The sequence below is a fragment of the Microvirga sp. 3-52 genome, assembly GCF_018383585.1.
GTDB lineage: Bacteria > Pseudomonadota > Alphaproteobacteria > Rhizobiales > Beijerinckiaceae > Microvirga.
On the sequence record NZ_JAHAMK010000010.1, the window covers coordinates 1 to 52,801 of the forward strand.

General features: G+C 61.2%; 64 protein-coding genes, 2 tRNA genes and 3 pseudogenes (1 of these 69 cut by a window edge). 33 read left to right on the forward strand and 36 right to left on the reverse strand.

Annotated elements, in window-relative coordinates; all coding sequences use genetic code 11:
- Both KHP60_RS25825 and KHP60_RS09870 read left to right on the forward strand, forming a co-directional pair.
- A pseudogene (locus KHP60_RS25825) lies at positions 1–234 on the forward strand (winged helix-turn-helix domain-containing protein); the annotation flags it as partial.
- Positions 235–384: 150 nt separating this feature from the next.
- Positions 385–1,016 (forward strand): annotated as a pseudogene (locus KHP60_RS09870) (IS630 family transposase); the annotation flags it as partial.
- A gap of 98 nt (positions 1,017–1,114) precedes the next feature.
- On the opposite strand, the gene KHP60_RS09875 reads toward KHP60_RS09870, so the two are convergent.
- On the reverse strand, positions 1,115–2,470 hold the full coding sequence (locus KHP60_RS09875) for a hypothetical protein (RefSeq protein ID WP_213563733.1): 1,356 nt from the start codon (positions 2,468–2,470) through the stop codon (positions 1,115–1,117).
- A gap of 649 nt (positions 2,471–3,119) precedes the next feature.
- Here KHP60_RS09875 and KHP60_RS09880 point away from each other — a divergent pair.
- Entirely contained in the window at positions 3,120–3,974 is an 855-nt protein-coding gene (locus KHP60_RS09880; protein WP_213563734.1) for a hypothetical protein, read from the forward strand.
- A gap of 11 nt (positions 3,975–3,985) precedes the next feature.
- A complete protein-coding gene (locus KHP60_RS09885; protein WP_213563735.1) occupies positions 3,986–4,699 on the forward strand; it encodes an ATP-binding protein in 714 nt (237 codons plus the stop codon).
- Between the two features lie 189 nt (positions 4,700–4,888).
- Here the strand turns inward: KHP60_RS09885 and KHP60_RS09890 are convergent, their stop codons facing one another.
- Positions 4,889–5,449, reverse strand: a complete 561-nt coding sequence (locus tag KHP60_RS09890; protein WP_213563736.1) for a recombinase family protein — start codon at positions 5,447–5,449, stop codon at positions 4,889–4,891.
- A gap of 308 nt (positions 5,450–5,757) precedes the next feature.
- On the reverse strand, positions 5,758–6,531 hold the full coding sequence (locus KHP60_RS09895) for a hypothetical protein (RefSeq protein ID WP_213563737.1): 774 nt from the start codon (positions 6,529–6,531) through the stop codon (positions 5,758–5,760).
- Between the two features lie 350 nt (positions 6,532–6,881).
- Here KHP60_RS09895 and KHP60_RS09900 point away from each other — a divergent pair, with 350 nt between their 5' ends.
- Together KHP60_RS09900 and KHP60_RS09905 are read left to right on the forward strand one after the other, a co-directional pair.
- Positions 6,882–7,418 (forward strand): ImmA/IrrE family metallo-endopeptidase, encoded by a 537-nt coding sequence (locus KHP60_RS09900; protein ID WP_311924815.1) that lies wholly within the window; start codon positions 6,882–6,884, stop codon positions 7,416–7,418.
- A gap of 13 nt (positions 7,419–7,431) precedes the next feature.
- A complete protein-coding gene (locus KHP60_RS09905) occupies positions 7,432–8,148 on the forward strand; it encodes a hypothetical protein (protein WP_213563739.1) in 717 nt (238 codons plus the stop codon).
- Between the two features lie 48 nt (positions 8,149–8,196).
- Here KHP60_RS09905 and tnpC read toward each other — a convergent pair whose 3' ends face one another.
- The 3 genes from tnpC to tnpA all read right to left on the reverse strand — a co-directional run bounded on the left by tnpC (position 8,197) and on the right by tnpA (position 10,657).
- On the reverse strand, positions 8,197–9,759 hold the full coding sequence (gene tnpC / locus KHP60_RS09910) for an IS66 family transposase (RefSeq protein ID WP_213563740.1): 1,563 nt from the start codon (positions 9,757–9,759) through the stop codon (positions 8,197–8,199).
- A 62-nt stretch (positions 9,760–9,821) separates the two neighbouring features.
- The gene (tnpB, locus tag KHP60_RS09915; RefSeq protein WP_213563741.1) at positions 9,822–10,175 is read right to left on the reverse strand and encodes an IS66 family insertion sequence element accessory protein TnpB; all 354 of its coding nucleotides are present in this window, start codon (positions 10,173–10,175) and stop codon (positions 9,822–9,824) included.
- Positions 10,172–10,657, reverse strand: a complete 486-nt coding sequence (gene tnpA, locus KHP60_RS09920; RefSeq protein WP_213563742.1) for an IS66-like element accessory protein TnpA — start codon at positions 10,655–10,657, stop codon at positions 10,172–10,174. Before tnpA ends, tnpB begins: the two co-directional genes overlap by 4 nt.
- A 221-nt stretch (positions 10,658–10,878) precedes the next feature.
- Here tnpA and KHP60_RS09925 point away from each other — a divergent pair, with 221 nt between their 5' ends.
- Positions 10,879–11,121, forward strand: a complete 243-nt coding sequence (locus tag KHP60_RS09925) for a hypothetical protein (protein WP_213563743.1) — start codon at positions 10,879–10,881, stop codon at positions 11,119–11,121.
- Between the two features lie 168 nt (positions 11,122–11,289).
- Here KHP60_RS09925 and KHP60_RS09930 read toward each other — a convergent pair whose 3' ends face one another.
- The 5 genes from KHP60_RS09930 to mnmA all read right to left on the reverse strand — a co-directional run bounded on the left by KHP60_RS09930 (position 11,290) and on the right by mnmA (position 15,200).
- A complete protein-coding gene (locus KHP60_RS09930; protein ID WP_213563744.1) occupies positions 11,290–12,606 on the reverse strand; it encodes a site-specific integrase in 1,317 nt (438 codons plus the stop codon).
- Positions 12,607–12,796: 190 nt separating this feature from the next.
- Positions 12,797–12,873: transfer RNA gene (locus tag KHP60_RS09935), tRNA-Met, on the reverse strand.
- Positions 12,874–13,016: 143 nt separating this feature from the next.
- The gene (locus KHP60_RS09940; protein ID WP_249688671.1) at positions 13,017–13,223 is read right to left on the reverse strand and encodes a hypothetical protein; all 207 of its coding nucleotides are present in this window, start codon (positions 13,221–13,223) and stop codon (positions 13,017–13,019) included.
- 158 nt (positions 13,224–13,381) lie between these two features.
- Positions 13,382–14,023, reverse strand: coding sequence for a class I SAM-dependent methyltransferase (locus KHP60_RS09945; protein WP_213563745.1), 642 nt, complete (start codon positions 14,021–14,023; stop codon positions 13,382–13,384).
- Between the two features lie 22 nt (positions 14,024–14,045).
- A complete protein-coding gene (gene mnmA, locus KHP60_RS09950; RefSeq protein WP_213563746.1) occupies positions 14,046–15,200 on the reverse strand; it encodes a tRNA 2-thiouridine(34) synthase MnmA in 1,155 nt (384 codons plus the stop codon).
- A 230-nt stretch (positions 15,201–15,430) separates the two neighbouring features.
- Between mnmA and KHP60_RS09955 the strand changes: the two genes are divergently transcribed.
- Positions 15,431–15,706: a DUF1153 domain-containing protein gene (locus tag KHP60_RS09955; RefSeq protein ID WP_009763782.1), complete on the forward strand. Its 276-nt coding sequence runs from the start codon at positions 15,431–15,433 to the stop codon at positions 15,704–15,706.
- Positions 15,707–16,079: 373 nt separating this feature from the next.
- Positions 16,080–16,283 (forward strand): annotated as a pseudogene (locus KHP60_RS09960) (helix-turn-helix domain-containing protein); the annotation flags it as partial.
- Positions 16,284–16,305: 22 nt separating this feature from the next.
- Here KHP60_RS09960 and KHP60_RS09965 read toward each other — a convergent pair.
- Both KHP60_RS09965 and KHP60_RS09970 read right to left on the reverse strand, forming a co-directional pair.
- Positions 16,306–17,133 carry a class I SAM-dependent methyltransferase gene (locus tag KHP60_RS09965; protein WP_213563747.1) on the reverse strand — a complete coding sequence of 276 codons (828 nt, stop codon included), beginning with the start codon at positions 17,131–17,133 and terminating at the stop codon, positions 16,306–16,308.
- Positions 17,130–18,143 (reverse strand): lysylphosphatidylglycerol synthase domain-containing protein, encoded by a 1,014-nt coding sequence (locus KHP60_RS09970; RefSeq protein WP_213563748.1) that lies wholly within the window; start codon positions 18,141–18,143, stop codon positions 17,130–17,132. Before KHP60_RS09970 ends, KHP60_RS09965 begins: the two co-directional genes overlap by 4 nt.
- A 254-nt stretch (positions 18,144–18,397) precedes the next feature.
- On the opposite strand from KHP60_RS09970, the gene KHP60_RS09975 reads away from it, so the two are divergent.
- Positions 18,398–19,021: an N-acetyltransferase gene (locus tag KHP60_RS09975; protein WP_213563749.1), complete on the forward strand. Its 624-nt coding sequence runs from the start codon at positions 18,398–18,400 to the stop codon at positions 19,019–19,021.
- Between the two features lie 53 nt (positions 19,022–19,074).
- Here the strand turns inward: KHP60_RS09975 and KHP60_RS09980 are convergent, their stop codons facing one another.
- Positions 19,075–19,464 carry a flagellar export protein FliJ gene (locus KHP60_RS09980; RefSeq protein WP_213563750.1) on the reverse strand — a complete coding sequence of 130 codons (390 nt, stop codon included), beginning with the start codon at positions 19,462–19,464 and terminating at the stop codon, positions 19,075–19,077.
- A 518-nt stretch (positions 19,465–19,982) separates the two neighbouring features.
- Here KHP60_RS09980 and ctrA point away from each other — a divergent pair.
- Complete coding sequence (gene ctrA, locus KHP60_RS09985; RefSeq protein WP_213563751.1) at positions 19,983–20,684, forward strand: response regulator transcription factor CtrA; 702 nt, start codon at positions 19,983–19,985, stop codon at positions 20,682–20,684.
- 79 nt (positions 20,685–20,763) lie between these two features.
- Positions 20,764–21,201 carry an EamA family transporter gene (locus KHP60_RS09990; RefSeq protein WP_213563752.1) on the forward strand — a complete coding sequence of 146 codons (438 nt, stop codon included), beginning with the start codon at positions 20,764–20,766 and terminating at the stop codon, positions 21,199–21,201.
- A gap of 10 nt (positions 21,202–21,211) precedes the next feature.
- Here the strand turns inward: KHP60_RS09990 and chpT are convergent, their stop codons facing one another.
- Positions 21,212–21,853 (reverse strand): histidine phosphotransferase ChpT, encoded by a 642-nt coding sequence (chpT, locus tag KHP60_RS09995; protein ID WP_213563753.1) that lies wholly within the window; start codon positions 21,851–21,853, stop codon positions 21,212–21,214.
- A 171-nt stretch (positions 21,854–22,024) separates the two neighbouring features.
- Between chpT and KHP60_RS10000 the strand changes: the two genes are divergently transcribed.
- From KHP60_RS10000 to KHP60_RS10010, 3 genes are all read left to right on the forward strand, one after another.
- Positions 22,025–22,858 (forward strand): 3'(2'),5'-bisphosphate nucleotidase CysQ, encoded by an 834-nt coding sequence (locus tag KHP60_RS10000; RefSeq protein ID WP_213563754.1) that lies wholly within the window; start codon positions 22,025–22,027, stop codon positions 22,856–22,858.
- Between the two features lie 184 nt (positions 22,859–23,042).
- Positions 23,043–23,645: a DUF1134 domain-containing protein gene (locus KHP60_RS10005; RefSeq protein WP_213563755.1), complete on the forward strand. Its 603-nt coding sequence runs from the start codon at positions 23,043–23,045 to the stop codon at positions 23,643–23,645.
- A 158-nt stretch (positions 23,646–23,803) separates the two neighbouring features.
- Positions 23,804–24,811, forward strand: a complete 1,008-nt coding sequence (locus tag KHP60_RS10010; RefSeq protein WP_213563756.1) for a hypothetical protein — start codon at positions 23,804–23,806, stop codon at positions 24,809–24,811.
- 21 nt (positions 24,812–24,832) lie between these two features.
- On the opposite strand, the gene KHP60_RS10015 is transcribed toward KHP60_RS10010, so the two are convergent.
- Positions 24,833–25,186 (reverse strand): hypothetical protein, encoded by a 354-nt coding sequence (locus tag KHP60_RS10015; protein WP_213563757.1) that lies wholly within the window; start codon positions 25,184–25,186, stop codon positions 24,833–24,835.
- 53 nt (positions 25,187–25,239) lie between these two features.
- On the reverse strand, positions 25,240–26,103 hold the full coding sequence (locus KHP60_RS10020) for a D-amino-acid transaminase (RefSeq protein ID WP_213563758.1): 864 nt from the start codon (positions 26,101–26,103) through the stop codon (positions 25,240–25,242).
- A gap of 113 nt (positions 26,104–26,216) precedes the next feature.
- On the opposite strand from KHP60_RS10020, the gene KHP60_RS10025 reads away from it, so the two are divergent.
- Positions 26,217–26,831: a hypothetical protein gene (locus KHP60_RS10025; RefSeq protein WP_213563759.1), complete on the forward strand. Its 615-nt coding sequence runs from the start codon at positions 26,217–26,219 to the stop codon at positions 26,829–26,831.
- 21 nt (positions 26,832–26,852) lie between these two features.
- Here KHP60_RS10025 and KHP60_RS10030 read toward each other — a convergent pair whose 3' ends face one another.
- The 9 genes from KHP60_RS10030 to KHP60_RS10070 all read right to left on the reverse strand — a co-directional run bounded on the left by KHP60_RS10030 (position 26,853) and on the right by KHP60_RS10070 (position 32,372).
- The gene (locus KHP60_RS10030) at positions 26,853–27,176 is read right to left on the reverse strand and encodes an SWIB/MDM2 domain-containing protein (protein WP_213563760.1); all 324 of its coding nucleotides are present in this window, start codon (positions 27,174–27,176) and stop codon (positions 26,853–26,855) included.
- Between the two features lie 185 nt (positions 27,177–27,361).
- A complete protein-coding gene (locus tag KHP60_RS10035; RefSeq protein ID WP_213563761.1) occupies positions 27,362–27,814 on the reverse strand; it encodes a response regulator in 453 nt (150 codons plus the stop codon).
- A gap of 79 nt (positions 27,815–27,893) precedes the next feature.
- Complete coding sequence (locus tag KHP60_RS10040; protein ID WP_249688672.1) at positions 27,894–28,934, reverse strand: UV damage endonuclease UvsE; 1,041 nt, start codon at positions 28,932–28,934, stop codon at positions 27,894–27,896.
- Between the two features lie 49 nt (positions 28,935–28,983).
- On the reverse strand, positions 28,984–29,337 hold the full coding sequence (locus KHP60_RS10045) for a response regulator (RefSeq protein WP_213563763.1): 354 nt from the start codon (positions 29,335–29,337) through the stop codon (positions 28,984–28,986).
- Between the two features lie 445 nt (positions 29,338–29,782).
- A complete protein-coding gene (locus KHP60_RS10050) occupies positions 29,783–30,490 on the reverse strand; it encodes a hypothetical protein (RefSeq protein ID WP_213563764.1) in 708 nt (235 codons plus the stop codon).
- A 21-nt stretch (positions 30,491–30,511) separates the two neighbouring features.
- Positions 30,512–30,928: a DUF3618 domain-containing protein gene (locus KHP60_RS10055; RefSeq protein ID WP_213563765.1), complete on the reverse strand. Its 417-nt coding sequence runs from the start codon at positions 30,926–30,928 to the stop codon at positions 30,512–30,514.
- Complete coding sequence (locus KHP60_RS10060) at positions 30,928–31,326, reverse strand: phage holin family protein (protein WP_213563766.1); 399 nt, start codon at positions 31,324–31,326, stop codon at positions 30,928–30,930. Before KHP60_RS10060 ends, KHP60_RS10055 begins: the two co-directional genes overlap by 1 nt.
- An 11-nt stretch (positions 31,327–31,337) precedes the next feature.
- Complete coding sequence (locus KHP60_RS10065) at positions 31,338–31,859, reverse strand: hypothetical protein (RefSeq protein ID WP_213563767.1); 522 nt, start codon at positions 31,857–31,859, stop codon at positions 31,338–31,340.
- Between the two features lie 126 nt (positions 31,860–31,985).
- Complete coding sequence (locus KHP60_RS10070) at positions 31,986–32,372, reverse strand: helix-turn-helix domain-containing protein (RefSeq protein ID WP_213563768.1); 387 nt, start codon at positions 32,370–32,372, stop codon at positions 31,986–31,988.
- A gap of 167 nt (positions 32,373–32,539) precedes the next feature.
- On the opposite strand from KHP60_RS10070, the gene KHP60_RS10075 reads away from it, so the two are divergent.
- The 3 genes from KHP60_RS10075 to KHP60_RS10085 all read left to right on the forward strand — a co-directional run bounded on the left by KHP60_RS10075 (position 32,540) and on the right by KHP60_RS10085 (position 34,171).
- On the forward strand, positions 32,540–33,208 hold the full coding sequence (locus tag KHP60_RS10075; RefSeq protein ID WP_249688673.1) for a LuxR family transcriptional regulator: 669 nt from the start codon (positions 32,540–32,542) through the stop codon (positions 33,206–33,208).
- An 83-nt stretch (positions 33,209–33,291) separates the two neighbouring features.
- Positions 33,292–33,936 carry an acyl-homoserine-lactone synthase gene (locus KHP60_RS10080; RefSeq protein WP_213563770.1) on the forward strand — a complete coding sequence of 215 codons (645 nt, stop codon included), beginning with the start codon at positions 33,292–33,294 and terminating at the stop codon, positions 33,934–33,936.
- A gap of 40 nt (positions 33,937–33,976) precedes the next feature.
- Positions 33,977–34,171 (forward strand): hypothetical protein, encoded by a 195-nt coding sequence (locus KHP60_RS10085; RefSeq protein WP_213563771.1) that lies wholly within the window; start codon positions 33,977–33,979, stop codon positions 34,169–34,171.
- Between the two features lie 80 nt (positions 34,172–34,251).
- On the opposite strand, the gene KHP60_RS10090 is transcribed toward KHP60_RS10085, so the two are convergent.
- Positions 34,252–34,746 carry a ferritin-like domain-containing protein gene (locus KHP60_RS10090; protein WP_213563772.1) on the reverse strand — a complete coding sequence of 165 codons (495 nt, stop codon included), beginning with the start codon at positions 34,744–34,746 and terminating at the stop codon, positions 34,252–34,254.
- A 146-nt stretch (positions 34,747–34,892) separates the two neighbouring features.
- Between KHP60_RS10090 and KHP60_RS10095 the strand changes: the two genes are divergently transcribed.
- Positions 34,893–35,144 (forward strand): YgaP-like transmembrane domain, encoded by a 252-nt coding sequence (locus KHP60_RS10095; protein WP_213563853.1) that lies wholly within the window; start codon positions 34,893–34,895, stop codon positions 35,142–35,144.
- A gap of 59 nt (positions 35,145–35,203) precedes the next feature.
- Here the strand turns inward: KHP60_RS10095 and KHP60_RS10100 are convergent, their stop codons facing one another.
- Complete coding sequence (locus KHP60_RS10100; RefSeq protein WP_213563773.1) at positions 35,204–35,470, reverse strand: GlsB/YeaQ/YmgE family stress response membrane protein; 267 nt, start codon at positions 35,468–35,470, stop codon at positions 35,204–35,206.
- A gap of 143 nt (positions 35,471–35,613) precedes the next feature.
- Here KHP60_RS10100 and KHP60_RS10105 point away from each other — a divergent pair, with 143 nt between their 5' ends.
- Complete coding sequence (locus tag KHP60_RS10105; RefSeq protein WP_213563774.1) at positions 35,614–35,781, forward strand: hypothetical protein; 168 nt, start codon at positions 35,614–35,616, stop codon at positions 35,779–35,781.
- A 421-nt stretch (positions 35,782–36,202) separates the two neighbouring features.
- Here the strand turns inward: KHP60_RS10105 and KHP60_RS10110 are convergent.
- The 3 genes from KHP60_RS10110 to KHP60_RS10120 all read right to left on the reverse strand — a co-directional run bounded on the left by KHP60_RS10110 (position 36,203) and on the right by KHP60_RS10120 (position 38,908).
- Positions 36,203–36,279: transfer RNA gene (locus KHP60_RS10110), tRNA-Arg, on the reverse strand.
- A 105-nt stretch (positions 36,280–36,384) separates the two neighbouring features.
- Positions 36,385–37,821, reverse strand: a complete 1,437-nt coding sequence (locus KHP60_RS10115; protein WP_213563775.1) for a HAMP domain-containing sensor histidine kinase — start codon at positions 37,819–37,821, stop codon at positions 36,385–36,387.
- Between the two features lie 292 nt (positions 37,822–38,113).
- Complete coding sequence (locus tag KHP60_RS10120; RefSeq protein WP_213563776.1) at positions 38,114–38,908, reverse strand: TVP38/TMEM64 family protein; 795 nt, start codon at positions 38,906–38,908, stop codon at positions 38,114–38,116.
- Between the two features lie 268 nt (positions 38,909–39,176).
- Here KHP60_RS10120 and rpmH point away from each other — a divergent pair, with 268 nt between their 5' ends.
- From rpmH to yidC, 3 genes are all read left to right on the forward strand, one after another.
- Positions 39,177–39,311 carry a 50S ribosomal protein L34 gene (gene rpmH, locus KHP60_RS10125; RefSeq protein WP_027314822.1) on the forward strand — a complete coding sequence of 45 codons (135 nt, stop codon included), beginning with the start codon at positions 39,177–39,179 and terminating at the stop codon, positions 39,309–39,311.
- 118 nt (positions 39,312–39,429) lie between these two features.
- On the forward strand, positions 39,430–39,864 hold the full coding sequence (gene rnpA, locus KHP60_RS10130) for a ribonuclease P protein component (RefSeq protein WP_213563777.1): 435 nt from the start codon (positions 39,430–39,432) through the stop codon (positions 39,862–39,864).
- Positions 39,857–41,716, forward strand: coding sequence for a membrane protein insertase YidC (gene yidC / locus KHP60_RS10135; RefSeq protein WP_213563778.1), 1,860 nt, complete (start codon positions 39,857–39,859; stop codon positions 41,714–41,716). Before rnpA ends, yidC begins: the two co-directional genes overlap by 8 nt.
- Positions 41,717–41,777: 61 nt before the next feature.
- Here the strand turns inward: yidC and KHP60_RS10140 are convergent, their stop codons facing one another.
- The gene (locus tag KHP60_RS10140; RefSeq protein ID WP_213563779.1) at positions 41,778–42,374 is read right to left on the reverse strand and encodes an NUDIX domain-containing protein; all 597 of its coding nucleotides are present in this window, start codon (positions 42,372–42,374) and stop codon (positions 41,778–41,780) included.
- A 203-nt stretch (positions 42,375–42,577) separates the two neighbouring features.
- Here KHP60_RS10140 and KHP60_RS10145 point away from each other — a divergent pair, with 203 nt between their 5' ends.
- From KHP60_RS10145 to KHP60_RS10165, 5 genes are all read left to right on the forward strand, one after another.
- Positions 42,578–44,134 carry a CHAD domain-containing protein gene (locus KHP60_RS10145; protein ID WP_213563780.1) on the forward strand — a complete coding sequence of 519 codons (1,557 nt, stop codon included), beginning with the start codon at positions 42,578–42,580 and terminating at the stop codon, positions 44,132–44,134.
- Between the two features lie 72 nt (positions 44,135–44,206).
- Entirely contained in the window at positions 44,207–44,863 is a 657-nt protein-coding gene (yihA, locus tag KHP60_RS10150) for a ribosome biogenesis GTP-binding protein YihA/YsxC (RefSeq protein WP_213563781.1), read from the forward strand.
- Positions 44,860–45,228, forward strand: coding sequence for a DUF423 domain-containing protein (locus KHP60_RS10155; RefSeq protein WP_213563782.1), 369 nt, complete (start codon positions 44,860–44,862; stop codon positions 45,226–45,228). The genes yihA and KHP60_RS10155 overlap by 4 nt, the downstream gene beginning before the upstream one ends.
- A gap of 76 nt (positions 45,229–45,304) precedes the next feature.
- The gene (argB, locus tag KHP60_RS10160; protein ID WP_213563783.1) at positions 45,305–46,210 is read left to right on the forward strand and encodes an acetylglutamate kinase; all 906 of its coding nucleotides are present in this window, start codon (positions 45,305–45,307) and stop codon (positions 46,208–46,210) included.
- Positions 46,211–46,293: 83 nt separating this feature from the next.
- A complete protein-coding gene (locus KHP60_RS10165) occupies positions 46,294–47,025 on the forward strand; it encodes a pyrimidine 5'-nucleotidase (protein WP_213563784.1) in 732 nt (243 codons plus the stop codon).
- A 391-nt stretch (positions 47,026–47,416) separates the two neighbouring features.
- Here KHP60_RS10165 and KHP60_RS10170 read toward each other — a convergent pair whose 3' ends face one another.
- Together KHP60_RS10170 and KHP60_RS10175 are read right to left on the reverse strand one after the other, a co-directional pair.
- Positions 47,417–47,920: a ferritin-like domain-containing protein gene (locus KHP60_RS10170; protein WP_152713562.1), complete on the reverse strand. Its 504-nt coding sequence runs from the start codon at positions 47,918–47,920 to the stop codon at positions 47,417–47,419.
- A gap of 109 nt (positions 47,921–48,029) precedes the next feature.
- Positions 48,030–49,217 (reverse strand): DNA recombination protein RmuC, encoded by a 1,188-nt coding sequence (locus tag KHP60_RS10175; protein ID WP_213563785.1) that lies wholly within the window; start codon positions 49,215–49,217, stop codon positions 48,030–48,032.
- Between the two features lie 87 nt (positions 49,218–49,304).
- Between KHP60_RS10175 and def the strand changes: the two genes are divergently transcribed.
- From def to truA, 4 genes are read left to right on the forward strand one after another with little or no spacing between them, the layout of a single operon-like run.
- Entirely contained in the window at positions 49,305–49,823 is a 519-nt protein-coding gene (gene def / locus KHP60_RS10180) for a peptide deformylase (protein WP_213563786.1), read from the forward strand.
- Positions 49,820–50,752: a methionyl-tRNA formyltransferase gene (gene fmt / locus KHP60_RS10185; RefSeq protein ID WP_213563787.1), complete on the forward strand. Its 933-nt coding sequence runs from the start codon at positions 49,820–49,822 to the stop codon at positions 50,750–50,752. The genes def and fmt overlap by 4 nt, the downstream gene beginning before the upstream one ends.
- A gap of 8 nt (positions 50,753–50,760) precedes the next feature.
- Positions 50,761–51,255 (forward strand): GNAT family N-acetyltransferase, encoded by a 495-nt coding sequence (locus KHP60_RS10190; RefSeq protein WP_213563788.1) that lies wholly within the window; start codon positions 50,761–50,763, stop codon positions 51,253–51,255.
- Between the two features lies 1 nt (position 51,256).
- The gene (truA, locus tag KHP60_RS10195; protein WP_213563789.1) at positions 51,257–52,006 is read left to right on the forward strand and encodes a tRNA pseudouridine(38-40) synthase TruA; all 750 of its coding nucleotides are present in this window, start codon (positions 51,257–51,259) and stop codon (positions 52,004–52,006) included.
- On the opposite strand, the gene KHP60_RS10200 is transcribed toward truA, so the two are convergent.
- Both KHP60_RS10200 and dapE read right to left on the reverse strand, forming a co-directional pair.
- Positions 51,998–52,588 (reverse strand): hypothetical protein, encoded by a 591-nt coding sequence (locus tag KHP60_RS10200; protein WP_213563790.1) that lies wholly within the window; start codon positions 52,586–52,588, stop codon positions 51,998–52,000. The genes truA and KHP60_RS10200 overlap by 9 nt on opposite strands.
- A gap of 107 nt (positions 52,589–52,695) precedes the next feature.
- Positions 52,696–52,801, reverse strand: partial view of a succinyl-diaminopimelate desuccinylase gene (dapE, locus tag KHP60_RS10205; protein ID WP_213563791.1) — the final stretch only. Its footprint extends 1,052 nt past the window's final position; 106 of the gene's 1,158 nt are visible here — the last part of the coding sequence; its start codon lies off the right edge, out of view — the gene reads right to left on this strand; it ends in the stop codon at positions 52,696–52,698.

A 52,801-nucleotide genomic window follows, 5' to 3' on the forward strand; every position in this document is an offset into this window, starting at 1 on the left:
GGATTGGCGAGCCAACCGCGCGGCCCGGCCGCCGGTACAGGACGGTTTCTCGCGCCCGAGCAGGAAGCGCAGGTCCGCGCTCTGATGGGCCAGCACACGCCCGACGAACTCAGTCTGCCCTTTGCCCTGTGGAGCCGGGCAGCAGTGCGGGAGCTGATCGAGCAGTCCTGTGGGGTCCGGCTGGCGGTGCGCACCATCGGTACGTATCTAGCGCGCTGGGGCTTCACGGCCCAGAAGCCGCTCCGACGGGCCTATGAGCAGTCACCGAAGGCGGTGCGGCGCTGGCTGCGGCACGACTATCCGGCCCTTGTGGCGCAAGCCAGAATGGAGAGGGGCACGATCTTCTGGGGTGACGAGACCGGCCTGCGCTCNGGGGCTTCACGGCCCAGAAGCCGCTCCGACGGGCCTATGAGCAGTCACCGAAGGCGGTGCGGCGCTGGCTGCGGCACGACTATCCGGCCCTTGTGGCGCAAGCCAGAATGGAGAGGGGCACGATCTTCTGGGGTGACGAGACCGGCCTGCGCTCCGACGATGTGCGCGGCCGCAGCTTCGCCCCACGCGGCCGGACGCCTGTGGTGCGCCCCTCTCACAAGCGCGCAGGGCTGGGCCTGATCTCGGCTGTGACCAACAAGGGCGAGCTGCGCTGGATGGTGCTCGATGGCGCCATCAAGGCCCCGAGCCTGATCCGCTTTCTCAGGCGGCTCATCCAGGATGCACGCGGCAAGGTGTTCCTGATCTGGGATAACCTGCCCGTTCATCGAGCCCGCGCAGTGCGGCACTGGTTAGCCGAGCGCCAGGAGCAGATCGAGGTGTTCTCCTTGCCCTCCTACAGCCCCGAGCTGAACCCGGACGAGGGACTGAATGCGGACCTGAAGCAAGCCGTGACCCGCAAGCCGCCCGCCCGCAGCAAGCACGAACTCAAACGAACCGTCATCAGCCATATGCGCCGGCTGACAAAGCTGCCCGAGAGGATCCGAAGCTACTTCGGGCATCAGCCATTCCGCTATGCCGCGTAGTTCAAGTTCTCCCAAGCCAGATCAATAAAATCCAATATACGTCGTGGATTGTTGTTATTTTCATGGAAAGCCTCCTTCGGCGCTAGTTGCATAGCTATTTAGCCGGGAGGCTGATGAGGTCGGGTGTTACCTCTTCTCATTGAACATGCCGTTGCAGGGATGACGGACGTTGTTGACCGTGATGGTACACATGGCATATCCGCAGAAAGTGTCTCGAACGCACATTGACACTGCTCTGCAAATTGAGGCTTTCTAAGTAGCTGGAATCGTACGGTTTTATTTTGGCCTTCTGGGATCAATGATTGATCCTCTGTCCGAGTGCATCCATCGCCTTCATTCACATGATCGCCTTGGACATGGCTGCAAACAAAGGGGAAGGAACGCGGGGCATCACAGTTGATCTCTTCGCTATCGTCGCAATCGGGCTGCGCCTCAGCACTGAGCCAGTTAGTATCTTGTATAGAAATATCATGAACACTGTCACAAAGAAGAACACTCACATGATCAGAACCACTGACAGTGGAATCTGATAGAGTTGTCTTCTTCTGACCTATGAAGACACGAAGCCTCTCAAAGCCATTTCCCCTTCCCCTCATGAGCCATTCCACATAGGTTCTGATGTCTTTGTCACTCCACCAGTGACGACTCGTTGCGTGATCTTCTTCACCATCCCAAGAGAACTCATCGGTTCCCGGCAGATCCTGTTCAATGCGGAACTTCAGCGAGTACCGAACCACACTTTGAATATTCAGCCCAACCGCACGCTTGCTGTTAAACCGCCGAACGTCCACCTGAAAGGGCTTGTCAAAGCCCTTACTGCGCAGCGCATCAGCAAATTCCTCGCGGGTGACATTGCCGAGCGCCACGATGGCATGCAGATGCGGACACCAAACGGTCGCGTCCCCACGGAGGACGCCCAAAGGCCAATCCAGTTTCTCAAGAGCGCTCCGCTTATGTGGACCCAGCTTGTCAAAATCGGACCACGTGATGCGTTCCATTTCCCACCAGCCGGTGAGCTGAACGTCATTCCAACGCGCATCGTGACGGCGACGATAGGCGATGATGTTCCGGAGCCTGTTTCGGATCTCCCGTTGGATTTCCTCAACCTTGTTGATGTCCACCCGAACCGGCGCGAGAAGCGTCAGGAACACCAACCCTTCATTCTGAATACCCGCGAACGTCTTCTTCGCCGCACGCGCTGTTTCCCTTCTTCGACGATCCATAAAGCAGCGAGGGCATAGAGGGACGCCGCAGTATTTTATGTTGTCCCAGTCATCGACGCTGCCACACTCACTCATCCTACCGTACAGACGATGGGTCCGGCCAATCGCAGCCATAACTCGCTGTCTCTGAGCCTCCATTCCCGGATTCAGATATTTGAGCTTCTTTTTCTCAGCATAAGACGCGGTATGCACAAGCGCATATCTTAATTTCTTCAATTTTGGACAGGTCATTCTAATTTCCTCGTTGTTACCTGCTATTTACTAAGCAGGCGGAACTCGGAAATTTGGGCTCGTCCTCGGAGAGTTAATCTCACTTGAGATCGCGCCGACCAACATTGCTGGCTTCGAGAGAAGCCGAAAAAGTTTCGGCCGAAACTTTTTCCTCCTAGAGAACTCAGGTCGATTTCAGCGATACTACTATCTGCCCTTCTGCACCCCGGCTATTTGATAATTGATGGTTGAGCAATTTCAGGTTTGCTAGCCCATTATTTTTGAGCTAATTTCCGCCTCGTGGTTGGAGCTGAAGATAGCAGCTCTTCGGGGTGAAGAAAGCAGTTTACCGTGCCGCTCCAATGGCAGTAATGCAAGTCAGTGGGGAGGCAATCATCCCCTAGGCCCCGTGCGCCCAGGGATGGTTCCCTACCCTTAGAGCACACGCGATGCAGGCGTATCCCCGAGAGGGGAGGATGACAGGCGCACCCCGAAAGCCTGTTGTTTCAGATCCGACGACGCCACCCATTGCTGAAGCAGTGAGGTCTCCGTCCCACCACAGGGCGGCTCATTAACCCTTAACAAGGGGTGGTGAGCCGCGCGTGTCATACGTATGACACACCTCCGTACATCGGCGGCTCATCTCCCCACAACCCGTGGAGAGATAGTCATGGCAAAAGCCCAAGTAGTTGTGCCAAGCGAGACTCAATCGGAATTTGATAAGCTCGTAGAGGATGGCAAAGCACTCAACGAGCAGAGCTTGAAGGCAGAAGCTGTCCATCGCGAGGAGGAACGCGAGGGCCTACCGTTGACGCAGGAGTTGCTTGCGAAGCTTTATGAGGCCTGCTGCTGGCTATATAAGCAGTCAGAGAATATCCGCGCCAAGTTATTCCAGGAGAAGAAATACACAAAGTACGTTAAGGCTAAGCCCGAGGGAGTGCAGACTGACCTTCCATATGGCAAGCCTGCCATCAGAAACGTCGCCATTCCAGCATCGAAGCTGATCTGTCCGAACCGAGATGCGGCAACACTCAGCAAGTTCAGCACCATCTGCTTAGCTGCGCACAATCAAGGCAAGACGCCAGAACAGTTTCTAGATTGGCTGCGCAATGGACCTCACATCCGCGATGACGAGGATCAGGGTGGTGGGATTGAAGGAGCTCACAAGGCCTACAGCACCCCAAGGAAGCGACCGGACACTCGCTCGAACAAAGATGGAGGGGGGCCGGAGCCTATAGACTGGGAGGCAGTCAAGCGGACAGCCTTCGCGAAGGGCTTCACAACCGATGACTGGCCCCTCAAAGTTCCTAAGGAATACATCCACGAGGACGTATATTTCGTCGCGGTACGGCAAAAGGGACCGGTCGTCACAGTAACAGTTGAGCCCTTGAGTAAGGACGCTGTCGCAAATCGCCTGACTTCCCTCAGTAAGAGCGCTGCAGCGCAACCAGATTGGCAGGCTCTCCACGGGGCTCCAAGTGCACAGCGACACACCGCCGATGTGTCGGCAGATGAGGCGGCATAAGGGAGAAGGATATGCTCCAGATCAATCGTCCGACCTCGATAAGTCATATGCTGCTTCATAACGATCATGACCGTGAAACCGTGAGAATGGCGATTCATTCAAATAAGCCTCCGAGCGTACTCCTGTATGGGCCGCCAGGCACTGGCAAAACCACGCTCATGGAGTTGATGGCCGTTGAGGCCATCAACTCCCTGGGTGCCTCGATCACGGACTTCAAAGAGGCGGAGCGCACCGGTGACGTGATCGTTATGGACCAGCGCACCGGCTATGGAGTAGACGCCTTAAAGTATGTGGAGGAGCGGTCCGCTCTGCTGAGCCTTAATCAGTTCGGGCGCCGCTGGTTGATCATCGATGAGGTCGATGCAATCGAGCCAAGACTTACCACACGCGTGAAGACAATACTCGATGAACTTCAGCAAAGGCGAGGAGTTCAAGTATTTGCGGCCACCAATCATTTTGATCGGGTTGACCCCGCGATTAGGAACCGCTTCGTACGAGTTCATATGAACTTCTTCAGCGACGAGGCAATGCTGACGTGGCTTGCAGACGCAGTCCACCGGTTTCAGCTGCCGCCTCTATCGCAGGTTCAGGCGGTGAGTATGGTCACAAGGTCTGAAGGAAGCATGCGTAGTCTTTACATGGAGCTGGAAAGATATGCCTTTCAATGTGACAGCCCACCTCCGCATCGCCCAAAGCTGACTGTCCTTCCAGGGGGAGTATCATAACTCGACCCTTGATCACCGAAAATATACCGTCAGCTGCTCGGCGCGTGCCGCGTCGAGCAGCTTTAGCACCGCTCCCTGCAGCCTCCTCCTAGATAGGTATGAGTTTCATAGGAGGTGCTCGGAGAACAACCCGAAACAGGTTGTAGTTCAAAGCCAACCTCGACATTCATTTTGCCATGGAGATGTGCACTATGAGGAGGCGCTTGTGGGAAGCCGCCGATAGAGGGTCACTGGGTGCACGCCCAAAAGGGACGCCACCTGCCGAGCCGGCGTACCCTCGCTGATCAGGCGGCCAGCTAAGGTCAGCTTTTCCAGTGTGAGCTTTGGCGGACGACCAAAGCGAGTTCCGAGACTGCGAGCCCTTGCGCGCCCATCGGCCGTCCGCGCTTTGATCAGATCTCTCTCGAACTCAGCTATGCCTGCAAAAATGGTTAGGATCATGCGCCCCGCCGGTGACGTGGTGTCGGCCCAGGGTTCACTGATGCTCCTCAGGCCAGCTTTTGTCAGCTGCAGCTGTTCCGCAATATCCAGGAGGTTACGTGTCGATCGCGCAAGGCGGTCGAGCCGCATTACAACGACAACATCGCCCGGCCGGAGGTGATCGAGCAATCGTGCCAGCTCGACTCTTCCAGAGACTGCGCCCGACACTTTCTCCTCGTATATGCGTTGGCATCCAGCTTGCAAAAGAGCATCGCGCTGTGTTGTAAGATCCTGACCATCCGTAGACACGCGGGCATAGCCAATAAGCAACGCATCCTCCTTTTGCAAAAGTTGCTGCAAAACAGAATACTTTCACAACAGACTTTCGCAACTGGAGAAAGCTAAGCTACGGCTGGATTTTGCGCACTGTTGCAAAACTTAATACTTTTGCAACGAGCTAATTTGCTAGTAGCGCGGCTGACTATCAGCGTTAGCTGGTGACCTCGTTTTTTCGACCTGATCTTCGGCCATCATTCCGAGATGAACCTGTATCCTAGCGGAAGCGCGCTGCACCTCTCGAAGCTAATGGCTGTAGCGTCTACAGCGGGAGCCCAGTGGAGAATAGTTTGCAACTCCGGTCATGGGCCACCGATCTGCTGAGCCTCGGTCACGTAGATACCGACAGTCTCACCCAAAGGTCCCTGAAGAACCGCTCCACGCAAGCGATAAAGGGCCCGGTGTTGGAGGCTCGCCGTGACATTAGAGTCGGCCTTAATCGGCACTAAGACACCGTGCCCTCCATGCAGCCTAGCGTACCAGTCACCATCTACCGACACAGCAGCGCCCTCCAGTCCATCCGTTTCGAGTGCGTGGACCTCCTGCTGGGAGAGCATTGGTGCCTTAGCCGGTTGCTCCCGCTCTATGAAATCGTCGACGCGCTCTTGGACGGGCGGACGGAGAACCCGCAGCAGGGCGTCCGCCATCCTTTCATCGACGTGCAGATGAATGGTCCCATTGTTGACCAAATTGACCTGAGTTGCCGAGCCAGATGCGACCGGCTGCGAGATAGCTTCGATGGCCTTCTTATCAGTTGCGCTCACACGCCCACTACGGAGGCCAAGGAGGATCTGAGTTGCTTCGATGAGATGGGTTGCAAAAGGGGTCAGCAATTCGCGCGCTTCCCAGACCTTCTGTGCCCCTTCTATAGCGTCGAGAAATATTCGGATGCTGCCTTGCTCAACGCTCGCGACGGCAAGTGTAACGTCTCGCCTTCCCACTCGTCTGCTAAATTGACGGAAGGCCGCGTTGAGGGTTGTAAGAAGTGTTGCAATCTGGGGAGCTGGCACTGGGGCCGTATTCTCGATGAAAATCTCGAAACGCGGTTCTTCACGCTCTTGCAGTTCGTAGTCCATAGTTCCCCCTATTCTAAACATCACCACGCTTTAGCGCCCGATGGCAGCTACCATGCATTGCTGGGATGACGCCGCATCGCCGTGTTTGATTTACTTTCAGATTTTATGGAGACACTTTGAGCGAATCGGGCAATACGAGCATTTCGTGCGATCCACTTTTCCGACTGATCCATGGAGTCTCCCTCTGTAATGTTTGAGGCTTTCTAAGACACTCGGTTGGGTGTCGCTAGGCATTCTAGATAAAAGTTTCTGCCTACGCCTTGACATCGCAAGATCCTGTTAAGTTCATGATTTGTTCTTGTAGACAGTTGCAAAGGGTGATAGCTTATTGAGTCGGCGTGGGAGTGCGTGTGGTGCAGGTTTCAAACTTGATACCGGCGAATATCTCAAAGACTGATGTTGAGGACTTCGCTGTTAAAGCGATAGAAATCTTCAAATTTCAGCCCGGAGATCCAATTGAACCGCTGGTCGCTAAGCTTGGCGGAAGAACTGAGTTTCGCTCTCCCTCGCTTGGGGAGAAAGGGTCTGAGGCTATTAGAGTCGAGCCAGATGGAAAATTTGTAATATATCTTTCATCTATCACATCGGCGAAGCGGGACCGCTTTACTATTGCACACGAGTTGGGCCATCTTTTTCTTCACTTCCCTAAGTTCAAAGCAATTCACCCAGACCAAACGATGGTTGCCACTCGGTGGGTGAACGATACGGACGAGGAGCAACGCCGAGCGGAGTGGGAAGCGAACTGGTTCGCTGCCGCATTCTTGATGCCTGCCAAGGCTTTTGAACGCGAGTTTCGGCTACGAGGCGATCTGAAGCATGTTGCAAGTTTCTTCCGTGTCAGTACTCAAGCCGCGGAAGTAAGAGCACGCTCGCTGCAGCTTATGTAGGGCAGGACTGTCAGTGTCAGTTGCGCCTGGGTATCGGCTCCGCCTCTTTCTTTCTGTCGATCTTGTAGGGTCAACCGCATACAAATCCGGCCCAGGCAAGGAGCCAGACTCCAATCCTGAGTCCGAATACCCCAACCGTCCCACCTGGGTTGGGAACATCCAAAAATTTTTTACTGACTTCCCAGAAATTTTCAGAGCCCAGGTTTCTAAGGTGTGGGAAGGAGCGGATGCTTCAGCTCCTTCCCCTCAAGTCTGGAAAACGATCGGCGATGAAATCGTGTTTTGCCTCCGCCTGCGCACATCGAATGACCTTGTCAAAACCATTGCCGCATTTGTACATGCGCTACAAGATTATGGTTTAATTCTGGAACGCGACGGCGGCTATCTCGATGTAAAGGGCGCCGGCTGGGTAGCGGCTTTTCCTGTACCAAATATCACCATCCGTCGATCTGGAAGTTCAGTTGACGAAGCCTCTGACCTACGTGACGAAAGCTTCGAGGAAGAAGCAGATAGTGCCCCAGCACAGTTCGAGTTCTTAGGAACCGAAATCGACGCAGGCTTCCGGGTCGCCAGGCATGCAGCACCCGACCGCTTTGTACTTTCGGCTCAACTTGCGCTCTTGCTGGTAAGTGCGTGCGGCGAGAGCCAAAGCCCCTTCCATTTCCACTATCATGGGCGCGAGACAATGAAAGGTGTATTGAACGGGAGGGAATACGTAAGCGGGGCGTGATGGCCGCGGGCTGGGACCGGATCGTGTCCACTAATGGCCAAGTGGACACTAAGACCGTGGTGTCCAGTTCCATGGAAGGAGTTCATCGACCCTGTTGGCCGGGTGATCAGCGATGCGCTCGATGACGTCAGCAAGATAGGCTTGCGGGTTGATGCCGTTCATTTTGCAGGTTTCGACAATGGTGTAGATGACCGCTGCGCGATCGCCACTGGCATCGGAACCGCTGAAGAGATAGTTCTTCCGGCCCAGGGCCAAAGGTCTGATGGCCCGCTCAGCGGCATTGTTGCTCATCTCAAGCCGCCCGTCAGTGGCGTAAACCGTCAGCGCCTTCCAGCGGGATGTCATATAGCGGATCGCCTTGGCGAGTTCGCTTTTGCCGCTGATGCGCGCAAGCGTCGTGTCGAGATGGCTCTTCAGGATCTCCAGAAGAGGGACCGACCTGGCCAGACGCGCAGCGAGCCGCGTTTCTGGATCCAAGCCGTTGATCCCGGTTTCGACCGCAAACAGGTCGGAGATGAGGTCCAAGGCCCGTTCCGCCGAAGGCGAGCGATTGCGCAGGAACTCGTTGTACAGATCGCGGCGTGCGTGGGCCCAACAGGCCACCTGGATCAGGCGCGTATCGCCGGTGAGTGGATGGCCAACATAGAGCTTGTCGAAGCCGGCATAGGCATCGGCATGCAGGAAGCCACGGCATGGCGACAACAGGTGCTGGGCACGCTCCCCTTTGCGATCCGGAGAATAGGCATAGAACGCCGCGGGCGGCACGGCCGATCCCCAGGAACGTTCATCGCGCACAACCGTCCACAGCCTGCCGGTCTTGGTCTGGCCGCGTCCAGGGTCGAGGACCGGAATGGGGGTATCGTCAGCATGCACCATTTCGCCGGCACGGGCATGGGTTCCGATCCTGTCGCTCAAGATCTGAAGCAGCGCCGCCATTGCCCCGACCCAGCCGGCTAGCGTTGAGCGATCAAGATCGACGCCTTCGCGCGCATAGATGTCACTCTGGCGATGCAGGGGAAGATGATCGCAATACTTGGAGACCAGGACATGAGCCAGGAGGTTGGGACCGGGTCGCCCACGTTCGATCGGCAGCGATGGCATCGGCGCCTGAACGATCGTCTCGCAGGTGCGGCAGCTCAACTTCGGGCGAAGGTGGACGACCCGTTTGAAGTGCGAGGGCACGTATTCCAGCACCTCACGTTCATCCGTGCCGATCGTGCTGAAGACGCTTCCGCCGCAATTCGGGCAGGTGCAGTCCGGCTCGTGCACGATCGTCTCACACGGCAGATGGGCCGGTAAGGGCTTGCGGCCCAGAGACGACTTTGCCGTCGCAACAGCCGATGGTGAGGATGCAATGGGCCGCGCTGCCGTCCGCTCGATGTTGGTGTGGGCCTCGCTCTCCTCCAGATCGGCAATCGCCAGTTCCAGTTGCTCGATGAGATGGTCGAGTTTCTCCGAGGAGCGGCCGAAGCGGGCGCGCTTCAGGCTCGCGAGCTGCGCCTTCAGCTTCTCGATATAGAGGTTCTTGGCATAAAGCTCCGCCTGCAACTGCGCGGTCAAAGCGCGCAACGCCTCCAGTTCGGCCAGCACATCGGGAGCAGCAAGAGGCATATGTTTCTCTAGCACAAACGGCCCGATGCAGCTACGTTTTTATATGTAAAAACAGTATGTTATCAGGCCATCGTCGGCTTTGGCGGACGCTCGGGCATCAGCGTGCGCCGCCAATCCATCCCTTCGACGAGAAGAGCCAGTTGTGCCGCCGACATTTGCAGGACGCCATCGACGAGCGACGGCCAGACGAACTTGCCCTGTTCCAATCGCTTGGCAAAAAGGCACAGCCCGGTTCCATCCCAGTAGAGAGCTTTCAAATAGTCGCCTCGTTTCCCGCGGAAGAGGAACAGATGGCCGGAATAGGGATCGGCGTTCATCCTGTTGACGACCTCCGCGGACAGACCGTCGAACCCACGGCGCATGTCGACCGGCTGGCAGGCCAGATACACCTTCGTTCCCGCAGCGATCTGGATCACGACTTCACACCGAGGGCCGAAAGAACCCGCCGCAGCGCCCGCTCGTTGACAAAGGCGTCAACCCGAACACGCGCACCGTTTGGCAGGTCGATCTCAATCACGCCAGGCCGCTCCTCCAGCATCGGCGTTCTGGTCGACCGCTCGGCTCTCGGCTGTGGCAAACTCTCCGCCGGAGTGGTGTCCAGCGGGCGAAGAGCCGGCATCGTGATCGCGGGCCCTTCATCGTCGCACGTCCCGAAGACCCCGATCGGAATGAACTCATTGTGCGATGAAGCCTCCGGGAGAAGCACCAGAGAAGCCGGACGGGGCCCCAGTTTGCCCGCTTCCGCAGCCCGGATCCAACCGAAAAGCTGATTGTTGTTGACGCCGCGCCGACGGGCCACCTCCGCGACAGCGGTTCCCGGGAGCCTGGCCTCCTCGACAAGCCGCCACTTCTCCTCCGTGGTCCAACTGCGTCGACGACGAGGCTCCATCTCTGACATGCATGCCGCCTAAGTGTCCGCTTCAATCTTCGTGGACACTTATCTCATCCTGATCGCCGCTTCGGTAGGCGGCCATGACGCCACGCTTACGGGAATACCCACTCGTCTCAATCTACACGGAAAGAAGCCCCTCACGGAGGGAGGTCCGGGATCGGGAGCGCGACCTCGTAAACGACGGAAGCGTTAAACCAGGTCCCCTCAAGCGCTTTTTGTTGGCGTTCATGGACGATGAAGGAATCGAGAAGCCGGTCTTACTGGACCCTCAGTCTCCCGCGGAAGGTATGCCAGCAAGTTATGTAGAGTTCCTTGAGTCCGAGTGGCACGGCAGCGCTGTAGAAACGGAACAGCGCACCACAGTTGAGGAAGAGTCGAGCCATGCAAGCCAAGGAATAGCAGATCCTGACTCGATGAAGATAATCGAGAGCTATTTTTCGCAAGTAGCTGAAAAATTTCGCGACCAATAGAACCGGCGCACCTCAATTCTTACCAAGACGGGAGCACCTCTGGTGTCAGGCAGTGCACCCCATATTTCGGGTGTCTCAGCTACCCAAATTGCTGAGCGCCGGTGCCACGCTGATATGTGCATTACATCGAAGTAACACATAGCCGAATGCATCAGCAATCACACCTCATCAGCCGCGCGTCCAGTCCGGCCTCAGGCGATCAACAACCCGCTCAAGGCGAACTTGGCCGTAATGCTTATCGATCATAAGAATCGAGGTGCGCGTATTGCGAGCCACGTCGATCACTTCAGCGCCGTGAGCCAGTTGTTGGCTAATGTAGAAGTGCCTCAGTGAGTACGCCGTCCGCTTGACGCCGCGATGATCACGCTCAAGCCCACTCGTCCTCAGCAGCTCAGTGAAGCCTTTTGCGACTGAGCCGATCCGTTCGCCTCGCTCGTTAGCAAAAACAGGATCACCGTCGTTGGGCTCACGTCCAACACCATGCTCAAACAACATCCAGAGCGTGTCGAACCACGGGAGAGCTCCGAGCTGTGGGATGGCGATCCCGCTCTTGCCTTTGCCACGGGCCCTAAGCCGTAGATCTCGCTCCGCGAGTGGTTTGCCCCTCCCCTCCCGATAGCCCAGTACGTCACCCCAGTTGAGGTTGCGCATCTCGGTAGGCCGGAAGCCTGAGAAGGCAGCAATCATGATGTAAGCGTGCAGGATGGTGCGATCCCGGCGGGTATGCTCATCCAGCTTCTTGATGGTCCAGATGCGCTGATCCTTGGACCGGACGCGGCGAGACTGGTCGAGCATGATCGGATCGCCCAATCGGCTAAGACTGGTCTCGACTAGCTTCTCGAATTCATGGGGCTCAAAGCTGGGGCGCCGGTTGTCTGGGGCTCGCTTGACCCGGAGCGAGATCGTCGGTGGGGCCTTGATGTACCCCCACTTCATGGCCTGCCGGAACAGAGCACGCAGGAGCACGGCCTCGCCGCGCTGACGGCTCAGAGTGGGTGCTGCCCGCTTGACGGGCCGGCGAAGCCGCCTGCCCCCACGTTCATAATGAATATAGGCGATGTCCTTGCCCGGTCCTTCGGTCCAGTAGGTTCGTCGCCACTCCGCGTAGCGTTCCAGGTCCGGGTCTGTGATGCCGTCGATGGGACGCTGACCAAAATAGCTGATGAAGTAACGGCGTATGATTGCAGGCTCTGACTTACCCTGGTCTGCACGACGCTCCCCTCTCTCCACCTCGCGCTGGATGTGCGCGATAAAGTCCTCGGCCACTTGCTCGAAGGTTCGAGCCTTGGCGGTGAGGCCCTGGCGAGCTCGATAGTTCGCCTCGAACCAGATCTCCTCGGCTTTGCGCTCAGCTTCGATTCGGTCGCTGGTTTCCAATGAACGCTTGATCTGCCCCTGGCCCTTGATGCTGAAGCGCATCTGCCATTTGGCGCTGCCGGTGCGCTGGAACAGTTGATAGCGTTCTTTAGAGGGAGAGGAGCCCATGCTGGCAACCTACTTGGTTACTTTGCTTCAACGCAGTGCGCTAGAAGTGCGCTAGGAGCCTAGCGCAGCAGAACCAAGGGCCTTGTAAGGATTGGGCTTTTTGGCGGGTGAGCTAGGACTGAGCTAACGGTATAGCCAGTCCTTAGTTCCTCAAACCTAAGAATAAAGCCCTTATATCTCAAGGGCTTAGTGGTAGCGGAGGAGGGATTTGAACCCCCGACACAAGGATTATGATTCCTCTGCTCTGACCAACTGAGCTACTCCGCCCCGGGAAGCGGGGCGGGCCCCGCGTCAGGCATGCGCGATATAGGGAAGGTTGCCCCTCGGTGTCAAGAAAGACGCGTGGCTAAGCTGCGGATTTGTGGAATCACACCTTCTGAAACGATCTGACAGATCCAGCCGAAGGCCGGTCAGCCCTTGGGCTTCATGCGCCAGAGCTGAAATCCCTCGCTCGAAATCGCTTGTTCGATGGCCTTACGGGAGAATTTATGCGGCGGCGCCTCGCGGGAACCCAGGGTGCCAGTGAGCCCCCAGGGAGCATATTTGCCTGGAAGCTTGCTGCCCGATTCATCACCGGCGAAGGCGTGCAGATCGTCTTTGGCTTGGGAGGTGAACATGAAGAGACGCATGGGAATGGCTTTCGCTTATGGGCAGATGACAGCCCCTACGAAAATAGGGCTTACGCTCCGAAAGTCACCTTGGGTGAAGGGAACCCGTCGATCGCCTTCGCGGCTCAGCCAGAGGGATGGGCTCCCGATCCACCTGAGATACGTCGTCAGGTCTGTTTCCTGATCCTCATCAGTTTGAAGAACCCGACCGGAAACAGGGATCGGAGTTCCACGACCTCCATGCGACCGGTTCCGCGCGCCCAGTCCTCGACCCGGGCCGCCTTGAAGGCCGAGCTCCAGCCGATGGCCTTGGCGACAGGCGAAGCCAATTCCTCGAGGGCTGCGATCGGGCCGGAGGGCTGACCCCAATGATTAGCGAGAACGATCTCGCCGCCCGGCTTCAGCACGCGCATGAACTCGTTGAGGGCCGTCTCGGGCTCGGGCACGAGGGTGATGATGAACTGGGCCGTGACCGCATCGAAGCTCTCATCTGGGAAGCCGAGGCGGGTGACATCCATCACCTGCAGGCTTTTCACGTGGCTGAGCCCCCTCTTCTCGACCTTGTCCTGAGCCCGGCGCAGCATGTCCTCGGAGAGGTCGACCCCGTAAACCTCGGCATGCCTGGGGTAATAGCCGAGGGACAGCCCCGTGCCGACGCCCGCCTCCAGCACCTTGGGGCCGCAGGCGACGGCGGCGTCCACGGCCGCACGGGCGGCAGGTTCGGTCAGCTTGTCGTAGACGAGGTCGTAGATCGGAGCCCAACGCGCATAGGCCTTGCGCATCAGGACGGTGGTGGCTCCATCCGTCATAAAGGTTCCTTCGGTCGGCGCCTCAGGCCGCGGCGGGGGCGGCTTCGGCTATTGTGCGAGCAATGGTGCCCCCGCCAAGCACACGTGCCCGGGGAGCATCGCTCTCATAGATGACACAAGCTTGACCGGGAGACACCCCGTCTTCGGCCGATAACAGCTCGACCGTAGTGTGGGTTCCTGTGGATCTTAAAAGGGCCGGGCGCGGCTCACGGGTGGAGCGAACGCGGACGGCGACCTCCATTCCCTTTTCGCTCAAGGTTTCGAGCGGCACATCGCCGAGCCAGTTCACATCGGTCACGCGGATCAGGCGGGTGGCCAGGGCCTCCCGGGGGCCGACCACGACACGGGCCTCCTTGGCCTCGAGGCGCACGACATAGAGCGGCTCGCCCACGGAGAGCCCGAGCCCCTTCCGCTGCCCCACCGTGTAATGGATGATGCCCTCATGGCGGCCGAGCACGCGGCCGTCCACATGGACGATCTCCCCACCCTGCACGGCACCGGGCTTCAGCCGCTCGATCACGTCGCTGTAGCGCCCTTGCGTGACGAAGCAGATGTCCTGGCTGTCGGCCTTCTCCGCCACGGTGAGCCCGAATTCGCGTGCGAGTTCGCGAGTCTTCTCCTTGGGCAGCTCGCCCAAGGGGAAGCGGAGGAGATCCAGCTGCTCAGGAGTGGTGGCATAGAGGAAGTAGCTCTGATCCCGGTCCGGGTCGGCTGCGCGGTGGAGGGCCCGGCGCCCATCCGGCAGGGCACGGCTTGCCACGTAATGACCCGTGGCGAGCACGTCGGCCCCGAGCTCCCTGGCGGTCTCCAGGAGATCGCGGAACTTGATGGACCGGTTGCACTCGACGCAGGGGATCGGCGTCTCGCCCGCCAGATAGCTCTGGGTGAAGCGTTCGATCACGGCTTCGCGGAACCGCGCCTCGTAGTCGAGCACATAATGGGGGATGCCGATGGCCTCCGCCACCCGGCGGGCATCGTAAATGTCCTGGCCGGCGCAGCAGGCGCCCTTCCGGTGCGCCGCAGCGCCATGGTCGTAGAGCTGGAGCGTGATGCCGAGGACGTCGTAACCCTCGCGCTTGAGCAGGGCTGCGACGACGGACGAGTCCACGCCACCCGACATCGCAACCACGACGCGGGTCTTCGAGGGATCGGTGGGAAGGTCAAGTGAATTGAGCATGTTTCCTTCCAGAGGCGCCGTTCAAGGCGGCGCACGGGAGGGGCCAAAGCCCTTCTATAGCGATTACGCCACAATTCTTAAAGGGAAAGTGCGCGGCAATAAGCCAACGTTAACGTTTATGGCTAAGCTTAGGCATTCTCGTAACTGCCTGATGGGCTTAGGAAAACATTAAGTCCCGTCGCGTAGGTTCGAGCCTGTCAAAGGTCGTTGAATTTTTGTGTGAGCGTATCATGACCGAACCCCACCGCCCAAGGGTCAAGTATGTCATTGGGCCCGACGGCAGTCCCCTGACGATTGCCGACCTTCCACCATCCAGCACCCGCCGCTGGGTTATTCGCCGCAAAGCCGAGGTTGTCGCCGCCGTCCGCGGTGGTCTGCTCAGCCTCGAGGAGGCCTGCCAGCGTTACACGCTGACCACCGAGGAATTCCTGAGCTGGCAGATGTCCATCGACCAGCATGGCCTGGCCGGCCTGCGCACCACGCGCATTCAGCAATACCGCCAGTAAGCACCGCAACAGATCTCTGGGAACGGCGCCGGTTACCCGACCAGCGCCTTTTTCATTGGTTCGCGCATCGTGCGGACCCAAAGGGCCGCATCAGCCAAAAGCGGATCCGGTTTCCCGCACCGGGCGGTACATTTCTCAAGCGGGGGGTCGATCAGGTCTCAAAAAGCGCCTTTCACTTTGGGTCCGATGCTCTAGAAGCTCGGCCGTTAAGACCTTCCTAACCATAAGATGAGCATAAACTCCTGAATCAGTTCCCTTAAGGCAGGCTCACATCGTGCTTGGCATCCAGAATTCGTTGGAACAGCAAGGCCCATCCCGGGCAAATGCAGGTTCGGCGGCTCCCGCTGAAGCAGAGCAGACCATCGATGCATTGAGGCGTATCTTGGTGGGGCGGACCATCGCCGATGTGGAGCGCCATCTCATCCTCGATACCCTGACCTACTGCTTCGGCAACAGGACGCACGCCGCCCGGATCCTCGGCATCTCGATCCGCACCCTGCGCAACAAGCTGAACGAGTATGTGGAAGCCGGCATCGCCGTGCCGGAGCCGGGCCAGAAGCCTGCGGTCGCCGCCTGAGAGCTCGACCGGACGGCTCGCGCTAGCGCTTCCGCAGCCACAGGCTGGTCTCGTGCGCACCGGAGATCAGAGGCAGTTCGGACAGGATTCCCCGCGCGAGAGCAGAGCCGCCGTCCCTCACGACGGAGTGGCTCGCGAAGATGAGCTCGTATCCGTCTCCCTGCACAAGGGCGCCAACCAGCAACTGCTCGTTATACCCCCGCCAATCCCAGGGCTCGGGATAGCGATAGGGCAGCATGATGTCATGGACGTGGAGCAGGGTTCCGCTGGCTAGACGCGGCAGCACATCGAGGAAGAGGCGGTCCACATCGGTTCCGGGCATGGCGATGTGGCTGGAATCGATGAAGAGGATGTCCCCGGCTCCGAGATTCTCGAACACGGCCGGGTCCGCTTCCCGCAGCAGCACCTGCTGGTGCTCGACGTTGAGCTTCCGCAGAGTGGCCCTTGGGGCGGGATCGATGCAGATGACGCGGGTGGAAAGCCCCCCGTCCTGGACCGCCTGTGCCATGAAGCGGGTCGAATGGCCGGAGCCGATCTCCACGATCCGCCGCGGCTTCTCCCGGCGAACGATGGCGTAAGCCGCCGCCGCATCGAGGCGCGGGAACCAGCTTTGATCGAAGCGCGCTGACCCCCTGCCCTGCAGGATCGAGCGCAGATCGTCCGCGTGGCTCTCGATCGCCTCCAGAACATTGGAAAAACGAGGCCTTGCCGCCTCGAACACGGGGCGCAGCGCCGGGTAATCCTGAGCCTCGACACTGTGGGCATAGCGGTAGGGGATGAAGAAGCCGAGCCGTTTCACCCCAAGCAGCGTCGAGAGGCCGAAGCTCAGCCGTCGCCAGAAGAATGTCATTGATCGGATGAGGACAGGGGCGGCGGCGGCACGGAGCCGTCGGCCGCCGCAACCCGGCCCCGCCAGGCCTGCGCGAGCCGCGCACGCTCGAACATCAGCACGACCACGAGCGAGAGCCCAAAGGGGATCAGGAGGTAGAAGAGACGGAAGATGATGAGAGCCGCCAGTACATCGGCCTTCGGGATATCGGGCATCGCCGTCAGGAAGACGAGCTCGAACACCCCGAGCCCTCCGGGGGCATGACTGACCAGGGCGGCCGAGAAGGAGGCCAGAAAGACGGCGAGCACGATGATGAAGCTGGGCTCGAGATGGGCCGGGAGCACGAAATAAATGATGCCGGCCGCTCCCAAGAGCTCGAGCGGCGCAGCGATCAGCTGGCGCACCATCACGGCGGGACGGGGATATTCCAGTTTTGCCTTGCGGACGATGAGCGGCGGGAGGTGCAGAATGGAACCGACCACATAGAGCGCGACGAAGCCGAGCAGCAGGAAACCGACGATGCGGGCCGTCGCAGGGTTGGTGAGCATCGAGGGCAGAAGCTCTTCGAGCCGGTGCAGCAGGGTCGGATCGGCCACCAGCACGACCCCGCCGAGCAGGATGGTGCCGAGCCCGAAGGTGAACGAGCACAAGGCCACCAGCACCGCGATCTGGGGCGCCCCCAGGCCTTTCGAGGTGTAGGCCCGATACCGCACGACCGCGCCGGAGAAGACCGAGGCACCGATATTGTGGGACAGGGCATAGGTCGTGAACGAGGTAATCGACACGAACAGCCATGAAATATGGCGCACGCCCAAGTGCAGCAGGGCGATCCGGTCGTACCAGGCCAAGGCGGCATAGGCGACGAGGGTGGAGAGCGCCGCGAAGGCATAGCGGTGAGCCGGAACGGCGGTCAGGCTGTCCCAGACATCGTCGAGGGACATGCCACGCAATTCACGATAAAGAAGCCAGCACGACACGACGACTGCCAGCAGCCCGATCACGGGCCAAATGAACTCACGCACATTCTTCATAGAGCCGGCAGAACTCCCTCGCTGGTCCCTTCTGTGCCCATAATCCCTTTGTTCTGCAAGGGGATTATGCCTTGCTGCGGCATGTCATAAGGTCCAAGGCCGGCATCGGTCAAAGGAGATAAATGCCGGGAAGTTTTCGTGGAGGAGCGGCCAGCCCATTCGAAGCGCCGTCCGAAGAAGCGTGACGTCGGGAAGCAATGACCTTATCAAACGGCGATCTTCCTATTCCTCACCATTTCCAGAGGGCATGGCACATGACGACGGAACCTGCAGCGGCTCTCAACCTCGATGGCTACACGGACCTGCCGCCGGGCAAGATCGCAGCGATCGTCACCTATCTGGAGATGCACGAGCGCCCTGCCCTGTCGCCTTTCCGAAAGCCGGACAGCTGGAGCCTTCGGCGTATCGACCAGGATCATCGGCGCTACCGGGCGCTGTTCAGGACGATCGGCGAGCCATGGCTCTGGTTCAGCCGGGCGGTGATGCCCGATGACACACTCGCGGCCATCCTGGACGACCCGGAGGTCGAAGCCTATGCCCTGCAGGACGGCACCGCCGATGTCGGCCTGCTCGAACTCGACTTCCGGTCCGAGGGAGAGGTCGAGCTGGCTTTTCTCGGGCTCGTTCCCGGATTCATTGGCCAAGGCGCCGGGCGCTTCCTGATGAACGAAGCCATCGGCCGCGCCTTCGCCAGGCCGATCGAGCGCTTCTTCGTCCATACCTGCACGCTCGACTCCCCAGGCGCCCTCGCCTTCTATCTGCGCTCGGGTTTCACGCCCTATCGACGTTCCATCGAGGTGGCCGACGATCCCCGTCTCCGCGGATTTCTCCCGCAGGATGCCGCCCCTCATGTTCCGGTGCTGGCAGCCCGGGCATGAAAAAGGACGCGTCGGCCGGACGCGTCCTCATAAAGCTTCGTGCGTTCGAACAATCAGGCGGATGCGCGAACCGCGCGGCCCTGTCCGGCCTGGCTGATCGCCGCATCCAGGGTCCGCTCGCGGTCTTCCAGGCTCTCGGCCTTTTTCAATTCCTCAAAGGCCTCGCCAAGCTCGGCCTTCGCATCGTCGAGCTGGATGTGCAGGTTCTGGGCCGAGTGGCGAAGGTTGTCCCGCCGCTGGGCTGCGGCGCGCGCATAGGTTGGATAGGCAAAGTGGTTCGGGTCGGCGATGCCGGCCTTCTGCTCCTCCGCCGCGATTTCCCGATCCAGGTCAGCCGCCATGCGGTCGAACTCAGAGATCATCATCTCGATCTGCGCCACGCGGCGACGTTTCTCGTCGACTTGAAAGCGCTTGAGGCGGATGAGCGTATCCCGCGACTTCATCTTGATTCAACTCCACACGTCGCTGTTTCACTGCATCTCACGGATCGCTCAGTTATCCGCCAGACATGCGTCACCATCGCCGACGAAAGTTGAGCTTTCCTTACCGGCTGCGACAAAAAATTTCCTATCCCCTCGCTTCCCCGGGGTGGGCTTTGCCTCATGGCTGCCGTCCCGAGGTCTCGTAAACCTTTCGTTTACCGATTTCGTTAACACTGGCTCGGTCACGGGCGCGGCTGCTTCGGATCTGCTCCCGGACTCACCTGAAACGCTTAGGTTACAAGAATTTGGGATGATGTGAGGCGGTTCCCTATGGTTACCCAGAATCCACAGGACAATCGTCTTCGGCAGATGATCTGCCTGCCAAGGTCGTTAAGCGCTTGCATCCCGGAATCAGGGTTTGTTAACCATTCTGAATTAGCGTTTCGAATCAGTTCAAAAGAGCATCCGTCGCAGGCCCGGCGGCGGATGGGCAGCGTCCCGCTGCTCACAGGCTCAAGGGCAAGGGCTGGGGATTGAACATGCGCGTACTTCTGATTGAAGACGACAGCGCGACTGCGCAAAGCATCGAACTGATGCTGAAGTCCGAGAACTTCAACATTTATACGACGGATCTCGGAGAAGAGGGCATCGACCTCGGCAAACTCTACGATTACGACATCATCCTTCTCGACCTGAACCTGCCCGACATGTCGGGCTACGAGGTTCTGCGGACGCTCCGTGTCGCGAAGGTGAAGACGCCGATCCTGATCCTCTCCGGCATGGCTGGCATCGAAGACAAGGTGAAGGGCCTCGGCTTCGGCGCCGACGACTATCTCACCAAGCCGTTCCACAAGGACGAGATGGTGGCCCGCATTCATGCGATCGTCCGCCGCTCGAAGGGCCACGCCCAGTCGGTGATCACCACCGGCGATCTGATCGTGAACCTCGACACCAAGACGGTCGAGGTGGCCGGCGCCCGCGTTCACCTGACCGGCAAGGAGTACCAGATGCTGGAACTCCTCTCCCTGCGCAAGGGCACGACCCTCACGAAGGAGATGTTCCTCAACCACCTCTACGGTGGCATGGACGAGCCCGAGCTGAAGATCATCGACGTCTTCATCTGCAAGCTGCGCAAGAAGCTCGCCAACGCATCGCAGGGTCGCAACTACATCGAAACCGTTTGGGGCCGCGGCTACGTGCTGCGCGAGCCGAACGAGGCCGAGGAGCGAATCGCGATCTAAGCTTCGCGATCGACTGCAAACTCAAAAAAAGCCCGGTTCAGACCCGGGCTTTTTTGTTGGTGCCGGTATGGAGGCCCTCATGAAATCCGTTCTTTTGTCGTGGCAATTCTGGGCCCTGCTTTCGGCCACCTTCGCGGCTTTGACAGCCATCTTCGCCAAGGTCGGCATCGAGCAGATCAACTCGGACTTCGCCACCTTCATCCGAACGATCGTGATCCTATTCGTGCTCGGAGGGATCCTGATCGGCACGGGCCAGTGGCAGCCGCCGTCATCCGTCTCCGGCAGGACCTATCTCTTCCTTGCCCTCTCCGGGCTCGCCACGGGAGCATCCTGGCTCTGCTACTTTCGGGCATTGAAGCTCGGCGAGGCTGCACGCGTCGCACCGCTCGACAAGCTCAGCGTCGTGCTCGTCGCATTGTTCGGCGTGCTCTTTCTCGGAGAAAAACTGGCGATGCCGAACTGGATCGGCATCGCCCTGATCGCCACGGGCGCAGTGCTCGTCGCCTATAAGGCCTGAAGGCGCCGTCTTAAGCCACGGCGGCCTTGATCGTCACTTCGTCGCCCTCGATGCTGAAGCCAACGCTCATGTTCGAGGCGCGCGCCACCATGCCGGCGTAATAGATCTGGATGCCATGGGCATCGACCGTGCCGGTCTCCGAATTCCCGGCCAGAAGCGCCTCGGAATGCGCAGGAACGCGGGCATTCAGCCCTTTCGACACGATGGTGAAGGCGCAGTTCTCCGCATCTCCCGTCACAGTCACGACGATCGAGCCGCCGCGGGGAATGGCCGTGGCGGCAATCATCACCAGATTGAGGAGCAGCTTCACCCGGTTCTTCGGGAACAGGAGCCGGGGCGACGACCAGGAGAAGGAGATCTTGTCGTCCAGGAAGAGCCCGCGGGCCACCTGCTCGGCATCGCCGAGATCGATGGAGGCTCCGGCCGATCCGGCTGCGCCGAAGGCAAGGCGGGCGAACTGCAGGCGGGCCGAAGCCTGCTTGGCGCTCTTCTGAATCAGGTCGAGCGCAAAGTCGCGCATGGAGGCATCGCTGTCGTCTTCCAGAACTTCCAGCCCGTTGACGATCGCGCCCACCGGCGAAATCACGTCGTGGCAGACGCGCGAGCAGAGGAGAGCGGCGAGGTCGAGCGAATCGAGCGAGATCGTGGCCATGAGGGCTCCGGAGGCAACATAATGTCAGCTATATGTTCATGAAATCGAGATTTCGACGCGTACCCATACAGCCAAACAGGAAAGAGAACGTGAACCGGATACCCGGCTACGAGTTCTTTGGGAAGCAGGCAAAAAGAGATCGACAGGTCTCAAGGGAACGGGCACAAAGCCATGATGCGCTTCGAAGATCAAAATCCCGACGAGATCGCCCAGAAGCTTGCTCACATCGCCTGGGAGGCGGGTCGCGTCCTGCGCGGCATGGAAAGCGCTTTTCTCGACAAGCGCATCAAGGACGACGGAACTCCCACCACGGTAGCCGACCTCGCTGCCGAAGAGCTGATCATCAGATATCTCAACGAGGCTTGGTCCGGAGTGCCGATCGTGGCGGAGGAAACCTCCAGTTCCACGCAGACGGACGATTACTTCTTCCTGGTCGATCCTCTCGACGGCACGGGAGATTTCATCCATGGAACCGGCGAATACAGCGTCAACATCGCCCTAATCCGCGGGAACCGGCCCATGGCGGCCGTCGTCGCCGCTCCGGCCATGGGGTCGATCTGGATGGCGGGTGAAACCGCCTGGAAAAGCCCCCTCCCCGGCGGGCCTGAAACGGGGTTCGACTGGCGCGAGGCAAAGGTCCGTCCAGCCCCCGAAAAGGACCTCGTGGCTTTGGTGAGCCGCCGTCATGGCGACATTGCCACGGAAGCCTGCCTGTCCGTTCTGTCGATCGGCACACGGCGCATGACCTCGTCGGCCCTGAAATTCTGCCTCATCGCCTCCGGCGAGGCCGACGTCTACGTGCGCTGCGGTCCGACGATGGAATGGGACACGGCGGCGGGTGACCACATTCTCACCTGCGCCGGCGGCAGCGTCGTCGGGCCTGGCGGCAATCCTCTGACCTACGGCCACGAGAACAGGGGCTATCGGAATGGCCCGTTCGCGGCCATCGGCGACACCACCCTGGCACACCGCCTCGACCTGCCGGTCTCGGCCTCGGCAGCCTAGGTCCGGATCGCCTGCGATGGAGCCCTTCCCGGGCGTTTTCGGCTCTGATGATGAATCCCGCGTTCTCAAAAGGCATTCCGTACAGAGATTGTTAGGGTTGATGATCTTAAGGTTCGAACCTCGATAGCAGCCTTCCGGTCCGAATAGGCCGGATTGTCCCCTGTCTCATGCGAGGAGATAGCCCATGCGCTCCCGATCCAAGATCCTTGCGGCAGCAGCCTTTGCCGCTCTCGTCGGAGCCCTGCCCCTGCAGGCATCCGCCCAAACCGTCCAACGCGCCTATGCGAGCAATCCCGGAAGTCCCGAATCGTTCAATTCCAACGAACTGGTCGAATCGGGGCACCAGTTCTTCGGCTCCGCGTCCCGCGGCCTCGCCCTCGCCCTGCAGGAAGCCACCCGGCGCTGGGGCGAGCCGAACGGCTACATCCTGGGTCAGGAAGCCTCCGGGGCCTTCTTCGGCGGACTGCGCTACGGCGAGGGCAAGCTCTTCACCCGCAACGCCGGCGACCGGCGCATCTTCTGGCAGGGGCCGTCATTGGGCTTCGATGTGGGCGGTGACGGCGCCCGCACCATGATGCTGGTCTACAACATGCCCTTTACGGACGCTCTCTATAAGCGCTTCGTGGGCGTCGACGGCTCGGCCTATTTCATCGGCGGCTTCGGCGTGACGGCCGTTGCGGCAGACGAGATGATCGTGGTGCCGATCCGTGCCGGCGTCGGTGCGCGCCTCGGCGTCAATATCGGCTACCTGAAATTCACCGCGGAACCGACTTGGAACCCCTTCTAAGACCCACCGTGCAAGCGATGGGTCCGGGACGCCAGTGGAAACCGTCGCCGAATGCGCTACAACGGGCGGTCTGGAGCAGCATGGCTCTGGAAAGCTGCGCAGGCACAAGGCAAGGTGCTTGAGCGTTACCGGTCAAGCACCTTGGAGTTGGCGTCCGCGTGATCGAAAGCATCATGATCTTTGCGCTGGGGTTCGTCGCAGCATCCCTCATCGCGCTTCTTATCATTCCGGCCGTCAATGCCCGCGCGGAGCGTCTGGCCCGCCGCAGGGCCGAGGCGCTGTTTCCCATGTCGATCTCGGAACTGACGGCGGAGAAGGATCACCTCCGGGCCGAGTTCGCCGTCCTGCAGCGGCGGATCGAGCGCAAGGCCGAAGAGGCTCTCGCCTTCAAGCACGAAAGCATGGAAGAGCTCGGCCGGCGGGCAATCAGGATCGAAGCCCTGGAAGCCACACTGGCCGAGCGGGACCGCACGGTGTCCGAGCTTGAGACGAAGCTGGCCGAAACCCAGACCCGGCTTGCAGCCATCGAGGCGGACCAAGCGCAGACCCAGACCTATCTCACGAGCACTCGCGAGACGCTGACAGCCCTTGAGAACGCCCACCGCGCGACCCTGAACGAGCTGTCCAACACCCGGATGGAACTGGACCTCGCGCAGCATGAACGTTCCAAGCTCAAGACCGAGCTGATCCACACGGAGGAAAAGCTCACCCGCCTGGAGACCGAGTTCACCGATACCCAGCGGCGCCTCACGGCTTCCTTGAGCGAGCTCGACACCAAGCGGATCACCATCTCGGATCTCGAAACCCGCCTGATGACTCAGACCGCCCGGGGCAACGATTTCGAGCGGGCCTTGGGCGAGCGCCACAGCGAGCTCTCGGACGAGCGCCTTCGTCTGGCCGAACTGGCCAGGAGCCTCGCGGCCGAACAGGAGCGCGGCCTGATCCTGGAGCAGCGGATCCGCGAGATCGAAAGCGAGCGGGACGATGCCCAGAGCCGCCTGGCGGGCTTGGAGGGCTCACAGGATCAGAATGACGAGTTGCGTCGCCAGATTTCCGAAGTGGCCGCTCAGATCATGAAAGGCGGCAGCGGCCCGGCCGGGAACGGGAAAGCGCGCGAGAACAACCGATCCCGCGAGGGCAAGCGGCGTCGCTCGGCGGGGAAGTGATCCTCCCCGCCGAATCGCGCTTCATTTCGGATCCAATTGCTGATTGCCACCGGGGCTGCCTGGCGGGCGGATGACCGGGGTCGTGCCGGGATCGGGCACCGGCGCCGGGACGGTAATGTCGGGGGAGGCGTTCGCCGGGGGCCGGATCACTCCATCGGACTGCTCCAGCTTGTCGCTCAAGGTATTGGTCGAGCCTGTCTCGGATGGGCCGTTCGGGCCGGAGAGGTTGCTGTCGGGCTCGACCTTCTCGGCCGGCATCTGGTTCGGCGCAGGCATGTTCGGCGCCTGCTGCTTCAGCACCTCGGGATTCTGCGCCAGGGCGGCCGTGCCGAGTCCGGCGGCAAGGATCGTGGATAAGACCAGCACACGCTTCATGGGTCGCTCCTTTGGAAAGGCAACGGGCGACCCAGGAGCGGGTTCCGGCAAAGCTATTCGGCCGCCATGGCCGGTGCGCTGGCCATGGCCAAGTAAAGCTCGCGCAGCTTCTTCGTAATCGGGCCCGGCTTGCCGTCGGCGACGGGACGCCCATTGATGGACACGATGGGCAGAACGAAGTTCGAGGCACTAGTCAGGAAGGCCTCGGCGGCATCGTATGCCTCCTCGACCGTGAAGCGACGCTCTTCGAGCACGATTCCGGCCTCTTTCGAGAGCTGCAGCAGGGACTTGCGTGTGATGCCCGGCAGGATGGCGTTCGAGAGCGGGCGCACGACGATGCTGCCCTTTTTTGTGACGATGAAGGCGCTCGATGAGCCGCCCTCCGTCACGAAGCCGTCTTCCACCAGCCAGGCTTCCTGTGCGCCGGCCTCCTTCGCCGCCTGCTTGGCAAGAACCTGTGCGAGCAGATTGAGCGACTTGATGTCCCGTCGCTGCCAGCGCAGATCCGGCACGGTGATGACGGCGATACCCGTCTGTGCCGCCGGAGCGCTGGCGATTGCCTTGGCCTGGGTGAACATCGCGACCGTGGGCTTGGCGTCTTCGGGGAAGAAGAAATCCCGTTCCGCGACCCCGCGGGTGACCTGGAAATAGATGAAGCCTTCGGTCATGCCGTTGCGCCGCGCGAGCTCTTCCTGAATGGAGGTCCACTCGGCCCTGGTATAGGGATTGGGAATGCGGATCTCGGCGAGCGAACGCTCCAGACGCTCCAGATGCGCCTCGTTGTCGATCAGGCGTCCGGCGAGCAGCCCGATCCCCTCGTAGACCCCGTCCCCGAACATGAAGCCTCGGTCCATGAAAGGCACCTTGGCCTCTTCGATCGGCAGGAAGGATCCGTTCAGGAAGACGATGCGGGACATGGAAACTCCAAAGTCGTAACCCAACTCAATCAAGCTTAACCTATGGGCAGAGGAACCGCTCGATCTATATGACCAGGGGCGCCTTCAGCCTTTCGCGGATAGGTACCCCCAACATGCGATCGACGCCACTTCTCATTTTGAAAGCCCTGCCCTTTCTGTTCATGACGTCGGCCGCCCCTGCAGCGTCCCTTCCGGCTCAAAGCTGGTTCAATCAGCAGGGCTATGTCGGACCGTCGGGGAACAGGATCATCGCGTGTCACGGCTATGGATGCGCGCGCCGCATGGCGATCTCGGTCGATGGGGCGTGGATCAGCCGCGCCAGGGCCGCCCTGAGATCCGGCCAGGGCTCGCCCGATGCGGAGCGGCGCGCTCTGGGCGAGGTGATCAGATCCTACACGGCCTATCTCGCCACATCGTTCGGCGGGAAGCCCGATGAGCCAGGCTCGCCGCCCCGGATGTCGGGTGTTAATGGGCAAATGGACTGCCTGGACGAGACCACGAACACCACGAGCCTGCTCCTGGTTCTGCAGGAACAGGGGCTTCTGGCCCACCACGTGGTGGAATACCCGGAATCGCGCGGCTTCTTCCTCGACGGACGCTATCCGCACTTCACAGCGGTCATTACCGAGAAGCGGACCGGAACAGCCTGGGCTGTGGATCCCTGGGAGAAGGCGCCGGGTCAGCGTCCGGATATCCTGCCGCTCACACAGTGGCGGCAGGACTCATAAGCGGCTCTGCTGTCAGCAGGCTTATTTCAGGTGCTGGGCGAGATGCTTGTTCATCTCGAACATCGTCACCTTCGGCTTGCCGAAGATCGGCTGCAGCTTGTCGTCAGCCAGGATCTCGCGCTTGTTCTCGGGATTCTGGAGGTTGTTCTTCTTGATGTAGTCCCAGATCTTGCTGACGACCTCGCCGCGCGGCAGCGGGTCCGAGCCTACGATGGCGGCCAGTTCCTTGGACGGCTGCAAAGGCTTCTGAAGAGCATTGGGCTTGGAGCCGGCAGCCTTCTTGGCGGCAGGCTTGTCTGCAGCCTTCTTCGCACCGGCTTTTCCGTCTGTAGTCTTGGTCGGCATGTATTCCTCCGGGAATGGTATGGGAAAGCTCGTCGACAGCCCTGAACCAGGCCCGAAAAGCTCATTGACCAGCCTTCGGTCGGACGTCGCGGAAAGACTTACCGGAGCCCGGCCCCCTGACAGAAGGTCAATTCCGGCAGAGCTTATGTCCGCTCAGCGCCATCAGCAAGCCAGAGTTCAGGAATTTAGGCGGTTTTCGGGAAGGGGAGGATCTTCCCGGCATGTTCGGCAGAAGGCCGTGGGGTTTTGGCAACATGGCTGAAGCGCCTCGTCCGGTCCGCCGCGGAGTGGACATGGGACACGATGGCCTCGTTGGGACATGGCTTGGCCAGGAAGGCCGCTCCAGGCGGAAGGTCGCCTTCGGAGGGCCATTGCCGGCCCGACATGATGAGGATCTCGGTCTCCGGCCAGGCACGATGGACCCGATGCGCGAGCTCGAAGCCGTTGCAGCCCATGGGCATGTCCACATCCGTCAAAAGGACATTGACAGGCAGGCCCGCCTCCAGAAGCACCAGGGCTTCCGTGGCATTGGCTGCCTCGACCACCTTGAAACCGGCATCTTCGAGAAGGTCTGAAATGAAGAGGCGGATGAGAGGTTCGTCTTCGACGAGGAGAACTGTGGAAGGGTCGGCGGGCATCGACTTCTTGACTCACTGCACAATGCCCGACAACGCGGCCAAAACGGTTTGGTTCCAAGCTCTCCATGAAAGCGAAATATTATCGCAGAACCCGGCTGGCCGCCTGTCGGCGTTCTACGTGATGGGCCAAGCCTTCCGAGGCGATGTTCTTGAGCTTGGCTTCGATTTCGAAATCCGACCAGGTCAGATGGCGAAGCACCAGATCGTTCACGGCCTCGTTCCACATGAGATCCGAGTGGGCACGCAGATCCCTCGGCTTGATCCCCGCCGCGACCAGGGACTGGAAGTCAGGAAGAGTTCCGATGTCCTGATCGGGCAGCAGATCCTCGCGTGAGACGCTGACATGGCTCACCGGGCGAACGCCACGCCAGGAGGCGACGATGCGTCCGATCCGGGGATCCCCCGGCTCGATGTACTCGCCTCGGCTCATGATCCAGTGGTGGTGGAGATCAAGGACGAGGGGGACGTCATCGGCAAGAGGCAGGAGATCGTCGAGGCCGAAGCTGACTTCGTCGTTTTCGATCGTGATCAGATTGCGGGCCGTGTTCGACAGGTGCGAAAGGCCGCCCCGGATGCCTTCGGCGCCCAGAGCCTTTGCGCCGCCATGGATGTTGATATGCGCTCCGTGCGGGTGCCAGCCATCGCCGTATCCCATGAGCGTCATGATCTCGGCGTGGTACTCGAATTCAGCCAGTCCGTTGGCGGCGGCCGATGGATTGGCGGATGCGATGACGCAGAACTGGCCAGGATGCATGCTGAGCCGCACATCGTGGTCTCGCGCGAGCTGCCCCATCGAAGCGAGCTTCGTCTCGATCAGGCGGCGCAGGTCGGGGTCCTGGTAGAGTTCCTTGCAGCTCGGATGGGTATATCCCGGAAGAAGATCGCTCGACAGCCGGTGCAGGCGTTCGAGCTTCGGCCGTGTCGCCACGTGGGCGATCTGCAGTCGGAACGCTTCAAGGTTATGAGCCACGACGGAGCTGAGTTTATCGTAAGCTGCCTTCGGATCGAGCCGCCCGAGATAGGCCATCGTCACCGTGCTCGTGTTCATCGCCCGCACGGCCTGGGCGTCGCCATCCTCGGGAATGTATTTGCAGCAGAAGCCGAAGCGGGAATCTTGCATGATGTGAGATGACGTCATCGAGCCGTGACAGGTTCCCGCCTGCAATGTCTCAGCAGGGCAAGCGATTGAGAGTGAGATGCTCCACGGATTTGAGAAGCGTCCGCTCCTCGAAAGGCTTTGCGACGAAGGCCGCTTGCCGAAGGGACTGGGGCAGGTCGGAGGGCTTGGAGGCCGATACGAAGACGAAGGGGATCCGGCGCTCGAGGAGAGCCTCCGCCACGCCGAAACTCTTGCCGCCGATCACATCGACATCGAGCAAGGCACAATCAAATCCATCGTCGAGATGCCGGTAGGCTTCGTCCAGGCAGCCGAGAGAATCGATGATCTCATGTCCCTCGGCTTCGAGAATGGACTGCAGGTCCGTGGCAATCCACGGATCGTCTTCCAGGATCAGAATACGCATGCCCCAACTCCAACAACCGATCCTTCGACAGGACCGCATCTCGCGCGAAACTCCTCGGAGATAGGAAATTTTAGCCTTGTGGAGGGGCAACAAGTTCGGCACAGCCTCGTTCCCGCATGAATCGTTCAGGAGGGAATTTTGAGGAAATACGGTTAAAGAACCGCCTCGGCCGTTTCAGGCGAGCAGGAGCAACTCGTCAGGAAGTCTTGAAACCGGAGCGTCCCATTCCCATCTCTGGATCAAGCTGGTGGCGCAATCGTCCACCAGAACGGTCACGATGCCGAGATGATGACGCCGGATGTACGCGCATCACCTCGCCGTGGCCGTTGTTACTTCTACAGCTCCCCCGACTGGCATTTGCGTTCACCTTTCGCGGTCTCGCGATGAAGCCGTAAAAACGCCGGCTTGCGCCGGCGCTTCTCATCTTGGTTTGGTGATGTGAGCTTTAGTGGCGGTTGGCATCCCGCTGACCGTTGAACTCGCTCTCGTGCCGGCTGAACTGCGCATCATCGCCGTTGAAGGTATCTTCAACGTACTCGCGGCCACGATTGGCAGCGTCGCGGGCATAGCGAAGGCCCTGATTGCGAACCTCGTCCGCCCACTCGCCGAACATCTCGTTTTCGCGACGGGTGCGCGGCAGCAGAGCGCCCAAGAGAAGACCTGCGGCCAATCCCACGAGACCAACCACCATGGGATTTTCGGACACATAACTCTGAACGCCGCCGCGGGCGTTGCCGAAAGCGCGCGCCGAGCGGCCGCCCATCTGGTTCACGCGACGGCGCTGGCCCTGATAGGTACCGGAAGCCCAGTCGGAAGCGCGTTCATAGGTATCGCGAGCCCAGTCGGAAGCGCCTTCATAGGCGTCTCCTGCCTTCTGACGCACCTGATCGGCAGCCTGCTGAGCCTTGTCGGTCATCGAGCCGCTCTGATCTTGGGCATTCTGCTGCGACGACTGGTTCCTCTGCTGACCTGCTCCCTGACTTCCACCAGTGGAATTGGACGCCTGAGAGGATTTCTGCTCATGCGCGTGGGGCATCGGCGGCTCGCCGATATTGCCAACCGACGTTCCGGCAGAAACATTGCCGGCCGTACCGGACTGGGCTCCGCCCGGCTTATCCGTCGGCTTGCCGGTTTCGTTCTTGTTGTTCGCCATGGAAAACTCCTGTTCTATCCGTCAAAAGCGGGGATTGATGTCGGAACGCTCGAACATCGGATCGGACGAGTGCGGAGGCGCGGCTTCCGCGCCATAAAGGCGAGGATCCTCCATCTCCATCAGGAGATGCTCTTCGGTGATCAGATCCTCGTCGGCCGCGATCAGTCTGGTTCTCGGGCGCGTCACTGAGCGACCCAGCCGGTAGGCGAGAAGCCCGACGCCCATCGCGATCAGCATGACCGGCACCGGGTTGCGCCGGACCGTGTCCAGAACCTTGTCGTAGAGTGGTCCGTACTGGCCATTCCGGGCCGTACCGAGCATGTCGTCGACGACACCGGAGACGGACATCTTGTCCTGAAGGCGATCGATGGTCTGATCGAGCTGAGCGCGACTGCGCTCGATATCTCTCTCCATCTCCTGCAGACTCTGTGACGTCATCATGCACCTCTTTCGGACAGGACTTCCGCATCACGCTTGAGGGAGCGCATCGTCCGTTGCGGCATGAGCGAGGACGAGGTCATGGCACTGCGGCCCCAGAGCCCGAGACCGATGGCGATCAGCGCAAGCACGCCACCGACGATCAGCGCGGCAAGAGCCTCCGAATTGACGACGGTTGCGAGCCACTCGACCAGGGACTCGGTCAGCAGCATGACGGCCGCAATGGCGAAGATCGCCGCCACGACGACCATCGCGAGACCCATGAAGAGAGTGCGGATGTTCTGGGAAACCTCGGTTCGAAAGAGCGTGAACTCTTTCTGCGCGAGATCGGTGGATTCCCGCAGTGCCTCACCGACGAGGCCCTGAATGGTTTGGTTGCCGTTGCCGTTGCCCTGCATGGCAGCCTCCGTCAGGCGCCGGTTCCAGCGCGCGGGCGCTGAGCCTGTCGTGCACGGGTCTGCCGGCTTTGCGCCTGGCCCGCATGCACGCTGTCATAGCGAAGATCCTCTGCCGTGCTCTTGATGAAGCGCGCGGCAAGGAAGCCGACGGCGACGGATACGGCAGCCACGGTCGCGGGGCGGCGGCGGACCACATCCTCGAACTCGTTGAAAAAGTCCGCGAAGGTGCGGTCGCGGATGGAATCCGCAAGCTGCTCCAATCCTTCGGCTGCCGTGTCAACCACGGCGCGGATGTTGGGCCGCTCATCGAAGGAATGAGTGGATTCGCGCAGCGAAGTGGCGAAATCTGCAACGGACTGCGCAACATCGTCCTTGCGGCGGTCGACATAATCCGTCGCCTGCTCCCGCGCGGAATCGATGAAGTGACGGCTGCGCTCTACTGCAACGCCTGCGATGTCGCCGACGTCGCCCTTGAGCGCATCCCAATCCTCGTTGCCGTTGTCCTGCTGCCTGTTGGTGTTTTGCTGTCCCACGCCCATGGTCAACCTCTCTCAATCGTGAGTGAGTAACCGTTAGAAGCGCGGCAGGTTCCGAACCTCCCCGTGGGTCAATGCTTTAGAGGGTGAAGCGTTCTTCGCGGAGGCTCGGCGGGTGGGACCTTAGCTGGCGGATGCGAGCCAGTCGACGAGATCCGCGACCTTCCTGCGGGTTTCGTCATCCTTCAGCTTCAGGAATCCGCGCACGAGGCGGTCGCTTTCCGACCGTGTCAGAAACTCGGCCACGAGGCTGTCATCGGAGAACCCGCCGGCACGCAGCCCGGGCACTCCTTCGAAGAAGAACTCGATGTTGACGTCCAGAATGGCTGCCATGTGGAGCAGACGGCTCGCCCCGATGCGGTTCACGCCTTTTTCGTATTTCTGAACCTGCTGGAACGTGAGCCCCAAGGCATCCGCGAGCTTCTCCTGGCTCATGCCGAGCAGGATCCGCCGGGCCTTGACCCGGCCTCCGATGTGCTTGTCGATCTGGTTGGGTGATTTCTTCTGCAACAACCGCTCCTGCCACTGCCCTTTCGGGGTTGTATGCCACTTTCAAAACTTTTGGTAGTATAGTTATTATATTAACCTATAGGTTGTAATTATGCGAGGTATCCGTGAGCGGCCGAAGCCTTGACCAGTCGACAGAAGCCTTTGATTTCATTCAGGAACTGGATCGGTTGGCTACGTCTGATGAGATTGTTGATGCCATGGAGCGGTCCTTTGCCCGCTTCGGCTTCGAGAACTTCATCGTGACCGGGCTGCCACATCCGGATCAGCGGATCGAGACCTTGGTTCTGTTGAAGAAATGGCCGTTGGATTGGTACCGCCGCTACACCCATAACGGGTATGACCGCCACGATCCTGTGATCCGCCTCTGCCGGCAAACTGTCCAGCCATTCGAATGGGACGAGGCGCCTTACAATCCAGAAACGAACCCCAAAGGGGCAGCGATCATGCACGGGGCGGCGGAATTCGGCATGAAGCAGGGCTATTGTCTTCCGATTCACGGGCTGAACGGTTTCGAGGCCTGCCTCTCGATGAGCGGCCCTCAGCTCGACCTGACGCCGCAGACCAAGCCCGCCCTCCATCTGATGGCCATCTACGCGTTCGAGCGGGCCAGGCAGATCCTGGCCCCCTCCCCGCAGCCTAATCCGTTGACTGCCCGCGAGAAGGAGACCCTGCGCTGGGCGGCCTTGGGCAAGTCCGCAGCGGATACGGGCGAGATCCTGGGCGTCACGGAAAGAACCATCACCGCCCATATCGGCAGCGCCTGCCAGAAGCTTAGCGCCGCCAACAAGACCCATGCCGTGGCCCGGGCGCTTCAGCACCGCCTCATCGAGATCTGACGTAAAAGTACCTGTAATTTCCTACAATGTTCAAATGCGGCCCGCCATGAAAACTGCTCCTCGAGAAATCGGGGAGCAGGGGCATGACCTCCATCCAAGTGATCACCAAGGACAACAGGACCTATTATTCAGACGTTCTCGACGAGTACTTCCACCTTCGGCACAAGGTTTTCGTCGAGGAACGGGGTTGGCACGATCTCCGGCGCCCCGACGGACGGGAGATGGATGCCTATGACAACGATCATGCCACCTATCTGATCGCGCTCGACAAGGGCCGGGTCATCGGAGGCCTGAGGCTTTATCCGACGCTCCTGCCACACATGATCAGCGAAGCCTTTCCTCATCTCGTGAAGGAGCGCGGCGCCCTGACCGGCGCCACCATCCTCGAATGCACGCGCTACTTCATCGTCAAGGAGCGGCGGACCGGCCGCGCGGATTGTCGCCTTCTGGCTGCTTTCCAGCAATTCTGCCTCGAAGAAGGCATTACCGAGGTAACCGCCGTCGTCGAGATGTGGTGGTTGCCCCGCTGGCACCAAGCCGGCTTCAAGGTGCGTCCACTCGGCATGCCGACCCTGGTCGAGGGCCAGCCCTGCATCGCGGCGGCCATTCGCATCTTCGAGGAAAGCCTGGAGCGCGTCAGCAGGCTGGCCAGCCTGCGCGGGTCCTTCCTCTCGCGGGATCCGAGGGTTTCCTCTGATCGTGATCGGGTGCCGCATGTCGCTGCCTGAAGAGAATCCTCCCCTCTCCCGTCTCGTCCAGGAGGAGTTGATGAATCGCGCGTCCCAGAACCTGGCACATTGTCTTGCGCAATTCCCTCCCATCGTGCGCCTGAGGCTCCTGGCCTTCATGCATCTGGTGGAATACCCCGACACGATGAGAGCTTCGCTCGAGGTCACGCCATCGGGATCCATGCGCCTGACATTGGACACCGAGGTTGTGCCCGACACTGCCCATCGGCATTGAGACTGATCGTCCGGTACGCCCGCAAAGATAAAGGCCTCGCGCTCGTGGGAGCGCGAGGCCTTGGCCTTGAAGGGCGTTCGTCAGGCCGCCTTCGTATTCACCCGAGCCTCGGCGAGGTCGGTCAGCAGCTTGTCGGTCTTCTTCTCTTCCTGAAGGTTCTGATCGAGAAGCCTTGCGGCGTCGCTCATGCCCAGTTCCTGAGCCCAGGTCTTCAGGGAGCCGTAGCGGGTGATCTCGTAGTGCTCGACCGCCTGGGCCGCGGCAAGGATGCCGGCGTCGAGAGCCTCACTGTCCGCGAAGTCCTCCATGACCTCCTTGCCCTCCTCGATGATGCCGTTGATCGCCTCGCACTGCACGCCGCGAGCCGGCTTGCCGAGCATCTCGAAAACTTTCTCGAGCCGCTCGATCTGGCCTTCCGTCTCATCGCGATGGGTTTCGAAAGCCTGCCGCAGCTCCTGGGACTCGGCGTTCTTGGCCATCCGCGGCAGAGCCTTCAGAATCTGCTTCTCGGCATAGTAGATGTCCTTCAGCGTATGAAGGAACAGGTCGTTCAAGGTCTTTTCCTTGGCTGCCATTGTCATGACTCCTCGTTGAGCGTGGACTCAACGAAGGTCAAGCTTCGAGGTTCCTCCCGATATCGGCAATGGAGCGATTCAGAGGAACAACACCGCTTCGCGTCGCGTTCGGCCAAGGTCAATCAAGGAGAACCGACGTGACGAACATGATCTCGGCGAGGGCCGGCTCGCTGATGAATGGAGAACCCAATCTCAGCACGACCGAGCGCGGCGCCTATATGCTGGCCGGCCTCGGCCTCGCGGCCGCGGCTGCCAAGCCGCGCCCCAATCCGCTCCTGAATATCCTGGCGCTCGTGGGCGGTTCCTATCTCGCCTGGCGCGGCTATGTGGGCAACTGCCCCGTCAAGGCAGCTCTCACGGGCTCGCACGGAAGCGAACGCATCTCTCACCACCGCTGATGCAAGAAGGGCCACAGTTTCACTGTGGCCCTCGGCATTCCAGTCTATTGCGAAACCGATCAGTAAGACGACGTCGAGCGGCGTCCGGCGATCAGGCCATAGACGAAGAGCACGATGACGGCCCCGACGATGGCGCCGATGAATCCCGCCCCCTCATCGGCCCGGTACCAGCCCAGAGCCTGCCCAAGATAGGTGGCAATGACGGCACCCACGATGCCAAGAATGGTGGTGAGAATGAACCCGGATGGCTCATTGCGGCCAGGCATGATCCATTTTGCGATCAGGCCAGCGACGAAGCCGATGATGATGGTCCAGATAATGCTCATGATGGGTCCCTAGTCTGCGTTGCCTCCACAAGGAACGCACATCTTCGGCTAAGGTTGCGGTGGCAGGGTCCCCGGAGCGCGTTTTTCATGATCTCGCCGCACTTGCAACGGACGCTCCCCGTTCGTGTACATGGAGAGGCATCATGAACTCTGATGGAGAGCATTGGAATTACGAGTCCGTCCAGGTCCTTCTGTCGCTTGCAAGGGAAGGCGTTCCGGTATCGGTGATCAGCCTGAAGCTGAAGAGGCCGGTCACGGAGGTTCGAGCCAAGCTCAACGACCTCGGTGTCACTCCAGCCGCCGAGGTTTAGAACTCAAGCCCCTGGCCGCATGCATAAGAGGCCGCCTGAGAGGCAGGCCGAAGACCCGTTCCCTTCGTCATCACCGACCCTGTGCCGGTGATTCCGCTTCGGTGAGGTGCAGCGCTTTTCATCATCGGGATGGCCGGGTCAAGCCCGGCCATGACGGGCAGGAGTAGGAGGTGCGACTGGATGATGGACGACGCCGGATGAGCCGCCGCCCTCCACTTCTCCCTCCACGTCATCACCGGCCTTGTGCCAGTGATCCCGACTGATTGAGACGCCGCGCCTCACGGCATTGGGATGGCCGGGCCGATCCCCGGATCAAGTCCAAGGCCGGCCATGACTCGGCAAGTCTTGTCCAACAAAGGGCCGATACTCAGAAACTGAGCCTCGAACCTTCGCGTCGTCTGCATCGATGTCTAGGAAGGAATGGCGCGCCCGAAAGGATTCGAACCTCTGACCCCCAGATTCGTAGTCTGGTGCTCTATCCAGCTGAGCTACGGGCGCTTGGTCGGCAGGTCGTTGCGGGAAGCAACGTTGGCCGAGGCCGGTGACATAGAGGGATCTGATCGGGTTGGCAAGCCTCTTCGTACAGAAGATGTGCGGAAAGCCTCAGTTTGCCTCTTCCGGCGACAGCCGGTCGGGGATCGCGATCTTGAAGCAGGTCCTGCCGTGGCTCTCATCAAGCGTGATCGTTCCGCCATGGAGCTGAACGAGTTCCGCGGCGATCGGCAGGCCGAGGCCCGTCCCTCCCTTCTGAGCCGAGCCCTGGAAGGGCGTGAACAGGTTGGCCTTCGCCCGTTCGGGAATTCCGGGCCCGTTGTCCTTGATCAGGATGCACACCGTGCCGCCCTCCCGCGAGGCGGTCACGTCGATCCGGGGCTGCCCCTCGGGCGATCCGGTCTGGCTCAGGGCCTGGACCGCGTTGCGGACCATGTTCACCAGAACCCGGGAGAGCTGGTCCGGATCGGCATCGATCATGAGGTCCTCGGGCACCTGCGCGTCGAACACGATGCCGACCTCGGGAGCAAGATCCGTGAGATTCGACAATTCCGCGATCAAGGGCGCCAGGGGAGTGAGCCGCCGCTGCGGCAGCGGCTCCGTCGCCCGGCCGTAGGCCAGGGTGGTCTCGCAGAACGCGATGGCCCGGTCGAGGGTGTTGACGAGCCTGGGGGCGATGCGCTGGACGCTCTCGTCGCTGACCCGATCGAGCCGGTCCGTGAGGAGCTGTGCGGTGGTGAGCATGTTGCGCAGCTCGTGATTGATCTTGCTGACCGCCAGTCCGAGCTGCGCCAGACGGCGCTTCTGGCGCAGCTCGTCGGCCAGGGTGGTTTCCATGCGGGCCAGGGCCTGCTCGGCGAGGCCAATCTCGTCGACGCGATCGGTCGGCCGGATCACCCGGGACGCGTCCTCCGGGTTGCTGGAGAATTCCGCGATGTTGCCGGTGAGCCGCCGCACGGGCCGCACAATCACCCATTGCAGGGTCAGATAGACGAGGCTTGCCGTGATGACGGAGATGAAGAGGGACAGGAAGAGGATGTTGCGGGAGAACTCGATCATGGCACGGCGCAGGGGCGCCTGGTCGAGGATCATCTCGACGAATTCCACACCCATGCCGGCCCCGATGACGCGGATCGGCTTGTCGGCAGGAGTGAGCAGGGCCGAGAAGGCGTCTCGGACGAGGGGCATCCATTTCGCGTCGCGCAGGTCGACCGTCTTGCTCACCTCCGGCGGAACGTCGCCGGTGGCCAGCAGGCTCCTGCGCCCACCCCCTTTCAAGGCGATGGCCTTGGCGCCGACCCCGTGCAGAAGGCGCAGTTCCAGCTCTTCCGACAGGCTTTCCTCAGGCGCTGCATCGAGAACCATGGCGGCGATCTGCGCCGCCGCCAGACGGTCGTTGAGCCAAGTCAGGCGGAAATTGGCGACAGAGGGCACATAGATGAGCACCTCTGCGATCATCACGAAGAGCACCGTCAGCATGAGCAGGCGCGCGGAGAGCCCGAACTGGAAAAAAAATCGCCCTGCGAAGGTGGTCGGCTCGCGGCTCATTCCCATGTCATTCCTGGCGGCGACCCACGAGAGCCGGTCGCCGCGATCGAGGATTCTGGGCCGACGATTCGAGAAACTCCACCGCCGCGCCCGACATCAGCCGGGATAAAGGTAGGTAGGGTTGAATCAACCCCGCTCGTGCATGGTGCAGAACCGCCGGTGCGCGCCGGTGAAAAGTGGTGCTGGCTTCCCACTCCATACGATGCGCCGAGCAAGGAAAGGAGCGTCGGATCAATCCCGAAAGTGCAATCCACTCTCGGGTTCGATGCTCCAGTCCTCTCTACCTGCCCGTTCATGACCCCTCGTCGGCGCGCCTGCGCCAGTGCCTCAGCCCGACCGGAACCAGCGCCAAAATTCCTAGGATAGCTAGAGCGATCATCAGCTCGGACGTCAACAGGCTCCCGACCCTGAAATCGACGCTGCATTCGGTTTGGCCGGCAGCAAGGCAATCGGCGCGAAGCTTCTCATGTCTGGACATCACCTCGTCGAGCCCGGAGCCGGCGAAGGCGAAGGCAAAAGAGACCGGAAGCATGCCGATCTGGGTCGCCAGCACGAAAGGCCTCACACGCATGCCGAAGAAGGCGGCCGCGAGATTCGTCAGCCAGAACGGCACCACGGGAATCAGGCGCAGGGAAAGCAGGTAGAGGAAAGCCTGCTTCCGGAAGCCCGCCGCGAGGCCCTGGATGCGGGCACCCGCCCTTTCCAGGAGAGGCCGTCCCAGGGACGTGCGGGCGATCAGGAAGATATTGGCGGCCCCTAGGGTGGCCGCCATGGAGGCCGCGATCCCGCCGAGCGCCCAGCCGAACAGATACCCGCCGATGGTTGTCAGGAAAGCCGAAACCGGCAGGGACAGGGTCACCGCCGCCACGTAGATCAGGCAGAAGAGCCCAAGCATCGTCCAGCGGTGGGCGGCGACGAGGCCCTGAAGCCAGGTTTGATAGCGGAGAAAGGTCTCGAAGCTCAAGGAGCGGTGCAGGCCCGTGGCGAAGACGCCCCCCAGGGCCAGGACAAGCAGCACGAGAGGCAAAGTGCGCCAGAGACGGCCTGCGTTCTTTGGTCTATGGGGTTTTGGCTGCGTTTCGATCACGTATCCTCCTCGATTCCGTGCCATATGTAGCACTCGGCAGGGCCAAGCCTACGGGTTCTGTCGCGGTGGCGAAGACGCCGGGCCGATTGCCGCATAAAGGCCAGAGCGGCGTTGACTTTGCCCCTCCATTCCGTCATAAGCCCGCAAGCTGACAGCGCTCTTCTGGGGCGCTGATCGTTTTTTCGAGACAGTTTCGGGGGCAACCCCAACTTAACCAGACGGGCGCGAGCCATCGAGCACCGCTGCCCCATTCGACCGGAGATGTGCCGTGAAGAGGACGTATCAACCGAGCAAGCTGGTTCGCAAGCGCCGCCACGGCTTCCGTGCGCGCATGGCGACCAAGGGTGGCCGCAAGGTCATTGCCGCTCGCCGCGCCCATGGTCGCAAGCGCCTGTCGGCGTAAGCGGCCTAGGATAGCCCGATGCGCGAGCCTCGCGCAGAGCTAAGCCTCGGGCGTCTGACGAAAAGACCTGACTTCGTCGCGGGGGGCGNTGTCGGCGTAAGCGGCCTAGGATAGCCCGATGCGCGAGCCTCGCGCAGAGCTAAGCCTCGGGCGTCTGACGAAAAGACCTGACTTCGTCGCGGCGGCCTCTGGCCGCCGCTTTCATACCGAGCGGATGTCGGTCCAGGGTCGACTGCGCGAGGGCTCGGGCCTCGGCCTGCGCTTCGGCCTCACGGTCACGAAGCGAGTCGGCCACGCCACGGAACGCAACCGGATCAAGCGCCGGCTGCGGGCCGCCATTCCCACGGCGGGCCAGGATTACGCGAATATCGATGCGGACATCGTCGTCATCGGACGGCGCGATATCCTGACGGCCGATTTCGATCTGCTCATCGATGATCTTCGGCGCGCGCTGCGGGCTGTCACCAGGCCGAAAAGCGCGTCTCCCGCAGAGCGTCACCCTCCCTCCTCACCTCCCCCCAACGGCGAGCGTCGCGGACATTCCCATGCGTGAAGACAACAGAAACCTCATCGTCGCCATCGCGCTGTCGCTGGCGATCTTGCTAGGCTGGCAGTATTTCTTTGCGGCTCCCCAGGCCGAAAGGCAGCGGCAGGCCGCCCAGCAGCAGCAATCCACGCAGGTCAATCCCACGGCGCCGAACCAGCCTCCGAGCCCAAGCCAGGCCGGCGGGGCCTCGCCCACCGTGCCGGGAACCGTTCCGAGCACGCCGGCGGCTCCGACCGTTCAGACCCGTGAGGCGGCCCTCGCCAGCTCGCCGCGCGTGGCCATCGACACGCCGGCCATCGCCGGCTCCATCAACCTGCGCGGCGGCCGCATCGACGACGTGTCCCTGAAGAACTACCGCGAGACCGTCGATCCCAAGAGCCCGATCATCGTGCTCCTGTCGCCCACAGGCACCCAGAACCCGTATTATGCGGAATTCGGCTGGGTCGGCGCCCAGGCCGGCAGCCTGCCGAACCAGAATACCGTCTGGACGGCCGACAAGACTTCGCTGACCCCCGGCAACCCCGTCACCCTGACTTGGCAGAACGAGCAGGGTCTGGTCTTCCGCCGCACGATCGCTGTCGACGACAAGTTCATGTTCACGGTGAAGGATGCGGTCGAGAATCGCGGCTCGACGCCCGTGACGCTGCAGTCCTACGGCCTCGTTTCCCGCCACGGCAAGCCGATCACCCTCGGCTATTACGTGCTGCACGAGGGCATGATCGGCGTTCTCGGCGACGAGGGCCTGCAGGAGATCACCTACGCGAATCTGGACAAGAAGGAGCCGATCTCGGGCGGCAGCACGGTCGGCCAGATCTGGAACTCGGTCACCGGAGGCTTCCTCGGCATTACCGACAAGTACTGGGCCGCGGCCGTCATTCCCGACCAGACGCAGCCCTTCCAGGGCTCCTTCACCTCGCTGCAGGGGCAGACGACGGATCGCATCTATCAGGCTACCGTGGCCGGCACGGCGCAGACGCTCCAGCCCGGCGCCACCATCGAGGTGACCCAGCGCCTGTTTGCCGGCGCCAAGGAAGTCGCAACCATCGATTCCTATCACGAGACTTACAACATCAAGAACTTCGATCTCCTGATCGACTGGGGCTGGTTCTACTTCATCACCAAGCCGCTCTTTAAGGTGCTCGACTTCTTCTTCCGTCTCTTCGGCAATTTCGGCATCGCGATCCTGCTCGTCACGGTGCTGTTGAAGATCCTGTTCTTCCCGCTCGCCAACAAGTCCTACCGATCCATGGCGAAGATGAAGGCGGTACAGCCGGAGATGGCCTCGATCCGCGAGCGCTACGGCGACGACAAGATGAAGCAGCAGCAGGCGCTGATGGAGCTCTACCGCAAGGAGAAGATCAATCCCGTCGCCGGCTGCTGGCCGGTGCTGATCCAGATCCCGGTGTTCTTCGCGCTCTACAAGGTGCTCTTCGTCACCATCGAAATGCGCCATGCGCCGTTCTTCGGCTGGATCCGCGACCTCGCCGCTCCCGATCCGACCTCGATCTTCAACCTGTTCGGTCTCCTGCCCTACAACCCGGGCGCCGTGCCGGTGATCGGCCACTTCCTGATGCTCGGCGTATGGCCGATCCTCATGGGCATCACCATGTGGCTGCAGATGAAGATGAATCCGGAGCCGCCGGACCCGGTGCAGAAGCAGGTCTTCGCCTGGATGCCGGTGATCTTCACCTTCATGCTCGGCTCGTTCCCGGCCGGTCTCGTGATCTACTGGGCCTGGAACAACCTGCTCTCCGTGACGCAGCAGGCCTTCATCATGAAGCGCAACGGCGTGAAGATCGAACTCTTCGACAACCTGCGCAAGACCTTCAGCCGCAAGACCAGCCCCGCCAAGGGCTGAGCGGCACCTTTCGGAAGACAACGAAAACCCCGGGGTGAGCCCGGGGTTTTCTTTTCTCCGCTCAAGGATGGGCGGAGACTCTCATCGTCCCTTTGAGCCTCAGGTGCTGGAGCAGCATGATCGTCTTTCCGTCGACGATCTGTCCTTCGTCGATCATGCGGAGAGCCCCTTCGAGCGACAGCTCGAGAACTTCGATGTCCTCGCCCTCATGCCTGTCGCCTCCGCCTTGGCCGATGCGGTCGCCCGGTGAATAGCGGGCGATGAAGAACATCAGCCTTTCGGTCACGCTGCCGGGGCTCATGAAGACGTGGAAGACGGGCTCGGTATCGCGCAGCCTGTAGCCGAGTTCCTCCTGCGCCTCCCGGCGGATGCAGGTTTCCGGGTCGTCCTTGTCGAGAAGTCCCGCACAGGCCTCGATCAGCGGCCCGGGATGGCCGCTCACATAGGCCGGCAGCCGGAACTGCCGGACGAGCAGCACGGTGCCGCGTTCAGGATCGTAGGGCAGGATCACGACACCATGGCCGCGGTCATAGGTCTGCCGAACCTGCCGTTCCAGAGTTCCGTCGCGCCGCCGATAATCGAAGGTGACTTTCTTGAGGATCGCCCAGTCGTCCGAGAGGACTTCGACCGAGCGAATGAGAATAGGTGCTTCCGTCATGTTCGAGCCTTGGAGGAGACGTCATTTTCACAGCGTCTCAGCATGCCGGCGCCCTGGCTGAATGCACTCCTTCTGTTTTGTAGAAGAGCGATACAATTCTGAAAGCTGCCTTCTGGAAGGACCTTCCTGGGATCTTCCTCATGGCTTTCACCCCGAAGCGCTCTACATGACCGCAGCAGGCGAAACCGGAGCGGCGGCTGGCCATGAACGCCGGATGGCAGGACAAGCATAAGCCGGCAGGCGCGCGCGACACCGCAAGCGAGATCGAGCTGAAGCTGGAACTCGCCGCGGACGCGACAGGCCAACTTCTCCATCACCCGCTGATGGAACAGGCTCGGATGCCTCCAGACCAGGGCGGAGCCCTCTACGCCGTCTATTATGATCCGGCGGATGGCGCCCTGCACAAGGCGGGGCTGACCCTCCGCGTGCGGGAACAGAACGGACGCAGCACGCAGACCATCAAATCGGAGCGCAAGGCGCGAGGCCTGGCTCTCGACCGCGGCGAATGGGAGATTCCGGTCGATGGTGGTGGGCCCGACCTCGCGGCAGCCGCCGGAACGCCGCTCGCCGCGCGTGTCTCCGACGAGGCCCTGCGTGCCGACATCAGGCCGATTTTCAGGGTAAGGACGGATCGCCAGGCCTTCGAGATCAAGCGCAATGGAGCAACCATCGAGCTCGCCCTGGACGAAGCCGAAGCATCGACCGACTCCGGCGCCGAGCAATTCTGCGAGGTCGAACTCGAACTGAAGGGCGGCGATCCGTCGGCCCTTTTCGCCCTCGCCGACGATCTCGTCGACAGCATCCCGTTTCACCTCTCTCCCATCACGAAATCGGAACGCGGTTACAGACTGCTCGGCCAAGCCGACAACGCGCCTGTTAAAGCCGGAAGGATCGTCGTTCCAACCACGGCCTCGTGCGCGGAGGCTTTTCAGATGATTGCGCGCTCCTGCCTGTTTCAGATCATTCGCAACGAAGCGCTTCTGCGCCGAAGGGACGATTCTGAGCTGCTGCATCAGATGCGCGTGGGCTTCCGGCGGCTCGATGCGTCGATTTCGCTGTTCAAGCCGATGCTGCGGGATCGAGACAGCGATGCCATCAGGGCTGAACTCCGCTGGGCGGGGAAGAGGCTCGCCCCGGTTCGCGATCTCGACGTTCTGATCGCGAGGCTGCGGAAAGCGGACGAGAAGGACATGAGCCTCCCAGTGCTGGCGGAAGCCGAGCGGCTGCGCGGGGAAGCCTTCGCGAGCCTCCTGGAAACCCTGTCCAAACCCCGCTTCATGAGAACGATCCTGAAAGCCGCCACCTGGATCGAATCCGGCCGATGGCTCAAGCGCCCCAAGCCGGCGATCATGGCCGCGCGCGAGCTGCCCGCTCGGACCCGGGCCACCCGGGAATTCTCGCGTCGCTGGCAACGGATCCGAAAAGATGCGCGCCGGATGGCCGATCTTGACGGAAAGGCCCGCCACAAGCTTCGCATTCGCATCAAGAAGCTGCGTTATGGGGTGGAGTTCCTCGCCACCCTGTTTCCGGGTGTTCCGGCGCGCAAAAACCGCAAGGCGATGTTGGATCTTCTTGAGGGCCTGCAGGACGTGCTGGGCAAGCTGAACGATATCGAGGTGGGCCGGACCCTTCTCGATCCGCCGTTCCGGAAACCCGTTCGGAAGGCCGCCGGCTACACCAGGCGGCGCGTCCGCAAACTCCTGCCCCGGGCCGAAAAGGCCTCCAGGGCACTCGTGAGGGCGGAGCCGTTCTGGGCTTGATGCCTCGAGTGATGGGAAAAGCTTGAGCGAGATGCCTTGAACTCCGGGCACCAAGCGCCGATAAGGACCCTCATGACCGATATGCAACCCGATACCGACCCTTTCCTTGAGATCGGCCGCAAGCTCTTTGCCGGCGAGGCGGATTTCATCTGGGCCGCGAATTCCCTGAAGAACCTGCCGCCCATGAGCAAGGTGGAGATCGCCTTCGCCGGCCGCTCCAACGTCGGCAAGTCGAGCCTCGTGAACGCGCTGACGGGACGCAATACGCTCGCGCGTACCTCGCACACGCCGGGGCGCACGCAGCAGCTCAACTTCTTCAACATCAACGACCGTTTCCACCTGGTCGACATGCCCGGCTACGGCTTTGCCGCCGTTGAAAAGCAAAAGGTGCAGGCCTGGACGCAGCTGATCCACGACTACCTGCGCGGGCGGGCGAGCCTTGCCCGCGTCTACGTGCTGATCGACGCCCGCCATGGCATCAAGGCGGTGGACGAGACGGTGCTGGAGACCCTCGGCACGGCGGCCGTCTCCTACCAGATCGTCCTGACCAAGGCGGACGAGCTGAAGGGGGACGAGCTCGATAAGCGCATCGCCGACACCGTGCAGAAGATCGAGAAGCGCGCCGCCGCCTTCCCTGAGATCCTCGCCACCTCCAGCCGCTCGGGCCTCGGCATCCCGGAGCTCAGGGCCGAAGTGGCGCGGCTCCTGAGCGAACGGGGCGCGGGATGAATCTCGCCGCCCGGATCCTCCTCGTCCTTGCTTCCCTCTCAGGACTTTTCGGTGTCGGCCTCTCGGCCGCCGCGGCCCACGTCACGGGAGGGAACCTCGCCACCGCGGCGCAGTTCCTGCTCTTCCATGCCCCTGCCCTGCTCGCGCTCGTGGCGCTGATGGCAGCCGGAGCGGTGAACCCCATGCTGGCCCAGATCGCCGGCTACGTGCTGGTTCTCGGGCTTATCCTGTTCTGCGGCGACCTCTCCCGCCGGGCCTTCTCGGGCGCGGCGCTTTTCCCCAGGGCCGCGCCCACGGGAGGCATCCTCCTCATGCTCGGCTGGCTGCTGGTCGGCATCTCCGCCCTTCTTCGCCTTAGAGCCTGAAGTCTCTGTTTGCAGCAGCCCGTCCTTCGGCTAGAAGGCAGGCCGTTTGATCCTGATCCCCGCGCCGGAGCCGTCCATGTCCGATCCGTCCACGCCCCTCCCCGACGTTCATGTGCAGGCCGAGGTGCTTGTGCAGGCCCTGCCGCACATGCAGCGCTACGACCAGCAGGTGGTGGTGATCAAGTATGGCGGCCATGCCATGGGTGACCGTGCGGCAGCCGAGGACTTCGCCGAAGACGTGGTCCTGCTCGAGCAATCGGGCATCAAGCCGATCGTCGTCCATGGCGGCGGGCCGCAGATCGGCAGGATGCTCGAAAAGCTCGGCATCAAGTCCGAGTTCAAGGGCGGTCTTCGCGTCACCGATGCGGCCACGGTCGAGGTCGTCGAGATGGTTCTTGCCGGCTCCATCAACAAGCAGATCGTCGGCTGGATCGGCGTCGAGGGCGGCAAGGCAGTCGGTCTTTCCGGCAAGGACGGCAACATGGTCACCGCCCGGAAGGTGACCCGTACGGCGATGGATCCCGATTCCAACATCGAGAAGGTGGTGGATCTGGGGTTCGTCGGCGAGCCCGAACACGTGAACCGGGCGGTTCTGGACCAAGTGCTCCAGGCTGAGCTGATCCCGGTCCTCGCTCCGGTCGCGACCGGCCAGGACGGCCAAACCTACAATGTGAACGCCGATACCTTCGCCGGGGCCATCGCGGGCGCGATGACGGCCAAGCGCCTCCTGCTGCTCACGGACGTCCCGGGCGTTCTCGACAAGAACAAGAACCTCATCCCGGAAATGACCATCGAGGATTGCCGGCGCCTGATCGCCGACGGAACCATCACGGATGGCATGATCCCGAAGATCGAGACCTGCATCTATGCCCTGGAGAAAGGCGTGGAGGCCGTGGTCATCCTCGATGGCAAGGTACCGCATGCGGTGCTGCTGGAGCTGTTCACCGACCACGGCGCGGGCACGCTGATCCGGAGGGGCTAAAGCGTCGCCCTTCACGGATCGGCCGAGAACGCCTATATATTTCTCAGTGGGGCCGCACGGCCCCATTGTCGTCTTTGGGATCCATGAACGCTAAGCCATCTGCCGAAAACCACCTGTCGTCCTCCGATTCCCGCCAATTCTCCCATGTGGAGACGTGGATCTTCGACCTGGACAATACCCTCTACCCGCACACCTCGAGGGTCTGGCCGCAGATCGACCAGCGCATCACCCTCTACATCACCGACCTTTTCGGCCTCGATGGCCTGTCCGCCCAGGCGCTGCAGAAGTATTTCTATCACAAATACGGCACGACCCTGCGGGCGCTCATCGACGAATACGACATCGATCCGCACGACTTTCTCGATTTCGCCCACGATATCGACCACACGGATATCGAGCTGAACCACAGCCTAGGCGAGGCCATCGAGAAGCTGCCCGGCCGCAAGCTCATCCTCACCAACGGCTCCCGCAAGCACGCGGAGAATGTGGCGAAGAAGATCGGCATTCTCGACCATTTCGAGGACGTATTCGACATCGCCGCCTCCAACTTCGTGCCGAAGCCGGACCGGCGCGCCTATGAGATCTTCCTCGAGAAGCACGGGGTGGAGCCGGCCCGCTCTGCCATGTTCGAGGATATCGCCAAGAACCTGAGCGTGCCGCACGAACTCGGCATGACGACCACGCTCATCGTTCCCAAGACGTTCGACCCGTTCCGGGAAAGCTTCGAGCAGGAGGCGGTCCGGACGCCGGACATCGACTATATCACCAACGACTTGGCGGATTTTTTGCGCGCCTATGCTTTGCCCGCGAAATAAGGCCGGAAACGATAATCTCCCGTCATCACCGGCCTTGTGCCGGTGATGACGGTTGGAAAGGCATGGCGCTTCACGGCATCGGGATGGCCGGGACGAGCCCGGCCATGACGGGAGTGGGTGTCACCGGCCGTGATGCCGATCGTCTCGCTCGCCCTCATCCTGAGGAGGTCGCACAGCGACCGTCTCGAAGGAGAGTCCTGTGCCTGCTGAAATCCTCCTTCGAGACGCAGCCTCACGGCTGCTCCTCAGGATGAGGGCGATGGGGTCCGGAAGCGGGATGGCCGGGACTGATCCCGGATCACGTCCCGGGACGGCCGTGACGGGTTAGGGACGGGTCGATATAAAAATGGCCTCCTTGCGGAGGCCATTCCCATTCCAAGTGACGAAGAACTTACGCAGCCTTCGTGTTGATCTTGCTCTCGGCAATCCGGTTGAGCTTCTGGTCCGTGGCCTTCTCCTGATCCAGGATCTGGTGCAGGACACCGGCGCAATCCTCGCGGCCCAATTGCTTGGCCCAGGCGACGAGCGTGCCGTAGCGGGTGATTTCATAGTGTTCCACGGCCTGAGCGGCAGCCAGGAGCGCCGCATCGAGAACCTGCGGATCGTCGATGTCGCCGGCAATTTCCTGGGCTTCGTCGATGATGCCGTCGATAGCCGGGCAGGTCACGCCCTTGGGGTCGTGTCCATGCATGCGGAACACCTGCTCGACCATCTGGATCTGCTGCTGGGTTTCGCCGAGATGGGTCTGGAAGGCCTGCTTCAGTTGCGGGTCGCTGGCCTTCTCGATCATCTCCGGCAGCGCCTTCGTGATCTGCTGTTCGGCGTAGTAAATGTCTTGCAGGGTATGGATGAAGAGATCATCCAACGACTTGATGTCCTTTGACAAAAGGCCCATAGCGCGATCCTTCCCGTGTTCTGAGATATGCCAACATGCGAGCGCCATCGTCTGCTTGGCGCATCGTTCAGCCTGAGGAGAACGTTACGGGCGAAAGGCGGTTCCCGGTCTATTCGACTGCCCGGAGGTTCCGGCCCTGAAGGCGCAGCCACTCGGCCCGGACTTCCGCTTCGCCCTCGTCGAATTCCAGGGTTTCGATCTTCTGTCCGCGCTTGACGATCTTGTCGGCCGAGACCCGGATTTGCGAGACATCGTCCTGTGCCTGCCGGAAATGGGTATCGAGCTTCGCCACCCGAGCGTCGAGGCGTTCCACATCCTCCAGGAGTTTCTGCACCTCGACCTGGATCACCCTCGCCTCCTCGCGGATTCGGGCATCGCGGACCAGTGTCTGCATCACCTGGATGGCGAGCGTCAGAAGCGAGGGCGACACGATGACGATACGGGCGCGATGCGCCTTCTGGACCACATCGTCGAAATGCTCGGCCAGGTCGGCATAGATGGACTCCGCGGGGACGAACAGCATCGCGATGTCCTGGGTCTCGCCCGGGATCAGATACTTTTCCGCGATGTCCTTCACATGAACGAGCATGTCGCTGCGGACCTTGGTCGCCGCCCGGTTGCGGGCTTCATCGCCCTTGGCCTCCCGGAAAAGGGTAAAGCCCTCCAGCGGAAACTTGGCATCGATCACGAGCCCACGCTCGTCGCCGGGCAGACGCACCAGGCAGTCGGGCCTCGTGCGGTTCGACAAGGTCGCCTGGAACTCGAAGGCATTGGCCGGCAACCCATCGCGGACGATCGCCTCCATTCGGCCCTGCCCATAGGCGCCCCGGGTCTGCTTGTTGGAGAGGATGTCCTTCAGCCCTACGATCTCGCCGGTGAGGTTCGTCAGATTCTGCTGCGCCGCGTCGATCACGGCGAGACGCTCGTTCAGCCTGGACAGATTCTCCGTCTGATGGCGAGTGGACGCCTCCAGCCCTTGCCCGACCCGGTGCTGCAATCCATCGATTCGCTCCGAGATCATCCGCACGAAATCGCTCTGGCGGGTACCGAAGACCTCCGCGATGGTCCGCATCCGCCCGGTCATCTCTGACTGCACGCGGGTGAGTTCCGCCACCTTGTCGTCCATCTCCCGCGCCCGCTCGGCCGCGACGGCCGCCTCCAGGGCTCTCTCCCGGCGCGTGCGCAGGAGAAGAACGGTCACGAGCAGCAGCAGAACGAGGCTCAACCCCGCCATCCCCGTGACGACCTGCCCCCAGGTCAGGGATGTCTTGCCGAGGATCAGGACGACGTCGTTCATGGAGCCTATAGTTCCGGTTGACGGCAGCATCCGAACATAAGACGAACGATTTGACCATCCTCGTCCAACCGCTTATCTCCCGCGATCATGAGCATCAGACCCCTCATCATCATCCCCGATACGAAACTCCGCCTGATTTCCGAGCCCGTTAAGGAAATCACGAGCGAGGTCCGCCGGCTGGCGGACGACATGCTGGAAACCATGTACGACGCCCCGGGCGTCGGCTTGGCGGCCATCCAGATCGGCGTGCCAATCCGCATGGTGACCATGGACGTGTCGAAATCGGAGGACGAGCATCAGCCGATGGTGCTCATCAACCCCGAGATCGTCTGGGCCTCGGAGGAGAAGCGTGTTTACGAGGAAGGCTGTCTGTCGATCCCCGAATATTACGAGGAGGTCGAGCGGCCTGACCGGGTGCGCTTCCGCTACATGAACCTGCAAGGCGAGACGATCGAGCAGGATGCGGATGGGCTCCTGGCGACCTGCGTGCAGCACGAGATAGACCACCTCAACGGCGTTCTGTTCATCGACTACCTGTCGAAGCTCAAACGCGACCGGGTGATGACCAAGTTCAAGAAGGCCGCCAAGCGCGAGGCAGGAGCATGAGCCTGCGCGTCGTCTTCATGGGCACGCCCGATTTCGCCGTGCCCACCCTCTCCGAGATCGTTGGCCAGGGCCATGACGTAGTCGCCGTCTATACCCGCCCACCCGCAGCCGCCGGCCGTGGCATGGAGTTGAAGCCGTCCCCTGTCCATACAATGGCGGATCGGTTCGGACTTCCCGTGCTGACGCCGAAGACCCTGCGCACGGAAGAGGCCTCCGAGATCTTTCGCAGCCACAATGCCGATGTGGCGGTAGTGGTCGCCTACGGCATGCTGCTGCCGAAAGCCGTTCTGGAAGCCCCGGAACTGGGCTGCCTCAACCTTCACGCGTCCCTCCTCCCCCGCTGGCGCGGGGCGGCGCCGATCCAGCGCGCGATCATGGCGGGCGACGGGGAGACTGGGGTCGCCGTCATGAAGATGGAAGAGGGCCTTGATACCGGCCCTGTCGCCATGGTCGAGCGGGTGGCGATCACGCCGGACATGAATGCGGGCGAATTGCACGACAGGCTCATGGTTCTCGGAGCCGACCTCATGGTGCGGGCGCTCGCCGCCGTTTCCCGCGGAGGCCTGGGCTTCACGCCTCAGCCCGAGGAAGGCGTGACCTACGCGCACAAGCTCAAGAACGAGGAGGCGCTGATCGGCTGGTCGAAGCCTGCTCAGGCCGTTCACGATCACATTCGTGGGCTCTCACCTTTCCCGGGTGCCTTCTTCATCGCCGATTTCGGCAAGGGCCGGGAACGCGTGAAGGTGTTGCGGTCAACCCTGGGACAGGGTTCAGGTTCACCCGCGACACTGATCGACAATGATGGTACGATATCCTGTGGCGAAGGGGCTATCCGCCTGATTCAGGTGCAGCGTGCCGGCAAGGGACCCGTGTCTTTCGAAGAGTTCCTGCGGGGTGTGAGACTTGGTCCGGGCGCCAAATTTGCGTGAGGTCCAGCATGGGGATCCGCCTGGAGGAATCCGCCAATTTTCCTACGCTCTACGCCATCTATTCCGCTGTGTTCGGGCAATTGGCGGAGGCCGATCTCGTGCAGCACATGCACAAGGATGGCGATCTGATCCTGTCCGTGATCGCCTTTGCGGATGAGCCGGCCGGCCATATCGCCTATTCTCGCCTGACCCTGCACGAGACACCTTCCATCAAAGCGGCGGTTCTGGCTCCACTGGCAGTCGCTCCCTCCTTCCAGAAGCAGGGTATCGGCGCAACTCTCGTCCGGAACAGCCTGAGGCGCTTAGCAGAGAAGAACTACGATCTCGTCCTGGTGCTGGGAGAGCCGGATTACTACGGTCGTTTTGGCTTCACGCCGCGTCTGGCGGAACGACTGAAAACGCCCTATGACGGGCCCTATCTCCAGGCCGTCGCTCTTTCCGACAAGGGGAAAGAGGCCCATGGCTCGGTCTCCTATGCCCAGGCCTTCGTAGAACTGGAATAACATGCCTCGCTACAAGCTTGTCGTCGAGTATGACGGCACGCCCTTCACCGGTTGGCAGCATCAGACGAACGGTCTCTCCGTTCAGCAGGCGGTGGAGGATGCCATCGCGCGCTTCACCGGTTCAGCCGTACGGATCCACTGCGCCGGACGGACGGATTCGGGCGTTCATGCCACCCATCAGGTCGTCCATGTGGATCTGGAGAAGGAGTGGCGGCCAGACACGGTACGCGATGCCACCAACGCTCATCTGAAACCTGCCCCCGTCGCCATTCTCGCGGCGCAAATCGTCCCCGAGACGTTCAACGCCCGTCTCTCCGCTGTGAAGCGCCACTACGTCTACCGGATCCTGAACCGTCGTGCGCGCCCGACACTTGATGCGGCCCGCGTCTGGCACGTGGCCTGGATGCTCGATGCGGACGTGATGCACGAAGCCGCGCAACTGCTGATCGGGCGGCACGATTTCACCACGTTCCGTGCCGCCGAATGCCAGGCCAACAGCCCGATACGGACCCTCGACCGGCTCGACGTGGAACGGATCGGCGACGAAATCCGCATCTATGCCTCCGCCCGCTCGTTCCTGCATCATCAGGTGCGCTCGATAACGGGAACCTTGGAGCGCGCCGGCGCGGGGCGCTGGTCGGTGGAAGATGTGGGCGCAGCACTCGATGCACGGGATCGCAAGCGCTGCGGACCGATGGCACCGCCCACCGGTCTTTACTTGATTGGCGTCGATTATCCAGACTTAGCCTAACAGGCTCCGCATCGCCGTTCCGACGAAGGAATTGAGCACGATGCCGAGTACGACGATCCCAAGGGCCGGCACGCTCGCGAGCCCCAGGGTCGCCTTGGTGGCGAACCACTGCATCCTGACGATGATGACTGCAAAAGCGAGGCTGAAGAGGCTGGCGAGCCCTGGAGGCGCCCAGCCGAGAAGCATCAGCATGGCCGGCACCGACAGCACCAGCATGCCGATGACCGAGACCCAGTTCGTCACGATCACGAAAGGCACATAGGCCTTCTCGAGCCGAAACCATCGGGCGATCCAGATCATGGCGACCGGCAGGGCCAGGAATCCCGCCACATGGCCCAGCGCCACCACGAGATCAATCCAGACATTGTCGAGAAGGGATCTGTCAGGCTGAAGGAGACCGAGACGGAGGCGCTCGAACGCCAGGGACACCACATAGGCCGGGAGCGTCAGCCAGATCGCCGTGAAGGAGCGCCAGAAGCCGCGCTCGCTCATATCGAAGGATTTCAGACCCTCGGACCTGCTGTGGAGCAGGTCCAGCGTTCCCCTGAACGAGCGATTGACCTCATCAGCCGTGACGATCATGACCGGTCTCTTTCCGAAGATGATTGCCTCGGAAATGGACGGAGCTGGCAAAACGTTCCGGCCGATCTTCGACTTTAGTCTAAATAGTCAAGGCTCTCGATCCGTACTCACGCGACGAAATAGGCATCCAGCACTTTCCGGTAAATCACTGCCAGCCGGTCTAGATCACCTACAGCCACCCGCTCGTCGATCTGGTGCATGGTCTGCCCGACC

Bases quoted from the DNA above. Each gene is read 5' to 3' on its own strand.
- fmt (WP_213563787.1), top strand. From the start codon at position 49,820: ATGAGCCTGCGCGTCGTCTTCATGGGCACGCCCGATTTCGCCGTGCCC.
- KHP60_RS10045 (WP_213563763.1), bottom strand. From the start codon at position 29,337: ATGCGTATTCTGATCCTGGAAGACGATCCGTGGATTGCCACGGACCTG.
- yidC (WP_213563778.1), top strand. From the start codon at position 39,857: ATGCGTGAAGACAACAGAAACCTCATCGTCGCCATCGCGCTGTCGCTG.
- KHP60_RS10055 (WP_213563765.1), bottom strand. From the start codon at position 30,928: ATGACGTCACAGAGTCTGCAGGAGATGGAGAGAGATATCGAGCGCAGT.
- KHP60_RS10095 (WP_213563853.1), top strand. From the start codon at position 34,893: ATGATCTCGGCGAGGGCCGGCTCGCTGATGAATGGAGAACCCAATCTC.
- KHP60_RS09925 (WP_213563743.1), top strand. From the start codon at position 10,879: ATGGACGATGAAGGAATCGAGAAGCCGGTCTTACTGGACCCTCAGTCT.
- KHP60_RS10140 (WP_213563779.1), bottom strand. From the start codon at position 42,374: ATGACGGAAGCACCTATTCTCATTCGCTCGGTCGAAGTCCTCTCGGAC.
- KHP60_RS09885 (WP_213563735.1), top strand. From the start codon at position 3,986: ATGCTCCAGATCAATCGTCCGACCTCGATAAGTCATATGCTGCTTCAT.
- KHP60_RS09965 (WP_213563747.1), bottom strand. From the start codon at position 17,133: ATGACATTCTTCTGGCGACGGCTGAGCTTCGGCCTCTCGACGCTGCTT.
- KHP60_RS10000 (WP_213563754.1), top strand. From the start codon at position 22,025: ATGATGCGCTTCGAAGATCAAAATCCCGACGAGATCGCCCAGAAGCTT.
- truA (WP_213563789.1), top strand. From the start codon at position 51,257: ATGCCTCGCTACAAGCTTGTCGTCGAGTATGACGGCACGCCCTTCACC.
- def (WP_213563786.1), top strand. From the start codon at position 49,305: ATGAGCATCAGACCCCTCATCATCATCCCCGATACGAAACTCCGCCTG.
- mnmA (WP_213563746.1), bottom strand. From the start codon at position 15,200: ATGCTCAATTCACTTGACCTTCCCACCGATCCCTCGAAGACCCGCGTC.
- yihA (WP_213563781.1), top strand. From the start codon at position 44,207: ATGACCGATATGCAACCCGATACCGACCCTTTCCTTGAGATCGGCCGC.
- KHP60_RS09990 (WP_213563752.1), top strand. From the start codon at position 20,764: ATGAAATCCGTTCTTTTGTCGTGGCAATTCTGGGCCCTGCTTTCGGCC.
- KHP60_RS10145 (WP_213563780.1), top strand. From the start codon at position 42,578: ATGAACGCCGGATGGCAGGACAAGCATAAGCCGGCAGGCGCGCGCGAC.
- argB (WP_213563783.1), top strand. From the start codon at position 45,305: ATGTCCGATCCGTCCACGCCCCTCCCCGACGTTCATGTGCAGGCCGAG.
- KHP60_RS10155 (WP_213563782.1), top strand. From the start codon at position 44,860: ATGAATCTCGCCGCCCGGATCCTCCTCGTCCTTGCTTCCCTCTCAGGA.
- KHP60_RS10080 (WP_213563770.1), top strand. From the start codon at position 33,292: ATGACCTCCATCCAAGTGATCACCAAGGACAACAGGACCTATTATTCA.
- KHP60_RS09880 (WP_213563734.1), top strand. From the start codon at position 3,120: ATGGCAAAAGCCCAAGTAGTTGTGCCAAGCGAGACTCAATCGGAATTT.
- KHP60_RS10005 (WP_213563755.1), top strand. From the start codon at position 23,043: ATGCGCTCCCGATCCAAGATCCTTGCGGCAGCAGCCTTTGCCGCTCTC.
- tnpA (WP_213563742.1), bottom strand. From the start codon at position 10,657: ATGTCAGAGATGGAGCCTCGTCGTCGACGCAGTTGGACCACGGAGGAG.
- KHP60_RS10020 (WP_213563758.1), bottom strand. From the start codon at position 26,103: ATGTCCCGCATCGTCTTCCTGAACGGATCCTTCCTGCCGATCGAAGAG.
- chpT (WP_213563753.1), bottom strand. From the start codon at position 21,853: ATGGCCACGATCTCGCTCGATTCGCTCGACCTCGCCGCTCTCCTCTGC.
- KHP60_RS10085 (WP_213563771.1), top strand. From the start codon at position 33,977: ATGAATCGCGCGTCCCAGAACCTGGCACATTGTCTTGCGCAATTCCCT.
- KHP60_RS10190 (WP_213563788.1), top strand. From the start codon at position 50,761: ATGGGGATCCGCCTGGAGGAATCCGCCAATTTTCCTACGCTCTACGCC.
- KHP60_RS10105 (WP_213563774.1), top strand. From the start codon at position 35,614: ATGAACTCTGATGGAGAGCATTGGAATTACGAGTCCGTCCAGGTCCTT.
- rnpA (WP_213563777.1), top strand. From the start codon at position 39,430: ATGCGCGAGCCTCGCGCAGAGCTAAGCCTCGGGCGTCTGACGAAAAGA.
- KHP60_RS09930 (WP_213563744.1), bottom strand. From the start codon at position 12,606: ATGGGCTCCTCTCCCTCTAAAGAACGCTATCAACTGTTCCAGCGCACC.
- KHP60_RS09875 (WP_213563733.1), bottom strand. From the start codon at position 2,470: ATGACCTGTCCAAAATTGAAGAAATTAAGATATGCGCTTGTGCATACC.
- KHP60_RS09980 (WP_213563750.1), bottom strand. From the start codon at position 19,464: ATGAAGTCGCGGGATACGCTCATCCGCCTCAAGCGCTTTCAAGTCGAC.
- KHP60_RS10030 (WP_213563760.1), bottom strand. From the start codon at position 27,176: ATGCCGACCAAGACTACAGACGGAAAAGCCGGTGCGAAGAAGGCTGCA.
- KHP60_RS09895 (WP_213563737.1), bottom strand. From the start codon at position 6,531: ATGGACTACGAACTGCAAGAGCGTGAAGAACCGCGTTTCGAGATTTTC.
- KHP60_RS10175 (WP_213563785.1), bottom strand. From the start codon at position 49,217: ATGAACGACGTCGTCCTGATCCTCGGCAAGACATCCCTGACCTGGGGG.
- KHP60_RS09955 (WP_009763782.1), top strand. From the start codon at position 15,431: ATGACCGAACCCCACCGCCCAAGGGTCAAGTATGTCATTGGGCCCGAC.
- KHP60_RS10035 (WP_213563761.1), bottom strand. From the start codon at position 27,814: ATGCCCGCCGACCCTTCCACAGTTCTCCTCGTCGAAGACGAACCTCTC.
- KHP60_RS10015 (WP_213563757.1), bottom strand. From the start codon at position 25,186: ATGAAGCGTGTGCTGGTCTTATCCACGATCCTTGCCGCCGGACTCGGC.
- KHP60_RS09945 (WP_213563745.1), bottom strand. From the start codon at position 14,023: ATGACGGATGGAGCCACCACCGTCCTGATGCGCAAGGCCTATGCGCGT.
- KHP60_RS10090 (WP_213563772.1), bottom strand. From the start codon at position 34,746: ATGGCAGCCAAGGAAAAGACCTTGAACGACCTGTTCCTTCATACGCTG.
- KHP60_RS10115 (WP_213563775.1), bottom strand. From the start codon at position 37,821: ATGAGCCGCGAGCCGACCACCTTCGCAGGGCGATTTTTTTTCCAGTTC.
- KHP60_RS10060 (WP_213563766.1), bottom strand. From the start codon at position 31,326: ATGCAGGGCAACGGCAACGGCAACCAAACCATTCAGGGCCTCGTCGGT.
- KHP60_RS09975 (WP_213563749.1), top strand. From the start codon at position 18,398: ATGACGACGGAACCTGCAGCGGCTCTCAACCTCGATGGCTACACGGAC.
- KHP60_RS10200 (WP_213563790.1), bottom strand. From the start codon at position 52,588: ATGATCGTCACGGCTGATGAGGTCAATCGCTCGTTCAGGGGAACGCTG.
- ctrA (WP_213563751.1), top strand. From the start codon at position 19,983: ATGCGCGTACTTCTGATTGAAGACGACAGCGCGACTGCGCAAAGCATC.
- KHP60_RS10040 (WP_249688672.1), bottom strand. From the start codon at position 28,934: ATGCAAGATTCCCGCTTCGGCTTCTGCTGCAAATACATTCCCGAGGAT.
- KHP60_RS10165 (WP_213563784.1), top strand. From the start codon at position 46,294: ATGAACGCTAAGCCATCTGCCGAAAACCACCTGTCGTCCTCCGATTCC.
- KHP60_RS10050 (WP_213563764.1), bottom strand. From the start codon at position 30,490: ATGGCGAACAACAAGAACGAAACCGGCAAGCCGACGGATAAGCCGGGC.
- KHP60_RS10025 (WP_213563759.1), top strand. From the start codon at position 26,217: ATGCGATCGACGCCACTTCTCATTTTGAAAGCCCTGCCCTTTCTGTTC.
- KHP60_RS09940 (WP_249688671.1), bottom strand. From the start codon at position 13,223: ATGTTCACCTCCCAAGCCAAAGACGATCTGCACGCCTTCGCCGGTGAT.
- KHP60_RS09970 (WP_213563748.1), bottom strand. From the start codon at position 18,143: ATGAAGAATGTGCGTGAGTTCATTTGGCCCGTGATCGGGCTGCTGGCA.
- KHP60_RS10100 (WP_213563773.1), bottom strand. From the start codon at position 35,470: ATGAGCATTATCTGGACCATCATCATCGGCTTCGTCGCTGGCCTGATC.
- KHP60_RS10170 (WP_152713562.1), bottom strand. From the start codon at position 47,920: ATGGGCCTTTTGTCAAAGGACATCAAGTCGTTGGATGATCTCTTCATC.
- tnpC (WP_213563740.1), bottom strand. From the start codon at position 9,759: ATGCCTCTTGCTGCTCCCGATGTGCTGGCCGAACTGGAGGCGTTGCGC.